Source organism: Saccharibacillus sacchari (genome assembly GCF_037722395.1).
GTDB classification, from domain to species: Bacteria; Bacillota; Bacilli; order Paenibacillales; family Paenibacillaceae; genus Saccharibacillus; species Saccharibacillus sacchari_A.
The window spans coordinates 807,400-865,070 of sequence record NZ_JBBKAR010000033.1 but is presented as its reverse complement, the minus strand read 5'-3'; the positions used below and the strand labels follow the sequence as shown (position 1 = coordinate 865,070).

Annotated in this window: 51 protein-coding genes and 1 tRNA gene (2 of these 52 only partly in view); 12 read left to right on the top strand and 40 right to left on the bottom strand. The window is 53.5% G+C overall.

Going from position 1 to position 57,671, the window contains the following annotated elements; translation table 11 throughout:
* The 4 genes from WKI47_RS12700 to WKI47_RS12685 all read right to left on the bottom strand — a co-directional run.
* On the bottom strand, positions 1 to 820 hold the 5' portion of the coding sequence (locus tag WKI47_RS12700) for an iron ABC transporter permease (RefSeq protein ID WP_340227475.1). Its footprint begins 206 nt before the window's first position; 820 of the gene's 1,026 nt are visible here — the first part of the coding sequence; the start codon lies at positions 818 to 820; its stop codon lies off the left edge, out of view.
* Positions 810 to 1,823 carry an iron ABC transporter permease gene (locus tag WKI47_RS12695; protein WP_340227474.1) on the bottom strand — a complete coding sequence of 338 codons (1,014 nt, stop codon included), beginning with the start codon at positions 1,821 to 1,823 and terminating at the stop codon, positions 810 to 812. The genes WKI47_RS12700 and WKI47_RS12695 overlap by 11 nt, the downstream gene beginning before the upstream one ends.
* Entirely contained in the window at positions 1,824 to 2,873 is a 1,050-nt protein-coding gene (locus WKI47_RS12690; RefSeq protein ID WP_340227473.1) for an ABC transporter substrate-binding protein, read from the bottom strand.
* Between the two features lie 262 nt (positions 2,874 to 3,135).
* Complete coding sequence (locus tag WKI47_RS12685; protein WP_340227472.1) at positions 3,136 to 4,773, bottom strand: AraC family transcriptional regulator; 1,638 nt, start codon at positions 4,771 to 4,773, stop codon at positions 3,136 to 3,138.
* Between the two features lie 302 nt (positions 4,774 to 5,075).
* Between WKI47_RS12685 and WKI47_RS12680 the strand changes: the two genes are divergently transcribed.
* Positions 5,076 to 5,927 (top strand): alpha/beta hydrolase, encoded by an 852-nt coding sequence (locus WKI47_RS12680; RefSeq protein ID WP_340227471.1) that lies wholly within the window; start codon positions 5,076 to 5,078, stop codon positions 5,925 to 5,927.
* A gap of 130 nt (positions 5,928 to 6,057) precedes the next feature.
* Here WKI47_RS12680 and uvsE read toward each other — a convergent pair whose 3' ends face one another.
* Together uvsE and WKI47_RS12670 are read right to left on the bottom strand one after the other, a co-directional pair.
* Positions 6,058 to 7,059 (bottom strand): UV DNA damage repair endonuclease UvsE, encoded by a 1,002-nt coding sequence (gene uvsE, locus WKI47_RS12675; protein ID WP_340227470.1) that lies wholly within the window; start codon positions 7,057 to 7,059, stop codon positions 6,058 to 6,060.
* 197 nt (positions 7,060 to 7,256) lie between these two features.
* Positions 7,257 to 7,979 (bottom strand): YceI family protein, encoded by a 723-nt coding sequence (locus WKI47_RS12670; protein ID WP_340227469.1) that lies wholly within the window; start codon positions 7,977 to 7,979, stop codon positions 7,257 to 7,259.
* Positions 7,980 to 8,198: 219 nt separating this feature from the next.
* Here WKI47_RS12670 and WKI47_RS12665 point away from each other — a divergent pair, with 219 nt between their 5' ends.
* The 3 genes from WKI47_RS12665 (at position 8,199) to WKI47_RS12655 (ending at position 10,968) form a co-directional block, all read left to right on the top strand.
* Positions 8,199 to 8,882 (top strand): response regulator transcription factor, encoded by a 684-nt coding sequence (locus WKI47_RS12665; RefSeq protein WP_340227468.1) that lies wholly within the window; start codon positions 8,199 to 8,201, stop codon positions 8,880 to 8,882.
* On the top strand, positions 8,867 to 10,306 hold the full coding sequence (locus WKI47_RS12660) for a HAMP domain-containing histidine kinase (RefSeq protein ID WP_340227467.1): 1,440 nt from the start codon (positions 8,867 to 8,869) through the stop codon (positions 10,304 to 10,306). Before WKI47_RS12665 ends, WKI47_RS12660 begins: the two co-directional genes overlap by 16 nt.
* A 338-nt stretch (positions 10,307 to 10,644) precedes the next feature.
* Positions 10,645 to 10,968 carry a hypothetical protein gene (locus tag WKI47_RS12655; RefSeq protein WP_340227466.1) on the top strand — a complete coding sequence of 108 codons (324 nt, stop codon included), beginning with the start codon at positions 10,645 to 10,647 and terminating at the stop codon, positions 10,966 to 10,968.
* A 143-nt stretch (positions 10,969 to 11,111) separates the two neighbouring features.
* Here WKI47_RS12655 and WKI47_RS12650 read toward each other — a convergent pair whose 3' ends face one another.
* From WKI47_RS12650 to WKI47_RS12590, 13 genes are all read right to left on the bottom strand, one after another.
* Positions 11,112 to 12,164, bottom strand: coding sequence for an LLM class flavin-dependent oxidoreductase (locus WKI47_RS12650; protein WP_340227465.1), 1,053 nt, complete (start codon positions 12,162 to 12,164; stop codon positions 11,112 to 11,114).
* Positions 12,165 to 12,218: 54 nt separating this feature from the next.
* Positions 12,219 to 12,791, bottom strand: coding sequence for an NADPH-dependent FMN reductase (ssuE, locus tag WKI47_RS12645; RefSeq protein WP_340227464.1), 573 nt, complete (start codon positions 12,789 to 12,791; stop codon positions 12,219 to 12,221).
* Positions 12,792 to 12,836: 45 nt separating this feature from the next.
* A complete protein-coding gene (locus WKI47_RS12640) occupies positions 12,837 to 14,933 on the bottom strand; it encodes an ABC transporter ATP-binding protein (RefSeq protein ID WP_340227463.1) in 2,097 nt (698 codons plus the stop codon).
* 50 nt (positions 14,934 to 14,983) lie between these two features.
* Positions 14,984 to 15,901 (bottom strand): ABC transporter permease, encoded by a 918-nt coding sequence (locus tag WKI47_RS12635; RefSeq protein WP_340227461.1) that lies wholly within the window; start codon positions 15,899 to 15,901, stop codon positions 14,984 to 14,986.
* Positions 15,898 to 16,833: an ABC transporter permease gene (locus WKI47_RS12630; protein WP_340227460.1), complete on the bottom strand. Its 936-nt coding sequence runs from the start codon at positions 16,831 to 16,833 to the stop codon at positions 15,898 to 15,900. The genes WKI47_RS12635 and WKI47_RS12630 overlap by 4 nt, the downstream gene beginning before the upstream one ends.
* A gap of 37 nt (positions 16,834 to 16,870) precedes the next feature.
* Entirely contained in the window at positions 16,871 to 18,526 is a 1,656-nt protein-coding gene (locus WKI47_RS12625; protein ID WP_340227459.1) for an ABC transporter substrate-binding protein, read from the bottom strand.
* A 236-nt stretch (positions 18,527 to 18,762) separates the two neighbouring features.
* Complete coding sequence (locus tag WKI47_RS12620) at positions 18,763 to 20,130, bottom strand: LLM class flavin-dependent oxidoreductase (RefSeq protein ID WP_340227458.1); 1,368 nt, start codon at positions 20,128 to 20,130, stop codon at positions 18,763 to 18,765.
* A 613-nt stretch (positions 20,131 to 20,743) separates the two neighbouring features.
* Positions 20,744 to 22,585, bottom strand: a complete 1,842-nt coding sequence (locus WKI47_RS12615; RefSeq protein WP_340227457.1) for a UbiD family decarboxylase — start codon at positions 22,583 to 22,585, stop codon at positions 20,744 to 20,746.
* 397 nt (positions 22,586 to 22,982) lie between these two features.
* Positions 22,983 to 23,948, bottom strand: coding sequence for an ABC transporter ATP-binding protein (locus WKI47_RS12610; protein ID WP_340227456.1), 966 nt, complete (start codon positions 23,946 to 23,948; stop codon positions 22,983 to 22,985).
* Positions 23,941 to 24,927 carry an ABC transporter ATP-binding protein gene (locus tag WKI47_RS12605; protein ID WP_340227455.1) on the bottom strand — a complete coding sequence of 329 codons (987 nt, stop codon included), beginning with the start codon at positions 24,925 to 24,927 and terminating at the stop codon, positions 23,941 to 23,943. Before WKI47_RS12605 ends, WKI47_RS12610 begins: the two co-directional genes overlap by 8 nt.
* Before the next feature lie 13 nt (positions 24,928 to 24,940).
* Positions 24,941 to 25,864, bottom strand: coding sequence for an oligopeptide ABC transporter permease (gene opp4C / locus WKI47_RS12600; protein ID WP_340227454.1), 924 nt, complete (start codon positions 25,862 to 25,864; stop codon positions 24,941 to 24,943).
* A 12-nt stretch (positions 25,865 to 25,876) separates the two neighbouring features.
* Positions 25,877 to 26,830 (bottom strand): ABC transporter permease, encoded by a 954-nt coding sequence (locus WKI47_RS12595; protein WP_340227453.1) that lies wholly within the window; start codon positions 26,828 to 26,830, stop codon positions 25,877 to 25,879.
* Positions 26,831 to 26,919: 89 nt separating this feature from the next.
* Positions 26,920 to 28,671 carry an ABC transporter substrate-binding protein gene (locus WKI47_RS12590; protein ID WP_340227452.1) on the bottom strand — a complete coding sequence of 584 codons (1,752 nt, stop codon included), beginning with the start codon at positions 28,669 to 28,671 and terminating at the stop codon, positions 26,920 to 26,922.
* A gap of 367 nt (positions 28,672 to 29,038) precedes the next feature.
* Here WKI47_RS12590 and WKI47_RS12585 point away from each other — a divergent pair, with 367 nt between their 5' ends.
* Positions 29,039 to 29,902, top strand: a complete 864-nt coding sequence (locus WKI47_RS12585) for an AraC family transcriptional regulator (protein WP_340227451.1) — start codon at positions 29,039 to 29,041, stop codon at positions 29,900 to 29,902.
* Positions 29,903 to 30,137: 235 nt separating this feature from the next.
* On the opposite strand, the gene WKI47_RS12580 is transcribed toward WKI47_RS12585, so the two are convergent.
* The 5 genes from WKI47_RS12580 to WKI47_RS12560 all read right to left on the bottom strand — a co-directional run bounded on the left by WKI47_RS12580 (position 30,138) and on the right by WKI47_RS12560 (position 34,363).
* The gene (locus tag WKI47_RS12580) at positions 30,138 to 30,290 is read right to left on the bottom strand and encodes a hypothetical protein (RefSeq protein WP_340227450.1); all 153 of its coding nucleotides are present in this window, start codon (positions 30,288 to 30,290) and stop codon (positions 30,138 to 30,140) included.
* Positions 30,291 to 30,484: 194 nt separating this feature from the next.
* The gene (locus tag WKI47_RS12575) at positions 30,485 to 31,123 is read right to left on the bottom strand and encodes a sugar O-acetyltransferase (protein WP_340227449.1); all 639 of its coding nucleotides are present in this window, start codon (positions 31,121 to 31,123) and stop codon (positions 30,485 to 30,487) included.
* Between the two features lie 90 nt (positions 31,124 to 31,213).
* The gene (locus WKI47_RS12570) at positions 31,214 to 31,843 is read right to left on the bottom strand and encodes a DapH/DapD/GlmU-related protein (protein ID WP_340227448.1); all 630 of its coding nucleotides are present in this window, start codon (positions 31,841 to 31,843) and stop codon (positions 31,214 to 31,216) included.
* A 15-nt stretch (positions 31,844 to 31,858) separates the two neighbouring features.
* Complete coding sequence (locus WKI47_RS12565) at positions 31,859 to 33,247, bottom strand: MATE family efflux transporter (RefSeq protein WP_340227447.1); 1,389 nt, start codon at positions 33,245 to 33,247, stop codon at positions 31,859 to 31,861.
* Positions 33,248 to 33,451: 204 nt separating this feature from the next.
* Complete coding sequence (locus WKI47_RS12560; protein WP_340227446.1) at positions 33,452 to 34,363, bottom strand: winged helix-turn-helix domain-containing protein; 912 nt, start codon at positions 34,361 to 34,363, stop codon at positions 33,452 to 33,454.
* A 253-nt stretch (positions 34,364 to 34,616) separates the two neighbouring features.
* Between WKI47_RS12560 and WKI47_RS12555 the strand changes: the two genes are divergently transcribed.
* The gene (locus tag WKI47_RS12555; RefSeq protein ID WP_340227445.1) at positions 34,617 to 34,964 is read left to right on the top strand and encodes a hypothetical protein; all 348 of its coding nucleotides are present in this window, start codon (positions 34,617 to 34,619) and stop codon (positions 34,962 to 34,964) included.
* Positions 34,965 to 35,081: 117 nt separating this feature from the next.
* Positions 35,082 to 36,068, top strand: coding sequence for a 3-oxoacyl-[acyl-carrier-protein] synthase III C-terminal domain-containing protein (locus WKI47_RS12550; protein ID WP_340227444.1), 987 nt, complete (start codon positions 35,082 to 35,084; stop codon positions 36,066 to 36,068).
* A gap of 326 nt (positions 36,069 to 36,394) precedes the next feature.
* On the opposite strand, the gene WKI47_RS12545 is transcribed toward WKI47_RS12550, so the two are convergent.
* The 3 genes from WKI47_RS12545 to WKI47_RS12535 all read right to left on the bottom strand — a co-directional run bounded on the left by WKI47_RS12545 (position 36,395) and on the right by WKI47_RS12535 (position 39,260).
* The gene (locus tag WKI47_RS12545; RefSeq protein WP_340227443.1) at positions 36,395 to 37,852 is read right to left on the bottom strand and encodes a catalase; all 1,458 of its coding nucleotides are present in this window, start codon (positions 37,850 to 37,852) and stop codon (positions 36,395 to 36,397) included.
* Between the two features lie 263 nt (positions 37,853 to 38,115).
* On the bottom strand, positions 38,116 to 38,889 hold the full coding sequence (locus tag WKI47_RS12540) for a winged-helix domain-containing protein (protein ID WP_340227442.1): 774 nt from the start codon (positions 38,887 to 38,889) through the stop codon (positions 38,116 to 38,118).
* Positions 38,865 to 39,260, bottom strand: a complete 396-nt coding sequence (locus WKI47_RS12535) for a transcriptional repressor (protein ID WP_340227441.1) — start codon at positions 39,258 to 39,260, stop codon at positions 38,865 to 38,867. Before WKI47_RS12535 ends, WKI47_RS12540 begins: the two co-directional genes overlap by 25 nt.
* 890 nt (positions 39,261 to 40,150) lie before the next feature.
* Between WKI47_RS12535 and WKI47_RS12530 the strand changes: the two genes are divergently transcribed.
* Positions 40,151 to 40,327 carry a YjfB family protein gene (locus WKI47_RS12530; RefSeq protein ID WP_172239709.1) on the top strand — a complete coding sequence of 59 codons (177 nt, stop codon included), beginning with the start codon at positions 40,151 to 40,153 and terminating at the stop codon, positions 40,325 to 40,327.
* A gap of 136 nt (positions 40,328 to 40,463) precedes the next feature.
* Positions 40,464 to 41,309, top strand: a complete 846-nt coding sequence (locus tag WKI47_RS12525; protein WP_340227440.1) for a GNAT family N-acetyltransferase — start codon at positions 40,464 to 40,466, stop codon at positions 41,307 to 41,309.
* Positions 41,310 to 41,401: 92 nt separating this feature from the next.
* Here the strand turns inward: WKI47_RS12525 and WKI47_RS12520 are convergent, their stop codons facing one another.
* A complete protein-coding gene (locus WKI47_RS12520) occupies positions 41,402 to 42,157 on the bottom strand; it encodes a hypothetical protein (RefSeq protein ID WP_340227439.1) in 756 nt (251 codons plus the stop codon).
* The gene (locus tag WKI47_RS12515; protein ID WP_340227438.1) at positions 42,154 to 42,603 is read right to left on the bottom strand and encodes a flavodoxin; all 450 of its coding nucleotides are present in this window, start codon (positions 42,601 to 42,603) and stop codon (positions 42,154 to 42,156) included. The genes WKI47_RS12520 and WKI47_RS12515 overlap by 4 nt, the downstream gene beginning before the upstream one ends.
* A gap of 196 nt (positions 42,604 to 42,799) precedes the next feature.
* Between WKI47_RS12515 and WKI47_RS12510 the strand changes: the two genes are divergently transcribed.
* Together WKI47_RS12510 and WKI47_RS12505 are read left to right on the top strand one after the other, a co-directional pair.
* Entirely contained in the window at positions 42,800 to 43,669 is an 870-nt protein-coding gene (locus WKI47_RS12510) for a class I SAM-dependent methyltransferase (RefSeq protein WP_037289117.1), read from the top strand.
* Positions 43,669 to 44,421 carry an RNA pseudouridine synthase gene (locus WKI47_RS12505; protein WP_340227437.1) on the top strand — a complete coding sequence of 251 codons (753 nt, stop codon included), beginning with the start codon at positions 43,669 to 43,671 and terminating at the stop codon, positions 44,419 to 44,421. The genes WKI47_RS12510 and WKI47_RS12505 overlap by 1 nt, the downstream gene beginning before the upstream one ends.
* 91 nt (positions 44,422 to 44,512) lie before the next feature.
* Here WKI47_RS12505 and WKI47_RS12500 read toward each other — a convergent pair whose 3' ends face one another.
* The 6 genes from WKI47_RS12500 to WKI47_RS12475 all read right to left on the bottom strand — a co-directional run bounded on the left by WKI47_RS12500 (position 44,513) and on the right by WKI47_RS12475 (position 52,422).
* Positions 44,513 to 44,896: a DUF4181 domain-containing protein gene (locus WKI47_RS12500; RefSeq protein WP_340227436.1), complete on the bottom strand. Its 384-nt coding sequence runs from the start codon at positions 44,894 to 44,896 to the stop codon at positions 44,513 to 44,515.
* Positions 44,897 to 45,063: 167 nt separating this feature from the next.
* Positions 45,064 to 47,520 carry a DNA gyrase subunit A gene (gene gyrA / locus WKI47_RS12495; protein WP_340227435.1) on the bottom strand — a complete coding sequence of 819 codons (2,457 nt, stop codon included), beginning with the start codon at positions 47,518 to 47,520 and terminating at the stop codon, positions 45,064 to 45,066.
* 24 nt (positions 47,521 to 47,544) lie between these two features.
* Complete coding sequence (parE, locus tag WKI47_RS12490) at positions 47,545 to 49,524, bottom strand: DNA topoisomerase IV subunit B (protein ID WP_425355458.1); 1,980 nt, start codon at positions 49,522 to 49,524, stop codon at positions 47,545 to 47,547.
* 93 nt (positions 49,525 to 49,617) lie between these two features.
* Positions 49,618 to 50,607 (bottom strand): ABC transporter permease subunit, encoded by a 990-nt coding sequence (locus WKI47_RS12485; RefSeq protein ID WP_425355457.1) that lies wholly within the window; start codon positions 50,605 to 50,607, stop codon positions 49,618 to 49,620.
* Positions 50,604 to 51,575, bottom strand: a complete 972-nt coding sequence (locus tag WKI47_RS12480; RefSeq protein WP_340227434.1) for an ABC transporter ATP-binding protein — start codon at positions 51,573 to 51,575, stop codon at positions 50,604 to 50,606. Before WKI47_RS12480 ends, WKI47_RS12485 begins: the two co-directional genes overlap by 4 nt.
* 31 nt (positions 51,576 to 51,606) lie before the next feature.
* Complete coding sequence (locus WKI47_RS12475) at positions 51,607 to 52,422, bottom strand: GDSL-type esterase/lipase family protein (protein ID WP_340227433.1); 816 nt, start codon at positions 52,420 to 52,422, stop codon at positions 51,607 to 51,609.
* Positions 52,423 to 52,642: 220 nt separating this feature from the next.
* Here WKI47_RS12475 and WKI47_RS12470 point away from each other — a divergent pair.
* Positions 52,643 to 52,715 (top strand) — tRNA-Lys (locus tag WKI47_RS12470).
* 230 nt (positions 52,716 to 52,945) lie between these two features.
* Here WKI47_RS12470 and WKI47_RS12465 read toward each other — a convergent pair.
* The 5 genes from WKI47_RS12465 to WKI47_RS12445 all read right to left on the bottom strand — a co-directional run.
* On the bottom strand, positions 52,946 to 53,500 hold the full coding sequence (locus tag WKI47_RS12465; protein ID WP_425355456.1) for a CAP domain-containing protein: 555 nt from the start codon (positions 53,498 to 53,500) through the stop codon (positions 52,946 to 52,948).
* Between the two features lie 176 nt (positions 53,501 to 53,676).
* The gene (locus tag WKI47_RS12460) at positions 53,677 to 54,132 is read right to left on the bottom strand and encodes a GNAT family N-acetyltransferase (RefSeq protein ID WP_340227432.1); all 456 of its coding nucleotides are present in this window, start codon (positions 54,130 to 54,132) and stop codon (positions 53,677 to 53,679) included.
* The gene (gene purT / locus WKI47_RS12455; RefSeq protein ID WP_340227431.1) at positions 54,122 to 55,312 is read right to left on the bottom strand and encodes a formate-dependent phosphoribosylglycinamide formyltransferase; all 1,191 of its coding nucleotides are present in this window, start codon (positions 55,310 to 55,312) and stop codon (positions 54,122 to 54,124) included. Before purT ends, WKI47_RS12460 begins: the two co-directional genes overlap by 11 nt.
* 146 nt (positions 55,313 to 55,458) lie before the next feature.
* A complete protein-coding gene (locus tag WKI47_RS12450; protein ID WP_340227430.1) occupies positions 55,459 to 57,303 on the bottom strand; it encodes an ABC transporter ATP-binding protein in 1,845 nt (614 codons plus the stop codon).
* Positions 57,300 to 57,671: the end of an ABC transporter ATP-binding protein gene (locus tag WKI47_RS12445; protein ID WP_340227429.1), read on the bottom strand. It continues 1,401 nt past the right edge of the window; only the last 372 of its 1,773 coding nucleotides appear in the window; its start codon lies beyond the right edge, outside the window; its stop codon occupies positions 57,300 to 57,302. The genes WKI47_RS12450 and WKI47_RS12445 overlap by 4 nt, the downstream gene beginning before the upstream one ends.

Genomic DNA, 57,671 nt, shown 5'->3' with positions numbered 1-57,671 from the left:
TCAGACCGACGAAACCGATACTGCCCGATACGGATACGCATGCCGCCACAAGGCCGACTGCCGCCAGCACCAAACCTTTTCGCTCACGGGTCAACTCGACGCCAAGCCCCAGGGAGTTATCGTCCCGAAGCTGCATCACGTCGAGCGTTCGCGACTTGTACCAGATATACGGCGTCAACAGCACGAACCAGGGCAGCATCGCGGTGATGTACCGCCAATTCGAACGATGCAGGCTGCCCGCCAACCACACGGCTGCCGCTTCGAAGTCGCTCGGACTCATTTTCAACGACAAATACAATGTGATCGCGCCGAAGCCCGAACTGACCGCAATTCCGACCAGAATTAGCTGCTGAGGGTCAAGCCGACCTCGGCTCTGCGCGAAAATAAAGATCAGCATCGCCGCGACCAGGCCGCCCAGCAATCCGAACATCGGCATCGCCATAAACGACAGCCAGCCGTCTTTGAAATTCAGGCGGTCGCGCAGAATCAGCATGAACAGCACGATCGCCATCCCCGCTCCCGCATTGATGCCCAGCATGCCCGGATCGGCCAGGCCGTTGCGGGTAATGCCCTGCACGACAGAACCGGCAATCCCGAGACCGAAGCCTACCAGCAACGCGATCACGATCCGGGGCAAACGAAAATCGAACACGACCAGATCATGCTCAGGCAGCGGGTTGATCCGCAGCAACGTGCGCAGCACATCCCCTACCGACATGTCGAAAGTGCCGTTCGTCACGCTCACATATACCGTTGCGAGAATCAATGCGAGCGTAGCGGACACCACAAGCGTAAGGCGGCGCGGCGTGTTAAAGTGCATTTGCGCGCCCTCCCTTCCGCTTGATCAGATACAGGAAAAACGGAACGCCGATCAACGAAGTCACGACGCCGATCGGAGTCTCATAAGGCGCATTGATGAAACGGCTTGCAATATCGCACCAAACCAGGAATAAGCCGCCTACGAATGCGCTGCACGGAATGATCCAGCGATAATCGGTTCCGACAAAAAAACGGACGATATGCGGAACGAGCAAGCCGACGAACGCGATTTTGCCTGCCAACGCTACCGAAATGCCTGTTAAAATAACGACCGCCAGCATCGAAAGGCCTTTGACCAGTGCGGTACGTTGACCCAGCCCTGCCGCAATATCGTCGCCCATCGACAAGACCGTGATCGAACGCGACAAACCGAGCGCCAGCGCCATACCGGCTACCGCAAACGGAATAGCCAGCTGAATCAACACGGGGTCTATCTGGTCCAGACGCGCGTTGTACCAAAAGCTGATCGACTGGGAAACTTGAAAGTACATTGCGGCCGCTTCGGCGATCCCGCTCAGAAACGTGCCGATGATCGTACCGAGAATCGCCATGCGCACCGGAGACGTTCCGTTCGGCAGCAGCCAGGCCAGCCCGAAAACGATACCCGCTCCGATCGCCGACCCCCCCAACGAAAACATAATCGTGCCGAGGTTCGAAGTTCCCGGCAATAAAATCATACATAATGTTACCGCCATGACCGAACCGTCGGACACCCCCATAATGGAAGGCGCAGCCAGATAGTTGCGGGTCATCCCCTGCATGATCGCGCCGGACATCGCCAGAAAAGCACCGATCAGCAATGCGCCGATAGCACGGGGAATCCGCGATTGCGTAATGATCTGGTGATCGATCTGATCCGGGTTAAAATGAAAGACCGCCTCCAGGACGGTGGAGGCGTCGATATTTTTGGCACCGTATAGAACCGACACCACCAGGGTGATCACGATCAGCACAGGCGCGATCGTCATCACTGCAAGCGGATGGATTCTTCTTCTGCCTCCCATTTACTCGGACAGTTTCTCGGCTGCCGCTTTCAGGAACTGATCTCGGCTCCAGGCAGGTCCGCCTTCGGACAACGGGTTCATCAGGTTCACGAACATTTTTCCGTCCTTGTGGGCTTTCAACTGTTGAATGATCGGGTTGTTTTGCAGGTCTTCAAGCGCTTGGGGCGCTTTGCTGTTTTCGTTTTCGGAGAACTGAAGGAACAGGTAATCCGGGTTGATCTCAGCCAGTTGCTCGACCGAAATCTCTTGTTGCGCTTCAGCCGAGGCGATGATCTCCGGCACTTCGATGCCCAGATCGCCGTAAAGAATCGCGTTTACGAAAATGCCGGCCGGATAGACGTACAACGAGCCTTGACGAACGCGTACGGCCAAGACGCTTTTGTCTTCGACTTTCGTGCCGATCTCCGCTTTTGCCGTCTCGACGTCAGCCGCATATTGATCGATAGCCGCTTGCGCTTCCGCTTCTTTGCCGGTCAACTCGCCCATCAGCTTGAGGTTGTCTTTCCAGTCATCCGAAATATGCGACACCAGAATCGTCGGCGCGATTTTTTCCAGTTGAGCCAGCGTTTCTTCCGGGAACTTTGTGGAGCCCAGAATCACGTCCGGCTTCAACGACAGAATCGTCTCGAAGTTCGGCTCCGTTTTCTCACCGATTGATTGCGCGTTGTCCGTGATCGACGCGAACTGTTCCGGGAATTCACCTGCATAGGTGATTGCGCCGACTGGATGAACATCCAAAGTTACGGCGTCCTCCATCGCTTCCATTGCGCCCGTGATCACGATACGTTCTGCCTTGGCAGGCACGGTGTATTCTTTACCGAGGTATGTAATCGTACGATCACCCGTTGCCGCCTCGGAAGCATTCTCCTCCGCAGCTTCAGTGGTGGCTTCGTCGGTTGTTGCGGCTTGTGCATTGTTGTCCGTAGTCTCGGCTTGCGCAGCCGGTTCGGCCGATGTTTGCGCCTCGTTATTGCTGCCGCAAGCGGCAAGCAGCCCTACAGTCAGGACCAGGACGAACAGGATGGATAAAGTTTTGAATCGTTGTTGCATGATGATTGCTCCCCTTTCAAACCTTCTTTTCGTGATAATGATTCTCATTACCAAATCATAAAGCCCTACCCTTTTCAAAACCATGCACAATTCTACGAAAAACAATGGACGATCCTCCGTCAGTGCGGAAAATCGTCCATATACAAGTTTGTCTTAGCTAAATAGTAGGCTTATGGTTATCTGAAATGCACACGGTTCAAGTGCGTTTCAGATAACCATAACCGCACATCGGAATGAGACAAACCCCTTTTCAGCGACTCATTCAAAAAATCCGGGCTGCTTCGCGCAAGACGCGCTTATGCGCGCTCGGCGAGCATTCCCTCCAAGGATCGGAAGGCAACATATGAAGCCGTCCGGCGCGTACCGCAGGCAGCTCCGCCCATTCCGGCGAGTGGCGAACCGCCTCCCAAGCCGGAAGCGTCTCTCCCTCTTGGCAAACCATGAGTAAAATCCGATCTGCCCGGAACGTATTCAGCATTTCCGGGTTCATTGCATGCTCCCATTCATACCGCGAAGGCAGCGCAAGCAGGTTGATCCCCAGGTCTTCGCGCAAGACGCCTGCCGCGGAAGACGACCCTGCTGAATAAAACCCTCCTCGCCAGAAGCGGAGCAGCAACGTACGTTCGCCGCGTCTGCGTTGACCGATTGAACGGCCGATCGTTGCGGCTGCTTCCTGATACGATTCCAACCAGCGCTCGGCTGCTTCCGTCTCTCCCAGCGCAATCGCGGTCTGCCTTAACGTAGTGCGCCAATCATCTTCAGGGCTGATGTAGATCACCGGTGCCATCTGTTCCAGCCGGTCTTTCTCCTTTTCCGAAACCAGACTGCTGCATACGATATACTCCGGGTGGCTTTCTTTTAGCCGATCCAGATTCCCCTGCCAATCCGCTCCAAGCTTATATCCGTCCAAATGTACCGGAATATCCGCGGCGTAGCGGCTATGATAATAACCGGTCCACTTCGGATGAAGGGGAGCCGCGTAAGGCATCACTCCCAGAGCGAGCAAATAACCCGTCGATGTCGTGCAATAAGCTGCAATCCGTCGCGATCGACTCTTCATGTACGCACTCGGTGTTACCCCGGTTTCCTGCTTGAAACGACGGCTGAAATAAAACTCATCATTATATCCTACCTGCTGGGCAACCTCGCGCAATTTGAGTTCAGAGTTGGCCATCAAGCGCTTGGCACGGCGAATCCGCAGATCCGTCATATATTCAACCACGCTTTTACCGTAATGCTTCTTAAACTGGTCTACGTAATAGTTGCGGCTTAAGCCGGCCATACCCGCTAACTGCTCCAACTTCAGCGGTTCACGATAATGCTCGTCGATAAAAGTCTTGGTTTGCTGCATCAGCACTTGGGAATCATATTCCGGGGAAGCCGCTGCGGAAGCCCATTCGCTCACCAGCTCCAAAAATTCCGCTCGGGCTTTCATCCGCTGCGCTGCAACCGTACTTTTCCAACGACGCCAGATCGATTCCGCAGCTGCCTGCAATCGCCCTCCAGGAAAAGCGACCTCACCGGGATCTGTTCCGGGCCACGATTCCGCGGACAAGGCCCGCAACCGACCCGGCTGAGAATCTTCCTCTCGAAATACGTCAAACGAAATTAGAAAAGCCCCAAATCCCGCTTGCGAGCCGCTTTCGATGCCAAACGTCTGCTCAGGCGCAAACAATCGGAGCGAACCCGCACGCAGCGGCGCTTTTCCCGACTCGCTAACCACAATGCTTTCTCCTTCCACGCCTGCAACCCATACGTAAGAAGAAGTATGACGCTGCGGTACTTGCCGCTGAGAGCGATAGTCGATACGTTCTATGCCGTTCAGGCGAAAGATCAGATCCTCGTGCAAAACGTTCATCCCATGCTGCACAAGGCCGCCTTTAACTTTGAAAACCATCATGATTGCTCCTTTCACTTCGACTTCGGCTTTTGCCCGATTCTCGCTTACCCCTACCTATTTGCACGGATGCCTGTTTCCAGTACCCGGATCGCTTTTGCATGAATACCCGACAAATGATAACGATTCTCAATAGAATCTATTATTACTCTACCCGCTTGAAAAGCCGCAGTCAATGTTGTCTGAAAGGCTTCGTCGGTAGATCGTCCATTTTCCGGCTGAATATCGTCCATGTCTAACAAAGTCTTCGGGCGCTATACTCGGATGAAGCGGATTTTTATGAAACGGTATAGGAGGAACCCCGCATGAACTCAAACTTTACTGCACCCCCGGATCGCTCCGGCGACAACGACGCTTACGCGCCGATCGAACTTCGCGGCACGCGGCAGTTCGCCCTGCATTCCGCAGAGGGACGCGAATACCGGATTCTGATGTCGATTCCCGATCGGGAAGCCCCTGCTTCCGGCTACCCGGTCATCTATATGCTAGACGGACACGCCCTGTTCGCCACGGTGCTGGACGCCGAACGGGCTCAATCGCGCCGCGCCGACAAAACAGGCGTCGCGCCGTCCGTGATCGTAGGCATCGGCTATCCGAGCGGCCTCCCTTTTTCCCCGGAACGCAGCTACGATTATACCCTGCCTGTCCCGGCCGAAAACCTGCCCGCTTCCCGCGACGGCAAACCGTGGCCCAAACATGGAGGCGCCGATATTTTCCTGAACTTTATCGAAAATGTGCTAAAGTCAAAAATCGAAAGCATCCTTCCGATCGATCGCAGCCGTCAAACTTTGTTCGGCCACTCTTTCGGCGGGCTGTTTACGCTCCATACTTTATTCACACGCCCCGAAGCTTTCCGCTGCTACGTTGCCGGAAGTCCTTCCCTGCACTGGGCGAGACCGCTGATCGAACAGGAAGAAGCCGCGTTTATCCAAAAATTGCACACCGAAAAGCACGAGCTGAATCTGCTGATCGCCCTGGGCGAGCTGGAAGGCGATCCTCCCCACCATATGGTGCAAAACGCCCGGGCTCTTTACGAGCGTCTGCAACCTTTGCGCGAATACGGACTCAACATCAATTTCCGTCTGTTCGAAGGCGAAAATCACGGTTCTACTCTGCCTTCGATCGTTAGCCCGATGCTGAGAACGGCGGCACTTTAAGCGATTTTCGGACAAAAAAGACTGCCAACAAATGATTGGCAGTCTTTTTTAGATCTTTCCTTTCTCCAACAAAGCGAAGAAATTGATTCCCGCAGCGCCTCCACGCACCATAATGAATTTATTCGCTTCCTCACCCCTCTACTTCAATTTTACCTCCGCTCAAAATTTTCACGCCGTCGCCTTGATAGTCTTCTAAGTCTTTCATCAATCCGAACAGCGCCCGGTCTTTATGCTTCGCTTCCAGCATCACGTCGATCTGCGAGGACGTTCTCGCCGCCGCGCGCAAAAAGTCCAGCAGCGGACCGGCTTCCACGCCGTCCGCATGGCTGCGGCGATCGGTCTCGCTTCTAGGGCTGGACGCATGGATCTTCGGCGGCAGATGCTCGCCCTCCGGCACGTCGGTCCGAGCCAACGGCGATTCCCAGGTCTTCGCGACCTCCGGCCACCAATCCGAAGCCGGTTCGCCGACGCTGTTTGTCCAATGGTGGTGAATATCCAGCACCATCGGGAGTCCCGTGCGCTGCGCAGCTTCCAACGTTTCGCCCACTGTGAACGTTTTATCGTCGTTTTCCAGCGTGATCCGGCTTTGAATATCAGGGTCCAGTTGCGCGAAATGTTCGACGAATCGGTTGGCGGACGTCGGCTTGTCGCCGTAAGCGCCGCCGATATGGATATTGTTTTTGGATCGCGCGTCCAATCCCATCGCTTGCAGCATCCGCACATGGTAACGCAGATCGCGAACCGACGACACCAATACTTCCGGCCGAGGCGTGCTCAGCACGGTGTAATGGTCGGGATGGAACGAGACTCTCAATTTGTGCTTGCGCACATAATCCCCGATCTCCGCAAAAGGCTCCGCCAACGCGATAAACGGGTCCCAATCTTGCAAGTCGGCATGCGTGGCGAGCGGAATCAGTTTGGAGGAAAACCGATACATCTCGATGCCCTCCGCCACATTATGCCTGAGCAAACGCAGCGTATTATGCAAATTAACGGCGGCGATCCGCTCCAGTTCCCGCAGTCCCGCTTCCCGGTCGGGCAGTTTGGCGAAACGGGCCATCGTCATCGTTTTCGAAGGAGAAGAATCCTGAATTTCAAGCGACATTGCGACATATCCAAAACGAACGATCATCAGCAACTTCCTTTCCGGGTGTCTTATTCAAACATACCGCAAAGAAGCCGATCGGAATCAACGCCGCGCGTTCTTTTGGCTTTTTCGCATACAAAAACCCTGCCGCGAGTCGCGACAGGGCCGTGCTGTACGAATATCCGTCAAGCGGAAATACGCGGTTTTGCTTATTGCGGATCTTTCAAAATCTCTATTCGAACTTATTTTTCGAGCGTCAGTTCCAGTTGAACGTTGATATCGTTTTCCGTGCTCAATACGACGGAATGCGGGTTTTCCAGGCCGAAGTCTTCGAACGTCACGACCGTCGTACCCGACAGCAGCAGTTTGCCGTCCTGATACGAAGCTTTCGCTTCGAACGTGACCGGCTTTTCGATGCCTTTGAGCGTCAACGTGCCGTCCAGCGTGAAGTCGTACACTTCGCCTTCCGTCCACTCCTGCGGCAGGCCTTCGAACGAAGTCGCCGTGAACGTCGCTTGCGGGTACTGGCTCATTTGGAAGTAATCGTCGGATTTGATATGTTCGTCGCGCTGTGCGTTGCCGGAGTCGATCGCGTCGATCTCGATCGCGCCGCTGCCTGTCATTTGCGTCGCGTCGTCCACGTTCACGTCCCACGTTCCGCTGACTTGATCGTCTTCGAAGTTGACCGTTTCTTGGGAAGTGGTCACGGAGAAGTACACTTTGGACGTATCCGCGATATTCCATGTTCCGTTGAGGTCATCCGCCGCTACAGCCGTACCCGTGCTTGCTGCTTCGGTTGTCGTGCCGGTCGTCGATTCCGTGGTCGAAGATCCTTCCGTCGGCAAGACGCTTTCGATTTCCACGTTGTTCCCCATATAATTTTTCATCCACGCGTAACCGCCGACTCCGGCGATGACGATGACCGCCACAACGGCGATGATCCAAGTTTTCGCTTTTTTGCTCATGATTTTCTCCTCCTGTGAAGCTGTTTTTCGGTATCATACCAGCCTAATGTGTCGGGAACATGTCAAAAGGGCTTTCAAAAAAAATTGTTCCTCAAATCGTTACAATTGACCCGAAAACCCTTGCCCTGCGCGATATTGTTTGTAAAATAGTACCCAAGGACGCCTAAGGCGCGAAACCTATTCAGCCAAAAAGGGCCGCTCCGAAAGGAGGAAACGGTCTTGACGACCATTTTGATTATTGAAGACCAGGAACCGATCGCGCGCGTACTCGCCGCTTATTTGAAAAAAGCCGGATTCGAGGTCGAGCGCGTGACCGACGGAAGACTGGCCATGCGCACTTTCGAAGAAACGCAACCCGCCCTGGTGCTGCTCGATATCATGCTGCCGGGGATCGACGGTTGGGAGCTGCTGGCGGAAATCCGCAAACGCGGCGCCTGCCCGGTCATCATGCTGACAGCACTGGGCGATATCGATTATCGGTTAAACGGATTGAACGGCGGTGCCGACGATTATATGACCAAGCCGTTCGTTCCCGAGGAAGTCGTCGCGCGAGTGAACGCCGTTTTGCGCAGGCGGCCCGTGTACAGCGGCGCCGACGCCTGCAAAAGCTTCGGCGCACTCATGATCGATTCCAACGCGCAGCGCGTGCTGCTCAACGGCGCCGAAGTTCCGTTGACGCCGCGCGATCTGTCGCTGCTGATGTTTTTGTCCGACCATCCGAACCGCATGTTCACGCGCGAGCAGTTGATCGAGCATGTGTGGGGGATGGATTACGAAGGAAGCGACCGCGCGGTGGACCTGTCTATTAAAAGGCTGCGTCAGGCGCTGTCGCATTGGCCGCCGGATCACGGCGAGATTCGCACTTTACGGGGAACGGGGTATCAATTTTGGATCGCCGAATAACTCAAAGGATCGAAAATTTCGGAAAACGCAAAAAGGAGAAAAATCGCCCGCGCAAAGGAACGTCCCTGCTCACGTATTGGACGCTGCGTTATTTTCTGATTTTGTTCGCGGCGCTGGCAATCGTTGCCGGCATCGCGCTGTACGGCATCCGCGAGACGGCGATGGAAAACCGTTCGCGCACGGCGGCCATGCTCGGGCAGGAAGTCGCCGACCGGGTCAAAAACAGCGACGGATCGATCACGATTCCGACCAACCTGAACAATATACTCGACGAGCGCATGGGATTGTTCAATATGAATCTGGACGTTTGCCTGCTGATTACCGATCCTCAAGGCAACGCGCTGTTCAGCCGACCGGAGATGACCGAAGCGCAGATCAGGCAAAAAATCGCGCCCAGTTCGCGTTCCAAAGAACCGGAATATCAACTCATACGAACGCCGATCATAGAAAACGGGCAAGAAATCGGCGGTGTCTACATCAGTCAATTCCGCAAAACGCCGGCTTACGATTCGCAGCAATTAATGCTTTTCGCAGGTCTGTTCGGCATTATCGCACTATCGGGTTGGTTCACGATCTATTTGCTGTCACGCAAATTGTCCCGTCCGATTCGCAGCGTCGCGGAAAGCGCGCGTCAAATCCGCAACGGAAATTACGATGTCAAACTGGAAGTCAAAACGGGCGAACGCGAGCTGCTGGAATTGGTCGACTCGTTCCGCGGTATGGCAGGACGCCTGCATCAGTTGGAAGAATGGCGCGAACTATCGCTCGCCGGCGTGACGCACGAGTTGAAAACACCTGTCACTTCCATCAAAGGACTGGTCATGGCCGTTCGCGATGATGTGGTCAGCGGGGAAGAAGCGAAAGAGTTTTTGGATATCGCCGTTCAGGAATCGAACCGGATGGAACGCATGGTCGCCGATCTGCTGGACTACAACGCTTTTTCTTCGGGAAACGTCGAAGTGCGCCGAGACCGGCTCGATCTCAAGCTGCTCGTGTCGGAGATCGTGTACCAGTGGAAACTGCCGCATGAGTGCGATTCGATCGAAATTGATTACGCGTTCCCGGACGAGATGGTCTATACGACGGGCGACGCTCTTCGCATACAGCAAATCGTCGTCAACCTGCTCAATAACGGTATGCAGGCGGCGCATCCGGATCGGCCGCTGCGTCTGCATATCGCCATCAGCGAATCGAACGGCCGGATCGAGGTCGAGGTTGCGGACAACGGCGCGGGCATCGAAGAAGCCGACCGCGACTATATTTTCGACCGATTTTTCCGCAGCGAGAAAAAAAAGCGCCAGACTCGCGGACTCGGCCTCGGCCTGACCTACAGCCGATTGTTGGCACGGGCCCAGGGCGGCGAGCTTCAGTTGCGTTCAAGCGGGCCTTCGGGAACGACCTTTTCGCTTCGGCTGCCTTCTTAGGACGTTTAACCTAAAACAGAAGTTTAATTGTAAAAAACGACGGCCTGATGACGGAATCAGGTCGTTTTTTGTATTTGATTACCTGCTTATTTGTTGAAAACGTAAAAAACCGTACTTCTCTTCGACATTTTTTTGCTCATTTCGTGTCGAAAATGTGAATTTAGGAGGATAATAGGTCTTGCGAACTGAGTCTATAGGTAGTATTATAGGTCTACAACCTACTGACCTATACTCCGAATGAGGTGACCCAGATGACACTTTTGGTCGATTATTGTCCGAAATGCGGATCGATTTTCCAAAAAAATGCCCGGAATCTTTGCTCTTCTTGCAGCAGCCAGATGGATCATCATCTGAACCGCTGTCTGGATCACCTATGGAGACGCCCGAGAAGCACGACCAAAGAACTAGCTGAAGCAACCGGGGTAACACTGATCGAACTTCATGCCTTTATCAAATCCGGACGTTTGTCCTCTTCTTCTTACAGCAATCTCACTTATCCGTGCGAGTCGTGCGGACACGATACGCGCAGCGGAAGATTGTGCAATTCTTGTCTCGGCGTGTTCCGCGAAGCAGGAAAATCCCAACCGGAACCGAATGTTCCCGCACGCCAGGTCATCGTCAAAACGACCACGAAAATGATGTATACGTCCCGCCATCGTTAAATCGTACTTCGAACAGAATATGCCTGATTCTTAACCCGACTGCATACAAAGTCGGGTTTTGTTTTGTTCCGTGCAACATAAAAAGGAATGACTCTCTGGATCGACCCAGAGAATCATTCCTTTTGCACCCGAACGTCGTAATCTCAGACCGCTTCGATCGATGACACTTCCGCTTTATTTTCCTCAACTTCGGTCTCAAAGTAACTCTTCAGCAGCTCATACGAGTGAATACGCTTCGCGAAGTCGCGGATCGGGCTGGTAATAATCAGTTCCTCGACTCCGCTGCGCGCGGCCGCTTCACGCAGGCGACGGCCTACGCTGGACGCCGAGCCTTTGATTAACGGAGACGGCACATGCTCGATCCGGTATTCTTCACCCGACTGCTTGCCGAATTCTTCGGCGCGTTCCCGATCACCGATCGTGATTTTACGCCCGCTGGCCAGAATCGTCCGGAACAAATCACTTTCCACTGCGATACCTTCCGCCTCCTCATCGGTGTCGGCTACTGCGGCAGATACGGACAAGATCGACTCTGGCTGCGAACCGTCCACCGATACGAATTTTTCCCGATAACGCTTCAATGCGGCTTCCGCTTGATCCAGATCGCCATTGATGAATAGCGAGAATACATAAGGAAGGCCCAACTTGGCTGCCAGATCCGCGCTATCGGAACTGGCTCCCAGCACATACAGACGAGCCGGCTGTTCAGGCAAAGGCTCGGCGCGAAGACCTTCCAACGGATCACCTTCGCCCGGATCGATCCCATGCAGATAATTGCGCAATTCTTCGAGCTTGCCCGAGAGCGAAGCATCTTCCTCCGGTGCGCCTCTGCGCAAGGCCAGCGTCGATCGCGGCAAACCGCCGGGCGCACGTCCCACGCCCAAGTCCAGACGGTTGGATTCCAGGTTCGCCAATACGTTGAAGCTCTCGGCGACTTTGTACGGGCTGTAATGCTGAAGCATAACGCCTCCCGAACCTACGCGAATCCGTTCCGTAGACGCCAGCAGATACGCGATCAACACCTCCGGCGATGAACCCGCGACCGAACGCGAATCATGATGCTCGGATACCCAAAACCGATGATAACCCAGTGCGTCCGCACGGCGTGCCAGTTCTACGGTATACCGCAAAGCCCGTTCGGGCGTATCGCCTTCGAATAGCGGGGATTGATCCAAAATGCTCAGCTTAATGCTCATACTCTCTCCTCTTTCCTTTTCGCGGATAAATGAATAGGTTGGCCGTATTTGTAGCTAAGCTCGAACGCCGGGCAGCTCGGCAGGAACGCTTTCCCGTCTGGCAAGCTCAAGCTTCAATTCGGATAACGAACGTTCAAGGCGCGACTGCGTTTCCCCAGACAGAATATAGCCGCCTTCGGGACGACGCTCGATCTCGCGGTCCACGCTGTAGACGCCGCCGAGAATATTGCGTGCAGCGAGTGCGTTCAATACGGGCTTGAGCGAATAGTCGATCGATAGCAGATGCGCGATCGTTCCGCCGACAAAGATCGGCAGCACAGGCTTGTCGCGCAATCCCTCTTGAGGAATCAAATCAAGGAACGTCTTCAGTACCCCGGAAAAGGACGCTTTGTACACCGGGCTGGCGAAAACGACCGCGTCCGCTTCTTCGACTTTGCGCAGCGCTTCGCGGATCTCGGTCCCTGCGAAGTTGGCGGTTACGAGGTCGGCAGGCGGAAGCTCGACGATATGCAGCAATTCGCTGGCAAACCCTTCTTCAGCCAATCGTCCTTGCAAATATTGAACCGGGCCGTATAGTCGGGATGATAGGCTCGGACTTCCGGAAACGATCAAGATTTTTTGCGTCATGGGTGATTCCTCCTCGAATAAGTGGTTTGCTATGGGGCAGCAGATCTATTGCAACGGATAATGGCAAGCCGCCTCATGCTGTGCGCCGATCGCCGCAAACGCCGGTTCGACATTGCGGCAAAGATCGGTCGCCATCGGGCAGCGGGTGTGGAAGCGGCAGCCGGACGGCGGATTGGTCGGAGACGGAATCTCTCCTTGAACGGAGATGGATTCACGTGCCTCGGGCGACATGCCGGGAATCGACGATAGAAGAGCTCGGGTGTAAGGATGCGCCGGGCGACGGAACAATTCTTCGCTCGGCGCGGTCTCGACCAGTTTGCCCAGGTACATGACGCCGATCCGGTTGGAGATATGGCGAACCACTTGCAGGCCGTGCGCGATAAAGACCGAAGTCAGTCCCAACTGCTGCTGCAAATCCTGAAGCAAATTCACGATCTGCGCCTGCACCGAGACATCCAGAGCGGATACGGCTTCGTCGGCTAAAATAAACTTGGGATTGACGGCGATCGCTCGGGCAATTCCGATCCGTTGGCGTTGTCCGCCGGAAAATTCATGGGGATAACGATTGTGCCAAGAAGCGTTTAATCCCACTTGCTCCAGCAATTCGCTGACTCGTTCACGCCGTTGCGCCTGATTAAGCTTGGTATGCACGCCAAGCGGTTCCGCGATGATTTCGCCGATGCTCCAGCGCGGATCGACCGTACCGTAAGGGTCCTGGTGAATGATTTGCAGATCACGCCGGGACTCGCGCCAATGATTTTTGTCTTTGATCGACAACTCGTCTCCCCGATACAGCACACGACCGCCGGTCTGCGGCTCAAGCTGAAGCAGCAGCCGACCGAGCGTGGACTTGCCGCTGCCGGATTCGCCAACCAGGCCGAACGTCTCCCCTTCGGCGATCGAGAGCGACACGCCGTCTACCGCGCGAAGATTGCGCTTGGCGCGTCCCCGACCCCCGCCGAGCGCATAATGCTTTTTCAGACCTTCGGCTTGAAGCAGAGGAATCGAGCCCGAAACATCGACTTGGTCGTCAGCAACTTCCAGGATACTCACGGTCGATTGCAGGGATGTTGCCGGATGAACCCCCGCAGCCGGCGGCGTATCCGGTACCGGCGACAAATGCCGCGCAGGCGTCAATTCGGTATGTGCCGCGGCGACGACCGCAGCGGCTTCGTCCGCGTGCCAACAAGCAGCCAGTCTGTTATTTCCTTGATCACTAAGCGGCGGAGCCGATTCCCGGCACTTGTCCGTTGCAAACGCGCATCGCGGATGGAATCGGCATCCTTCCGGCATCTCCGCAAGGCCCGGCGGCGAACCTTCGATCGCTCGCAGCCGTTCGCCCCTTTTGCTATCCAGCGTCGCAATCGAATTCAACAGGCCGATCGTATACGGATGGCGCGGACTGCCGAGCACGTCGGCCGCTGGCCCTTGCTCGGCGACTCGCCCCGCATACAAGACCACGATCCGGTCCGCCATCTGAGCGGCTACGCCAAGGTCATGCGTAATCAGCAAAATAGACATATTCAGACTGCTTTTCAATTCGTTCAGCAGTTCCAAAATTTGCGCTTGGATCGTAACGTCCAGCGCGGTAGTCGGCTCGTCCGCAATCAGCAGCTCGGGTCCGCCGGACAGCGCCATCGCGATCATCGCCCGTTGCAGCATGCCGCCGGACAATTCGCCCGGTACCTGCTTCATCCGCAGCTCGGGTTCTGGAATACCGACACGGCGCAGCAGCTCGACCCCTTCTTTCCAGAACGTCGACTTTTTGCCGCGTCGATGCGCCTGTATCGTCTCTACGATCTGGCTTCCGATAGTGAACACCGGATCGAAAGCCGCCATCGGTTCCTGAAAGATCATCGCTACACGCCGCCCCCGAAGCTGGCGCACGGCGCTTTGCGGCAACGATTCGATTGCGGTATCGCCGAGAGTGATGCTGCCGCCTGCAATGCTTCCGTTCTCGTAATCGGTCAGACGCATGATCGCTTTGGAAGCAATGGTCTTGCCGCTGCCCGATTCGCCAACCAGACAGACGGTCTCACCGGGTGCAATGTCGAATGAAATTTCCGATACCGCCGTCAGTATGCCTCTCGGCGTATGCACGTCGATCGTCAGGTCTTTGACTTCAAGCAGGGGCTGTGTCATGCTGCGAGCTCTCCTTTCTGTATGAGGCTTTTCTTTGATGGCGGTTTTTTTCACGCCCGTCCTTTGCGTTTCGGATCGACGGCATCGCGCCAGCGGTCACCGATCAGGTTGATAGACAGAACGAACAAAGTAATCGCCAAACCCGGGAATGTGCAGATCCACCAAGCGACGGTCAGATAACCGCGACCTTGCGACAGCAGCGCTCCCCAGTCCGGAATTTCTTTTAACACGCCAAGTCCGAGGAAGCTTAAGCCCGCTCCTGCGAGAATCGACGAGCCCAACCCCAATGTCGCCATAACGAGCAGCGGCGCGGCCGAGTTGGGAAGGACATGCTTGGTCAGGATAAACGACGGCTTGGCTCCGATCGCGCGGGAGGCGAATACATACCCTCTTCCGCGGATTGCCATGATCTGTCCTCGCATCACCCGTGCATAACCCGGTACGGAAGAGATCGCGATTGCCAGCACGATATTGCGTAAGCCGGGTCCCAATGCCGCCGCGATCGTCAGCGCCAGCAGAATGCCGGGCACGGTCAGCAGCACGTCCATTACGCGCATGATGACCGCGTCCAGCCTGCCGCCGACATAACCGGCGACGGAGCCGAGCGTTGCGCCGATCAGCACGCCGACAATGACAGAGCTTGCTCCGATCAGCAGTGAATCTCTTGTCCCGTGCACGATCAGACTGAACACGTCCCGGCCGAAATAATCGGTGCCGAACAGGTGAGCCGCCGAAGGTGCCTGCAAGATCGCGGCGGTGTTCATTTCGGTCGGCGAATACGGGGCAATCCAGGAAGGGAACAACGCGCACAAGACGAGAAACACAAGCGCGATCCCGGCCAAACCGATCAGAATGTCGGATGAAGCGAAGCGCAGTCTTTTTCCGCTTCTGACGCTAGTTTCCGCTTGAGCCAAGCCTGCGCGACCTCGCCATGCGCCGCGTCTTGCCGCTCCTGCCGAAGTCTTCATGTTCTCGCCCCTTTCCGTCTGATTCTCGGATCGATTGCCGCATACGACAGATCGACCAGAAGATTGATGCCTACATACACGATCGCGGTGAAAAAGACGATGCCCTGCACGACCGGAAGGTCTTTGGCCATGATCGCGTCAGCGAGGATTCGTCCGATGCCTTGTCGGGAAAAGACCGTCTCGATGATGACCGTGCCGGCCAACATGTCGCCGATCTGCATCCCGATCAAAGTGACGGCCGGAATCAACGCGTTACGCAGCACATGCTTAATCTGGATCAAACGTTCGCGCAAGCCTTTGGCCCGGAGCGTCGTGACGAACGGTTCGTTCAGCACGTCGAGCATGCTACCGCGCACCATCCGCACGATCGAACCCGCTCCGACAAAACCCAGCGCAAGCGCAGGCAGAATCAACGTTTCGAAACCGTCCGATCCCATCGCGGGCAGCCACTTGAGCTGAACCGAGAAAATCAGGATCAGCAGAATACCGGACCAGAATGTCGGCATCGAGATGCCGAACAGTCCGACGATTCGGGCCAACAAGTCGATGATTCCGCCTTTGCGTACGGCCGACAGCACGCCCAGCGTAACGCCGACGACGATCGCAACCAGTGCGCTGGCTGCTGTCAACAGAAGCGTCGAAGGAACTTGATGCAGAATCTTCGGCAGCACCGGTTCGGAGCCGACGAGCGAACGTCCGAAATCTCCCGTCAGCATATCGCCGAAGTACGCAAGCAGCCGCTCATGGAACGGTCGGTTCAGCCCCAGTTGCTCCCGCAGATTCTCGACCACTTCGGGGCTCACCGTCGTCGGATCGACCATCGAGAGCACCGGATCGCCGGGCAGCAGGTAGAAGATGCAGAATACGAGCGCCAGCGATCCGACGATCACGAGCAGCGAGCTGAATAACCGGGAACCGATAGCCTGGATCATCGACTTTTCCTCCTTTCGCTTCCTTTTTCGGATACACTTACTTGCTCAAATAAACGTCATTGAAGATCGGATAGCCGAACGGATCGAAGGCCAGCCCTTGTACGGATTTGGCGGCGGCGACGGTGTACGGGAAAACGTAGATCGGCAGGATGAGCGCTTGGTCGCTGATGTACTGCTGCACTTTTTTATACAGCTCGATGCGCTTGGCATCGTCTTTCTCGACGCCTGCTTCTTCCAGCCACTTGTCGACTTCCGGGTCGGACAATCCGTTCAGCGTGCGGCGTTCGCCTTCTTTGGTCGAATGATAGAAAGCGGACAGCGCGTTCGGATCGGCATTGACCTGGCTGTTGCCGTACAGATCGTAATCCCAATTTTGGAACACGACGGTGGCGATATCCTGCGTGATTTCGACTTCTGTTTCGACGCCGATCGCTTTGAGCTGTTCGCGGATCATGGCGGCGATATCGTTGCGTTTCTCGCGGTTCGGCGAACCGTCGACGTAATGCAACGTCAGCTTTTGCCCGTCTTTTTCACGAATGCCGTCCGCGCCTTTTACCCAGCCCAGTTCATCGAGCAGCGCGTTCGCTTTTTCCAAATTCGGGGAGATTTTGCCTTCCAGCGATTCGTCGTAACCCAGAATGCCCGGCGTCAGCGACGACCAAGCGCGTTCGTAGGTACCTAAGTAAAGCGTTTTGACGATCGTATCGACATCAACGGCCAACTGCACGGCTTGACGGGCTTTCAGCTCGTCCCACGGCTTTTTCTCAAGATTGAAAAAGAGCGTGTACGGCAGGCCGATCGTGTTCGTTTTGAAAAGTTGCGTGTTCGGATCGCTTTCGAGGGCTACGATATTTTGCGGCGGAACGGTCTCTGCGGCCAATACTTGCCCGCTTTGCACGCCGCCGATCCGCGTCGCTTCCTCCGGCACGATCTTGAAGGTCAGGTTGTCCAGGTAAGCGGCTCCGGTATTTTTCGCTTCGCCGCTTCCCCAGGCGTAATCCGGGTTGCGTTCCAGCTTGATCTCCGCGTTTTCCGACCAGCTCACGAATTTGAACGGCCCGGTTCCGATCGGATTTTTGCCGAAATCTTCGCCTTTTTCTTTGGCCGCCGTCGGGGACACGATGCTCAGCATGCCTTGGCTCAGGTTGCCGAGGAACGCTTGCGAAGCGGTCTCCAGATTCAGCTTGATCGTGTACTCGTCTACCACTTCCGAGGATTTGTACGGGCGAAGCAGGGCAAGCGCATTAGCTGCCTTCGTCTCCGGGTCGATGATGCTGTCGAAATTGTATTTGACCGCTTCCGCGTTGAACGGCGTGCCGTCCTGGAATTTGACGCCTTCTTTCAGCTTAAGCGTGTAGCTCAAGCCGTCGTCCGACTGTTCCCATTCGGTCGCCAGCGACGGGCCGAGCGAGCCGTCCGCGTTGCGAACCAGCAGCGTGTCGTACAAAGCGCCGAATACCCGGACCGAGACGGCCAATCCGCTTCGGCGAGGATCGAGCGTATCCGGCGAAGTCGCCAGTGCATATGTAAAATCTCCGCCTTGCACGGGGGCAGAAGCCGTCGCGGTATCGCTTCCGGATGCCGCTTGAGCGGTCGCTTCGCTGTTCGATGACGAACCGCAGCCAGCCAACACCGTCGTTAACGCGAGCGCGAACGCCCCGAATGCGTAAGCAGGTTTAAATCTTTTTTTCATCTAAAAGCCCCCTTTACGGTTCGTTTCATCTTCAACCCCTCCGGGCAAGAAGATGAAACAAACCCGCGATAAGCGATAATTTTTTAATTGATTAATTTTTTAATTGATTAAGCTCTTAATTGATTAAGTTCTTAATCCATAATTTTTTCAACCCATACGTTTTAATCCATAATTCCCCAAAACAACCCCCGAGACGGAATCTCCGCCCCGCCCTTCGTCATTTTGCCGAATAACAATCAGTTAGCTGTCGCGCTCTCTACCGAATTAGGCACAGAAGCTTCTCCGCGGCGTTGCGCCGTGTAACGGTTCTCCGGAATCGGCACGCCCAGGTTGCCGCGCAGCGTGTCCGCTTCGTAATCCAGACGGTACAGTCCGCGTTCTTGCAGAATCGGCACCACTTGATCCACGAAGTTGCGCAGACCGCTCGGGATATCCGTATGGATGATAAAACCGTCCGCGCCTTCGCTTTCGAACCATTCTTGAATCCGATCCGCTACGTCTTCCGCCGTGCCGATAAAAGTCGTTTTCGGCGTTGCCGAGCGCAAAGCGACCTGACGTAGCGTCAGTCCTTGCTCTTTGGCGTCGCGCTTGATTTTGTCCGTACCGCTTTTGAATGCGTTGCTGCCGAGATCGCCGAGATCCGGGAATGCTTCGTCCAGCGGATATTGAGAGAAGTCGTGGTGATCGAAGAATCGGCCGAGGTACTCCAGCGCCTTTTCAATGGTTACCAGCGAAGCGATCTCTTCGTAGCGGGCTTCCGCTTCTTCGCGGGTACGGCCTACGATCGGGTTGATGCCTGGCAGAATCGCCACGTCCTGCGGCTGACGGCCATTGGCTACGGCGCGATCCTTCACGTCTTTGTAAAAGGCTTGCGCGTCTTCCAGCCGCTCATGCCCGGTGAATACGGCGTCCGCCGAGCGAGCTGCCAAGCTTTTGCCGTCTTCGGACGAACCCGCTTGGAACACGACCGGTTGTCCTTGCGGCGAGCGGTCGATATTCAGAGGGCCTTCCACGGAGAAATGCTCTCCTTTATGGTCCAGGCGGTGCAGTTTCTCCGGATCGAAGAAAACGCCCGATTCCTTGTCGCGCACAAATGCGTCGTCTTCCCACGAATCCCATAAGCCGCGAACCACGTCCAGATGTTCTTCGGCGATCTTGTAACGGTCGGCGTGCGCCGGATGGCTACGGATATTATGGTTGCGCGCCGTTCCTTCCAGCGGGGAAGTGACGACGTTCCAGCCTGCACGGCCGCCGCTGATCTTGTCGAGCGACGCGAATTGGCGGGCAACCGTAAACGGTTCGCTATATGAGGTAGAGAGCGTGCCGACCAGACCGATCTTGCTGGTTACGGCAGCGAGCGCGGACAAGATGGTCAGCGGCTCGAAGCGGTTCAGGAAGTGAGGAATCGACTTTTCATTGATATACAGGCCGTCGGCGATAAACACCAGATCGAACTTGCCTTCCTCTGCGGTCTGCGCCTGACGTTTGTAGAAATCGAAATTGACGCTGGCGTCGCTCAGGACCTCGGGATGTCTCCAGCCTGTTACGCTTCCGCCTACTCCGTGAATAATTGCACCGAATTTCAAGCTCCGTTTGTTCGTCATTCTCTCTCCGCCTCTCTTTTTCTCAAAATGAATTCTTTTAATTCCGATGGTTTTTGTATGCTTTCGGGTTGAGAAGAAGCTTACCACTCTCTTGGCTTAAGGGTCAATCGTTTGATTTATAGACATTTTCTATACGCTTATAGAAGAAAATAATGTGACATTTATCGTTGTAGGAAATGAACAGAAACCATGGAGTGCTGAGGAAGTTACTTTGATGGGGAAGCGAGAAGACTGCGAGAGAAATTCGTTCCGGTCGCGTGTTGAAATCAGGAAAACAGATTAAATTTTTAGTGGAATTTTCCCGATTTCAAAGGCGAACATTCCATTCCTGCACTGAATTTCTCTCTCCGTCTTCTCGCTTGCAGTTACGTTAGAGGTTTGGAGATATCAAAGAAACCCGCTGTCTTCCATAAGCTTAAGCTTGGAAGGCAGCGGGTTTCTGTTGAGTTATTTCGATTGATTTCTTTACGAGAAAAGTATCTCACTTCGTTTCGAAGCGAGTATTTCAAGCAGTCCACTTTGAGAAAGTGGCATCTTCTTGCGTTTCGAAACGGCTATTTCAATCATTCTACTTCGAAAGATTAACATCTTTCTTCATTTCAAAAATGGTTGTTCACCGCTTCGCGCGCAGGATGCCCAGGCTGCCGCTCGGGGTAAAGAGTCGCTCGATATGTGCAGTCATATCTGGGTCTTGGACAAGCGGCGGGGCTTGGTGTGGCTTGGTCCGTGCGTCGATGATCACATTGTCGCAGCCCCAATGCTTATGCCGGTATCCGGCATGAACACCGTGGATATCGTGCGAAGGGTTGCTGCGCGTGAATCCGGCCCACAGGAAGTTATCGAAAGAAGCACCCATGAATTCGGTATCGTCGCAGAGGACGATCATCGGGCAATCATCGAGCGGGCCTTGCGCTTCGATCGCTTTTGTCAAAGCTTCCATTTCCGATTCGACCGTATCGTAGTCAGTGAAAGCAGGTGCTTGAAGCAACGCTACACCGGGCATGGACATGACAGGATGGCTGAAGCCTTTCGGCAGGTATTCCAAAGCGGCGGGAACTTCGGTAGTCAGCTTGCGGATCGGTTTGCCTACGGCGGCGAAGATTACTTTGCTGCCGCTGTTCAATCCTGTACCCGAGTAATCCAACGTGTCGATGGTCGTATTCGTTTGGAAATGCAGGTCGCGTTGCAAGTCTATCCGCTCCAAAACATGCGCGAACAGTCCCTGAATATCGTGCGCGTTAACGGGAATGTCGTCCTCGGCTGTAATAAACAAATACTTGGCGAGGCTAAGCTGACCCGTGCCCAAAATCCGGTTGGCAATGGTCAGGATTTCCGCGGGACGCTTCACGGGTTGGTACGGCGTGTAGCGTTCGCTGCCTACGGCGAGCAACAAAGGATGCACGCCTGCGGCGTCGACCGCATGTACTTCTTTGACGCCCGGAATTTCCTGTTTGACCGCGCCGCCTGTCAGTTCGTGGATCAGCGCGCCGAACGCCGTATCCTCCTGCGGAGGACGACCGACGACCGTGAACGGGTAAACGGCATTCTTTTTTGCATATACTTTGTGCACGCGCATCATCGGGAATTCATGCACAAGGCTGTAATAGCCCAGATGGTCGCCGAACGGCCCTTCCGGCTTGGTCTCGTCGGGATAAATCTCGCCCGTGATCACGAAATCGGCGTCGTGGCTGACGCAATAACCGTCCACGTAGCTGTAACGGAAATGGCGGCCCGACAACAGACCCGCGAAGGTTAGCTCGCTGAGTCCTTCCGGCAGCGGCATCACGGCGGACAGCGTATGCGCCGGAGGGCCGCCGATAAAGCAGCTGACTTTGAGCGGCTGTCCGCGTTTGGCGGCTTTCGACTGATGGACGCCGATTCCGCGATGAATCTGGTAATGCACGCCGATCTCGCGGTCCTGCTCGTAATCGTTACCGCTCAGTTGTATCCGGTACATGCCGAGATTCGCGTTCATGACGCCCGGCTTGTCGGGATCTTCGCTGTATACCTGCGGCAGCGTAACGAACGCGCCGCCGTCGTTCGGCCAGCTTTTGATCATCGGCAGATCGGAGATACGGACTTCTTCGAAGTCGGCCGGAAGGCCGTTCTTTTTGATCGGCAGCGCTTTGCGCGCAGCGAAGCCGGTTCCCGCGTAACGATGCGGCTGCTTGAGCGCCTTCATCGGTTCGTTGCGCAGACCGATAACCTCCTGCGTCGATTCCCACGTATCTCGGAAAATGTATTTGCTGCGCTCGATAGTGCCGAACAGATTGGACACGGCACCGTATTTCGAGCCTTTTACGTTTTCAAAATATAAAGCGGGCCCGCCGGATTCGAACGCTCTCAGGTGAATGGCTGCCATCTCAAGGTTCGGATCGACTTCTTCCGTGATGCGGATCAGGTGTCCGGCATTTTCGAGATCGGTTATACATTCTTGCATGCTGCGATAGGTCATGGATATAAGGCTCCTATTCGGGGATATCTTGATGGGTTTATTTTACCTTACCCCGAAAGGAGATGCCAGATTGAGGGCAGATGAGGAGATAAACAAAAGAACTTCGAAAATATGTTGACGATATATTCACTTTTCGATCAGAAAAAAGCCGAAATACGTAAAAAGTTTACTTTTTTAACACATTTTCTTTAGGATAAGCAGTTTTGGACGAAAAAAAAGCGGAAATGTGAGCGTATCGTCAACATTTTCCGCATAATGATAGATTCGGGGCGAATATTCTGATATTTCGTCAACATTTTTGCACTTACATGGTCGGGTCGGCGACCTATATCCGTTTGGCGCATCGAATACTGAGTACCGATTACCGACCCTATACAGACCGATCCCTCACCGACGCTCAAGCCAAATGACAAGCCACGCAGTGCCCGTCGCCCAGATCGCGAAACAACGGGATTTCGGCTTTGCAGCGGTCGAAAGCCAGCGGGCAGCGCGTATGGAATTTGCAGCCGCTCGGCGGATCGACGGGACTAGGAATATCGCCTTTCAAAACGATGCGTTCGCGTTTGAGTTTCGGGATCGGTACAGGGACGGCGGACAGCAACGCTTTGGTATACGGATGCAGCGGATTGCCGAAAAGCTGCTCGCGCGTGCCTGTTTCGACCATCGAGCCCAAATACATGACGCCGATTCGGGTGCACAGATGTTCGACGACGCTCAGGTCGTGCGAGATGAACAGATACGTCAGATTGCGTTCGCGTTGGAGTTTGCGGAACAAGTTGATAATCTGCGCCTGAATGGATACGTCCAGCGCGGATACGGGTTCGTCGGCGATGATCAAGTCTGGATTCATCGCGAGCGCGCGGGCAATGCCGACGCGTTGGCGCTGGCCGCCGGAGAACTCGTGCGGGAAACGGTCGATATGGTAACGCGGCAGACCGCATAGCTCCAGTACGTCCAACACCCGTTCGCGCACATTCGATGTATCGGCCAGGCCGTGTTGCAGCATCGCTTCCCCGATCGCGTCCCCGATACGAACGCGGGGATTCAGCGAGCTGTACGGGTCTTGGAAAATAAGCTGGATCTTGGGACGGAGCTTCCGCAGCTCGCGTTCCGGCATACCGTACAAATCCTTCCCCCGAAACGCAATCTCGCCCGCCGTTTTATCGGTCAATCTGACGATCGAGCGTCCGACAGTACTTTTCCCGCTGCCGGATTCGCCGACCAGTCCGAACGTCTCGCCGGAATACAGGGTCAGGCTGATATCGTCCACTGCTTTGACATAGGTTTTCGTACGTCCCCAAACGCCGGATTTGACCGGGAAGTACGTTTTTAGATGCTCGATTTGCAATAACGGCTCAGACATATACGCTTGCCTCCTCATACAGCCAACACGCCGCTTTTTGGCGTTCGCCGACGCTCGATAACGCCGGTTCGCGCACTTTGCAGACTTCCATGCAGAATTCGCAGCGATCGTGGAAATAGCACGACTCCGTTAATTCCAGCGGGTCCGGCACCTGGCCGGGAATCGAATACAATTCTTCTTGCAGTTGGCCTAGCACGGGCTTGGAGCGCAGCAGTCCCTGGGTATACGGATGTTTGGGATCGGCGAACAGCGCTTCCACTTCGCCCTCCTCGACGATTTTGCCCGCGTACATGACGACGACGTAATCGGCCATTTCCGCGACGACGCCGAGATCGTGCGTGATCAGCATGATCGACATGTCGGATTCGGCTTTGAACGTTCTCAGCATATCGAGGATCTGCGCCTGAATCGTCACGTCGAGCGCGGTCGTCGGCTCGTCGGCGATGAGCAGCTTGGGCCCGCAGGAGATGGCGATCGCGATCATGATCCGTTGCAGCATGCCGCCGCTCAGTTCGTGCGGATAACTGTTCATGATCTGCGCGGGACGGGAAATGCCCACTTGCGAGATCAGCTCAAGCGCCTGCTTCGCTGCGGCTTTTTTGCCCAGCTTGCGATGGATGCGCAGCGGTTCCGCCAACTGTTCGCCGATCGTCATCACCGGATTGAGCGACGACATCGGTTCCTGAAAAATCATCGACATCTCGTTGCCGCGCAGCGTCCGCAGCTCGTTTCGGCTCAGGCCCAGCAGGTTTTCGCCGCCGAAATGAATACTGCCGCCGACGACGCCGCTGCTTCCCTGCGCTTGCACCAGCCCCATGATCGACATGGCCGTGATGCTTTTGCCGCAGCCGGATTCGCCGACGATGCAGACCGTTTCGCCTTTTTTGACGCGGAAGCTGATATCGTCCACCGCTTTGACCGTGCCTTCGTCCGTATGGAAATGGGTGCTTAAATGTTCGACGCGAAGCAAGTCTTGCATGACGAGGGTTCACCTACCTTTTTTGTTTGGGATCGAGAACGTCCCGCAAGCCGTCGCCGAAAATATTGATCGCGATAACCGTGATAAAAATCGAGAAGCCAGGCGGAATCCATAGCCACGGGCGTTCCTGAAAATCGATCAGATTGTTGGCGGCGTCGATCATATTGCCCCAGGTCGGCGTCGGCGCCGTTACCCCGAGGCCGAAAAAGCTCAACACGGATTCGCTTAAGATCGCCCCGCCGATATTGAGCGTCGCGATGACGATGATCAGCGGAATCAGATTCGGCAGCAGATGGTGGAACAGCTTGCGCCGATTGTTTAACCCGAGCACCGTGGTCGCCTGCATGAATTCGCGTTCGCGCAAACTGAGCATCTGCCCGCGGATCATGCGCGCCATGCCCGGCCAGCTCACGAGACTCAAGATCAACATCACGATATACATGCGGTTCTCGGGCGGCACTTTCCAATCGGACAGCAGCGCGCCGAAAATGAACAGCAGCGGCAGGCTCGGCACGGTCATCAGCAGATCGGCGACCCGCATAATGACCTGATCGACGATGCCGCGAAAATAACCGGACAGCGCCCCGAGCAGCGTGCCGAGCGTGACCGACAGCACCATCGAAGCCAAGCCGACGGTAAGCGAGATCCGGCCCGCCAACAGCACGCGGGTCAGCACGTCGCGTCCCAGCTTGTCGGTGCCGAGCCAATGCTTGAGATTCGGCGCTTTGTTCATGATCGTCATATTGGTACGGTTATCGGCATACGGCGAAAACATCGGTCCGATAAAACAAGCCAAAAACATCACGATTACGATAAAAAGCCCTGTCAAAGCCAATTTATTTTTCAACAACAACCGCAGCGACTGCCGCCATATCGAAGACTTGACGATCGGCTTTGTACTTTGCGCGTTCGGGTTTGCTTTGCTTACGGATGACATGCGTGTTCCTCCTTACAGCTTGACGCGCGGGTCGGCGATGCGGTACAGCACGTCGGACAACAGCGTTCCCAACACGGTCAGGATCGCGATCAGCATCGTGAAGCCCATCAGCAGCGGATAGTCGCGTTGCCCGAACGACTGGATATAAAGCTGGCCGATTCCCGGCCAGTTGAAGATTTTTTCGATAATCAGCGATCCGCCGAACAACGCGGGCAGTTCGAAGCCGACGAGCGTGATCGCGGGCAGCATCGCGTTGCGCAGCGCATGGCCGAACAGCACGCGTCCTTCTTTGGCTCCTTTGGCCCGGGCCGTGCGGATATAGTCCTGCTGGATCACGTCGATCATATTGCTGCGGAAGTAACGGGTCAGCGAGCCCGTGCCGAGCAGCGTCATGACCGTGACCGGCAGCGCCATATGCGCGATCACTTCCTTGATATGCGCCCAGCCCGTCGCGTTGCTGCCGGTCGTGATGATGCCGCCGGGCGGCAGCCAGTGCAGGTCGACCGCAAACACTTTGATCAAAAACAGCCCGATAAAAAACGAAGGAATCGACATCGCCGCAAAAATCACGATCATAACGACGGTGTCGAACCACGAATATTGACGGTATGCCGCGATCACGCCGACGATGACCGCGATCAGCCAGGTGAAAAAGGTCGAAACGGCCGCCAGCAAAAACGAATTCCATATGTAATCGTTAAACAGCGACAACACCGGCTTTTGCTGGGCCAGCGAATAGCCGAGATCGCCTTGCAGCGCATGGGTCAGCCACGTCCAATACCGTTCCAGCACGGGCTTGTTCAGTCCGTAAATCTCGCGCAGTTCCGCTTTGCGTTCGGCGCTGAGCTTGATATTGCTGCTGATAAAATCGCCCGGCGTCATCGCGTACAAACAAAAAATCATCACGGACGCCGCGGCCAAAATGATCAAAATATACGATACGCGTTTGGATAAATACGAGCCCATCACGGTCCCCTTTCCGATAAACGACGGTCAAACAACGCGTTCCCGCACGCCCTCGTAAGGCGGTGCGGGAACGGCTTGAACTAAATGGTTTATTTCAGCGCCCACTCCGGCAAGCTGTTCGCAAGACCGGTGAACGGGCTAACCGATACATTCTCGATCCGTCCGTTGTAGGCGTACACGGTTTTCCGGTAGCTGGTGAAAATGATCGGCAGATCGTCGTTGACCACTTCGTACAGCTTTTGGTAAATTTCTTTGCGTTTTTCCGTGTCCGTTACGGCGAGCGCTTCTTTGTACAGCTTGTCCACTTCCGGATTGTCGTAGCCCAACACTTCGCCGTCGACGAATTGCGTCAGCCCTTCCGAAGGATCGGTCATCATCGCCGTGGAGAACGCCGCCATATCGTAATCGCCGCCTTCGACTTTGGACACGAGCGCATTAAAGTCCGCCAGCACTTCCGGTTGGAAGTCTACGCCGATCGCCTGGTAGTTTTCTTCGGCGAGCGCGATAAACACGTCGGTATCCGGGCTTTTGCGACCCAGGTAATGAATAGTCAGCTTTTGACCGTCTTTTTCCCGGATGCCGTCCGAACCTTTGACCCAGCCCGCTTCGTCCAGCAGTTGGTTCGCTTTGTCGGGATCGTACGGATAGGTGTTGATATTGTCCGTCGTGTACGACCACGAGATCGGCGACGTCGGGATATTGGCGACTTCGCCCGCTCCCTGGTTGGCGTCCACGTAGATACTTTGACGATCCAGACCGTATGTGAGCGCCTGGCGCACCGCTTTGTCCTGAAGCTGTTTGTGTTCATGATTGAGCGTCAGGTATCCGTATGTACTCGGCGTGTAAGGAATGGTGTTCAGGAAACCCAGCCCTTCGATCTTTTCCAGGTTTTCCTGCGTGGCGCTGAACGAAGCGTAATCGACTTCGCCCGTCTCGACGTATTGCCACGTATCGCCTTCGGACGTTTTGTAGATGAAGTGCTCGGTTTTCGGTTTGCCTTTGGAAAAGTTCTCGTTGGCGACCATGCGCACTTCTTGTCCCGGAATGAATTTTTCCAGCTTGTACGGGCCGTTGCCAAGCGGATTTTCGTGCAGTTTTTTGATATATTCCAGATCGCCGAACTTGTAGTCTTTGCCGTAATACGCTTTCGATAACACATCGCCGCCCAGTTGCAGAATCGCCGACGCGTCGACGTTTTCCAGCGTAACCGACACCGTCTGCGGGTCGATCACTTTGATCCCCGAGATGGCGTCCGCGGTTCCGGCTTTGTACTCCGCGCCGCCCACGATGCCGAGTTCCGGGATCTGCGAGTCGCCGTCGTACGCTTTATCGTGCAGAATGGTCCAGGTAAACGCCACGTCGTCCGCCGTCAACGGCGAGCCGTCGCTGAATACCGCGTCTTTCGGCAAATGGAAGGTATACGTTTTTTCGTCGTCCGAGACGTCGAAGCTTTCCGCAAGCTGCGGAACGGGAAGTCCTTTTCCGTCCACGGTCAGCAGCGATTCGTACAGCAGCGAAGAGACGTTGCCGTCATAGCCGCTTTGATGGAAATAAGGCGTGAACGCGCCGCTCGGGTCGGTCAAGCCGACGATGATCGTATCGGTACGCTGCTGCGCCACGCTGGGCAGCTTCGACAGATCGGAGGCTTGGATCGCTTCCGAAGCCGCCTTTGCGGTAGCCGCCGTTTCGCCGCTTGCCGTTCCTTCCGTTTGGCTGACTGCGCCGCCGGCCGTATCGTTCGCGGCTGCCGACGGTTGCGCCGTTTCTTCGCTGCCGCAAGCCGCAAGCGCCACCGAACTTGCGAGCATCATGCCGGACAGCAAAAGAATTCCTTTTTTCATTCCCGTTTCCCCCATATTCTTGTGAATTTCAATAGAGTACGTTGGCCGTTCGTACACAGTCAACTTACTTGGCTCATGTTATCTCAAAATTTAATTAACTATAATTCCGATTAACTAAGTATGAAATATAAGCGAATGTCCCCATTATAGAAAGATAAAACGGTTCTGTAAATAGAGAACTCACTTAAAACCAAAACGAAATCAATAGTCGGTTACGCGGTTTGGTTCACTTTTTTAAATGGTAGAAAAAGGTTCGTTGCTTTCGCGCATACTCTATCAATATCGAATACAGATTATTGAAATAATCCGGATTTGGACCTAATATAGTATCAAAATCATGTAAATAATGAAGGTGGCTTTGTTCAGCATGACACTTGAAGTTTTTTCCGACCTTTCCGAACGTCTGAATTATAATAGGCCCGATCTCCCTCTGTATGTTCGAAAAGGCTCGCTGCGTCTATTCGATCGTTACGCAGCGGCGTACCATTGGCACCCTGACGTCGAATTTATTTTGATCCTGGACGGGGATATGGAATACTTCGTCAACGGTCAGACCGTCCGGCTCGAAACAGGTGAAGGAATTTTCGTGAACAGCAAAAGGCTGCACTACGGCTTTTCTTCCACACAGACGGACTGCACGTTTTTGGTTGTGGCGATCCACCCTCTCCTGCTCGGCGAAAGTACGTTGGCGGGCAAAACGTATCTGGAGCAAAAGTTCGGTTCGTTAACGGATAATTTTTTACTGTTGCAACCTCGGACGCTCTGGCAGCGCGAAATCTTGGATTCGATCAGGCAACTGTATGAAGAGGTCTATGCAGGAGGCGAAAATCTTTTCCGATGGATGTCGCAGGCAACGCATTTATGCGCTTGTGTAGCCGAGCATCTGAAGCAAACTCCCGAGCAAGAAGCGGACGAGCATGCGTGGATGATTATCCGAGCCATGACCCGTCATATTCACTCCAATTACGAAGAAAAGATCTCGATTGACGAGATCGCCGCTGCCGGTTCGGTATGCCGAAGCAAGTGCTGTTCGTTGTTCAAAAAGCATCTGGGGCAAACGCCGAACAATTATCTGATTCAATATCGGATACAGAAAAGCTGCGAGATGTTGAAGGAAAGCGATCGGTCGGTGGGGGAAATTGCGATGGCTTGCGGGTTTCAGACAGCGAGTTATTTTTCGATGGTGTTTCGGAAGCATATGGGGTTTTCGCCGCAGCATTTTAGGAGGTAAAAAAGTTCCTGTTCGCTTAGGAATACCCGAAAGCTGCGAGAGAAATTCGTTTCGGTCGCGTGTTGAAATCGAGAAAAAGGATCAAATTTTTAGTCGAATTTTCTCGATTTCAAAGGCGATCGCTAACGCTCCTGCACTGAATTTCTCTCTCCGCTTTCTCTCATTTCACAACTCAAAAACTTTTAAAAAGATAGGGGTAAGAAACCTAACGGATTTTGCATCATCCATTTAAAGTTCATTTTTTAAGTTCATCGTTCTCGAAACGTTGTTGAAAGTTTTTTTCTTGCGTTTCGGCGATGTGTTGGACGCGTTTGGAGTACGATATTTTTCGGATGACGGCGTAGATGACGATAAGCAGCAAGATCGCCAGCGTAAGTTCAATAATCATGATTCTCCTCCTGTTGCGGTAAGATTAACTGTATTCAGGATAAAATATTGGAGGAGATGGAGCTTTCATAATCGGTTATATGTGTATCAATATCGGACAAGAATAGTAAGCCGGGATACGGGTCAAGCCAAAAAAGAAGCTGTTCCGACTCCGCCCATGCGGATCGGACAGCTTCTTTTGACGGGAGCGGCGTTTTATTCGAGGATTTGGCAATCGGCCAGAACATCGGGTTTATGGCGCATACTGTCTTCTTCGGTGATCGCGCGGACGATTTTGCAAGGAACACCCGCGGCAAAAGAATGCGCGGGGATGTCTCGGGTGACGACGCTTCCCGCCCCGATCACGCAACCGTCGCCGATGGTTACGCCGCCGCAGACGGTCACGCCGGCCGACAGCCATACATCATTCCCGATCACCACCGGTTTGGCATAGCAAAGCGTAGCCGGTTTGCTGTTCGCGTCCAGCATCTGTCTGCGCTCCGAAGCGATAAAAGGATGCACGGGCGTGGCGATGGTCACGTTCGGTCCGAAACTGACATGGTTGCCTATTTTGACTTTCGCGTCGTCTTGCACAGTCAAATTGTAATTCGCGAAAAAAGAATCCCCGATCGCCGTGTGCACGCCGTAATGGAAAAAGATCGGCCCTTGCATAAAAGAACCTTTTCCCAAAGCCCCGAGTAACTGATCCAGCAACTTTTCCCTGGTTTCCGTCTCGTCTTCAAACGTCTGGCTGTACTGCTGACTGAGCTTATGCGAACGAAGTTTGATCGTTTTAAGCTCGGGATTGCCGGGTGAAAATAAAATGCCTCGATGGATACGTTCCTGTTCGGTCATACGCGGCCCCCCACACGGTGAATGGCCGGGCAGCCGCAATGTAACGGTTGCGTTCACCCGGCTTGTTAACGCTTACCCTACAGTTTACGCTTACCACTCCACCTCGTCAAAACGCTGTTCCCTGTAATAATATTCCCGATCCCGCTCGGTAATTTCTCGCAGCACCCGACATGGGTTTCCTACCGCGATCACGTTCGCCGGCACGTCTTTGGTGACGACGCTTCCGGCTCCGATCACGCTGCCCTCTCCGATCGTCACCCCGGGCAAAAGAATAGCGCCACTGCCGATCCATGCCCCGTTTTCGATTACGACCGGGAGTGCATACATGCCGCCTTCTTTGCGCTTTTCCGGATGCACGGGATGAGCGGTTACCGCGATGGTCACATTCGGGCCGAACATCACGTCATCGCCGATGGTGACTTTATAATCGTCGACGATCGTCAGATTGAAATTCATATACACGCGGTTGCCGACCGTCGTATTGGAACCGTAAGCCATCCGGATCGGCGGTTCCAACCAGACATGTTCGCCGATTTGACCAAACAATTGCTTCATCAAGGCCGCGCGTTCTTCCAAGCGGTCCGGGTGCAACGTGTTGATCTCGTAACAAAGCGTTTTGCCGCGTTGCCTGGCTCTGGCCAAAGCTTCCGCTTCTTCCGGGTAACGGTCATCGTGGTCGGTAAATAATTGACGCGCCGCCATTCGTTCTTGAATATTCATGTTAGTAGGCTCCTTTTAAGAGGGATGGGATGAAGCGGAATCGAAATCACGGGTCAGATTGTTCAGCCATTTGTACTGTCGGTAACGCCAGATCGCGGCAGGGAGCTTCACGAACTCATCCATACTGATTACCGCGTACAAAGCGAGAGGAGGAACCGACCAGACAAACGCACACAGATAACTCAAAGGAAGCACGATGCCCCACATGACGATCGTATCGCACCAAAATCCAAACATGGAATCTCCGCCCGCGGGGAAAAGCCCGGCGATCGTCACCGCGTTCAATGACTTGGCGATGCAGTAGACCGCACAGATATTAAGCATGCCGTCCAAATACATTTCGGCTGTCGAGCTTAAACGAACCAGAGCGAATACGGGAATTTTCATCGCCAACACCGCAGCCCCCGCAATCACGCCGAAAAACAAAGAATAAGCGATCAAGCGCCTACCGATCTGTTTCGCTTTTTCTAGCTCGCCTCTTCCCAGATATTTACTGATCAACACGGCGCCTCCGCTGGCAACCCCTCCGCATAACACGACCGCCAGATTTTTCACGACGGACGCGACGGAATTGGCGGCGACCAGCTCCGCGCTCACATGCCCGATCACGGCGGCAGTCACGGTCAGCGCTCCTCCCCACACGATGTAATTGCCTTGCACGGGAAGCGTATAGCGCAAAAAATCTCGGAGCAGCTTGCGCTGCATACCGTCACGGGGCGGCAATTTCAATTGGATCGGTCCTTGCAGCAACGAATGGAAGACGCATCCGGCCAATTCGATCCAACGCGCGCATACGGTAGCTACAGCAACCGCGACAACCGCATGTCCGGGCTGGCCCGGAAACCATACAAAAATGCACAGCGCGTTCAACGCGATATTGAGCAGCAGGCACGCCGAACTGATCCACGCGCTGAAGCGGGCTTTTTCGATGCTTCTCATCACCCCCAAATAAATCTGCGATATCCCCATAGCCAAATAAGAAAAAGACAAAGGCTGCAAAAATAAAGCTCCGTATCGGATCAATTCAGGGTCATTTGTGAAAAATCGCATCAGAACTTCCGGAAACGCGACGCAAACGACGAAAAACAAAAAGGAAATGCACAAGGAAAACGTTCCGGCAAGTCCCAATAAACGCTGGATGGTCGCCGTGTCCTTTTTTCCCCAGTATTGCGCGACCAGAATGCCGGCTCCCATAGACAACCCCATATAAAACAAGGTAAGCATAAAAGTGATTTGCCCGGCCAGGGAAACGGCGGACATCGCGCTCTGGCTGACGAAGCCGAGCATCAGCACGTCTGCGGAAATGACCAAAGCCGAGACAAGGTTCTGCAAGGCAATCGGCAGAACGAGCGAAAACAGTTCGCGGTTAAAAGACTTTTGCAAAATAGGCTGACGATTCGGCAATAACGGTTTCGCTCCTTTCCGGCTGCGGCGTGTACGCCCCTAAATATAGCCGTTTCCCCGCTCCGCTTGCTACCAATATCGAATGTACGCTTAGCAAAATCGTGCACGGTTTCGGAAAGCGCCGGGGAACGTTTCTTTTTCTCTATCGCAAAAAACGGCTCTCCGCCGAAGCGAAAAGCCGTCAATGCTTGTTTGCGCAAACCGTCACTCGCTGCCGATGTATTCTGTCAATTCCGCGCTTAATCCTTCTATCGCCGACATCCGCAAGCTGTATATCGTTAACGTCTCTCCTTCAAAATGCGCGCGGGTCAGTCCGGCCCGACGCAAACTGGATACGTGATCGTGAGCGATTCCTTTCGACAAGCCCAAATGACGGGCAATCTCGATAAACGTTCTCGGCCCTTTTTCCAGATACTTCAGGATCTTCAATCGGTTTTTCTCACCCAAACTGCGCAGCGCGCGATACATTCGGGGAGTGGGCATGCCGGGATCTTCGAAATGCACGTCGGATGCGTAATGGCAGATCGTCAGCTTCCCATAATGATAAATCACGTTGACCGGTTGAAAATGGTACTGCGGAATCAATAGCAAACGTTCCAGTCCGGCCATCTTTTCAAATACCAACCCGTGCGTCAGCCGATCGACAAATCCCTCCGGGGTCTCATTCTCGCGTTGTCGGGCTTCGCTTGACGCATGCCGACCCAACGCCCCTATCACAGCCGGATCGCAATGCCGAAAATACTGCTCGTTCCACTCGTGGATCATCTGATGCAGACGACGCAGGAAAGCTTCAATGTCCTCCGGCAATTCGACCTCGTACGCGGCTGTGCGACTGCGAATCGAATCGGCGCTTTCCCGCTCCAACCAGTGCAAAAAGCGCTGCGGCGTTTTCGGATTCGGCGACAGATACGCGAGCAAATAAGCGGCCTTCCAGTCCCGGTCCAACAACGATAGATCCAACAACTCGGCAAATTCAGGGGTTAAACGCGCCTTCACTTCATTGGCCCAGGCCGGGGATAATTCGATCTTTTTATAAAACTTCCGACACAGATAAGTATGCAGGCTGTTCATCAATTCGTAGAGCGGCTGAAATTCAACGTCGATTGCATAGCGCATGGTCCGGATTCCCCTTTTAGCTTATTCTCTCCACTATAGCACCGGGTACCCTTCATATAAAGAATGGGAAAGAAAGTTTGATTTATCGGTCTTAAGAACCAATTTAGTTACCTGTACCTGTTTTAACGTTCGCCGCAGTATCATGAGTCGCGAAAAAAATGTAGAATTATGTTACATCTCTTCAGTAAGCGCACGTGATGCCGATATAAAAGAAGATGTAGAGAAAAATAGTCGAGAGGCAGGAGAAGAGAAAATGGCACAACCGTACAGTATTCAAACCAATCAGGCTGCGAAAAAGGTGGACATGAAAGTCAGCGGCACGTTTACACCGGAAGATTACCAAAACTTCGTGCGCGATTACGCGAAAATGGCTTCCTCGATCGACGCAAAAGCGTTCACGCTCGAAGTGGATTGCCGCGAGATGGACCTGCTGGCGACGCAAGAAGTCGAAAAGCTGAAAGGTTCGTTCGCGAGCTATAAAGAAACCGGATTCGAAAAAGTAGTCTTCATCATCAGCCCTTCGCAAACGATCATCAAAATGCAACTGGCGCGCGTCGCTCGCGAAGCCGGTCTGAGCAACCACGAAATCATCACGAAGTAATTCATCCCACGCATACCTGTTTAGGCTCAGGCCCGGATTCATTTGTTCCGGGTCGGAGCCTTATTTCTTATGAAACATACCGTCGATCTAAATTTAGAGATAAAAGGAGAAAACCGTATGAGCCGTATTCATATTGCCGCTGTTGATATTTACCACCCGAAAAACGCCGTCGGCAACGAATTTTACTTTGATCATTTCGACCGCAGAGACAATGATATCCGGCGTTTCATGGAACATATGGGCAGAGAATCCCGTTACGTTATCGACAATGACGAGGAAAACGGCCTGACCATGGGCATCGAAGCCGCGAAAAAGGTGTTGGCGAAAGCCGGCCTGCAAGGCTCGGATATCGACATGATCGTCTTTTCGACGCAAGTGCCGGAAACGACATTCCCTGTCAATGCGCTGTATATTCATGCCGCAATCGGCGCTGATTCTCACGCAATGGTGCTGGACTCCAATGCAAACTGCGCAGGTATGGTGGTTGCCGTCGATCATGCCAGCCGCTATATGCTGACCAGCCCGGACATTCGTCGTGCCCTGATCGTCGGGTCCGACTATAATACGCTCGTTAGCGACCCGGAAAGCGCAATTACGTACGCTAACTATGGCGATGCCGCGGCAGCCGTGATTTTGGAACGCAGCGAAGCGGAAGGCGGGTTTATCGACTCCATTTACCATACCGACCCCGTCAACCGCGACTTTATCCGTTATCCGGCGGAAGGAATGGCGAAGACGGTTAAGCACGGATCGGACGCCAAAGGGATTTTGTGGCTGCCGTTCGAAGCGCATGCCGCGATGCCGCCGACGTTCGCAATGTTCGAAAAGCTGCTTGGACGCCACGGTCTAACCCCGCAGGAGGTTGGTAGCTATTGCTTGTCGCAGTTCTCGCTGGAAAACGTGCTGAAAATTCAGCGTCAATACGGGCTGAATGACGAGCAGATGGTCTATGTGGGCGATCGCTTCGGTTATACGGGGACGAGCAGTCCGTTTATCGCGCTGCATGAAGCGGTTGAGACCGGGCGCGTAAAGCGCGGGGATCATGTGTTGTTTTGGTCGATCGGGTCGGGGTTCCAGCTTGTGGCGATGTTGTTCCGGTATTGAGCGGGATTCTGCTGAGGGGGCGCTTAGGGAGGCGGCTGCGGGGAGTGTTCGTTTCGGTCGCGTGTTGAATTTGGGAAGCGGATTTAAATTTTTAGTGGAAGCTTCTCAAATTCAAAGGCGATCACTTATAGTATAGGCTTCCGAAGTGCATTTCTTCGAAATGCTTTAGTTCCTACACGAACACTCCCCTCCGCCTGGTGCGGCGCTTGGGCTGAATTCCTCAATAGTTTATGGGTAGTGTAAAAGATTAAAGACAGAAATAAAGAGGCCGTGGTTCGCGTCAGTTGCGAATCACGGCCTTTTTTGGTTATGACGTTAAGGAAAGCTTAGCGGCCGCCCATGAAGGAAGAGATGTCGACGTTCAGGGATTGGGCCAGGCGCATGCCGTATTCGCGGTCGGCGCGGATAAAGTTGCAGATCGCGCGGAGTTTGGTGTCTTCGCTGACTGCGTTTAGGTCGTTTACGATATTGGCGATCAGGTTATCTTGCTGCTCGGCGGTGTAGGAACGGTATTGGGCGCCGGCTTGGGAGAAGTCGTCGGTTTTGAAGATTTTTTGGCGCGTGACATGGCCTTCGAGAGCCGGTTCGGATTCGCGGTAAGCGGGATCTTCGACCGGGCTTTCGTTATCGCCGTTCGGTTCGTAGTTCACTTTGGGCGAAGCGGGATGTGTGTTCATGGCGCCGTCTTGTTGATGGTTGCGGACAGGCGCGTACGGGCAGTTGATCGGGAGTTGCAGGTAGTTCGCGCCCAGGCGGTAGCGTTGGGTGTCCGGGTAGGAGAACAGACGGCCTTGAAGCAGCTTGTCCTCGGACGGCTCGATGCCCGGTACGAGCGCGCTCGGCGAAAAAGCCGCTTGCTCGACTTCGTTGAAAAAGTTTTGCGGGTTGCGGTTCAGCGTCATCGTGCCTACCGTATAGAACCGGAATTGTTCTTCCGGCCAGACTTTGGTCGGATCAAGCGGATCGAAGTCGTAATCGTCGATGTTTTCCGGTTGGATCATTTGGACCTTAAGCGTCCATTCCGGGAAATTCCCTTCTTCGATCCGATCAAACAGATCGCGCGTCGCATGGCTGAAATCGTCGCCTTGCACTTCGCGGGCTTCGGCTGCGCTCAGCGTGCGCACGCCCTGCTTGGATACCCATTTGTATTTGACGTAAACGACTTTCCCTGCCGCGTTTACCCATTTGAAAGCATGCACGCCGAAGCCGTCCATTTCGCGATAATTAGCCGGCGTGCCGTGATCCGACAATAACCAGGTCATCATATGCGTGGATTCCGGCGTGCGCGTCATAAAGTCCCAATAACGCGACGGTTCCTGACGGTTGGACTGCGGATCGGGCTTGAGCGAATGAACCATGTCCGGGAATTTGATCGCGTCGCGGATAAAAAATACCGGAAGATGGTTGCCCACGATATCGTAGTTGCCCTCCTGCGTGTAAAACTTAACGGCAAAACCGCGCGGATCGCGTGCCGTTTCCGGCGAACCGGTTCCGTGAATGACCGTCGAGAACCGGACGAATACAGGCGTTTCCAACCCGGCCTCGCCCAGGAAAGCGGCTCGCGTATGTTCAGCCATGCTGTTTTCCGTTTTGAACACGCCGTGGGCGCCGGCTCCCCGCGCATGCACCACACGTTCCGGAATACGCTCGCGGTCGAAGTGCGCAAGCTTTTCCAACAGGTGATAATCTTCCAGCAAGGTCGGGCCTCTGCGGCCTGCCGTTCTTGAATTTTGGTTGTCGCCTACCGGCGTTCCCTGATTGGTCGTCAGTCTCGAATGCGTCATATGAAAGATCTTCCTTTCCGGATTGAAAGTGGATGGTTGAGTATCAATTATTTAGAATTGGTTTTAGACCGCTTCTAAATTTATAATTGAATTCTACCATCGTTCCAGAAGGTCGATCATGAGGAGAAGATAAGCGTTTGGTGAAGATCAGATGAAGGCGAAGCCGGAAAAGGTCCGGCTTTCGCAGATGAACAGAAACAGCGATTCAAAGGAAGGCAATCAGGAGATCCGGGAAAAGATTCAGGTCAGTACGCAGACTGTTTTTAATCCGCCAGACGGTAGCCTACGCCTCTTACCGTAGCGACGTACATCGGCTGGCCCGCGCGATCGCCAAGCTTTTTGCGCAAACTTTTAACATGGACATCGACCACGTTGCTGCCGCCGAAATACTGTGTTCCCCAGATCCGGTTTAACATATCTTCACGCGTCTGTACCGTTCCCTGTCCTTCAATCAATTGCAGCAGCAGCTCATATTCGGTCTTCGTCAGATCAATACGCGCACCGCCGCGATAGACGGTCATCCGGCGACGATCAATACGTAAGTCTTTGAAAATGAGTTGATCGCGTCCCCCATCGAGATCAGCCGCCGAGTCAGCATCCGGTGTACGGAATGTACCGGTTCGCAAAATACGACGCACATGATGCAAGCCTTCTTGCGGCCTTGCAGGCCAGACCAACAGTTCCTCGTGGGCTCCGATCGACCCATCGCCGCACAACATGCGCTCGTCCACCAAAAATAAGGTCGGGATCGCCGCGTGCACCGGATGCATGTTTTCCCGGAATGCGCCGACCGGATCTTCATCCTGGGAACCGCTAACGTCGAAGATCAGCAGATCGGCCTGCATCGCTCCCGCTTCGGAATGCTCCCAGCGATGAAACACCAGTACGTCGAAGCAAGCTTCCATCAGCGTTCGCATTAATTCATGCATGCGGCCGGGAAAAGGACTGACCATAATGATCCGCCTGGTCATTTCGCATACCTCGGGCATCGGAGCCTGTATCTCCAGCACCGTCATTTCTTGCGCTTGCTTCTGCATTCGGCGCACACTCCTTCCACAACGATATGAGCACCTTCCACCTCGTATCCGGTTTCTTCGGCTACCCGGGCCAACCATTCTTCGGGAATCGCAGTCATCACTTCGTCGACTTTTCCGCACGCTTCGCATACGATATGCTGATGATCATCCGTACGCGCATCGTAGCGACTTGCCGCTTCTCCAAGCTTCAGCTCGCGAATCATATCTTTATCCGTCAAATAACGCAGCGAATTATATACGGTTCCATACGCGAAGCTGTGACCGCGCTCCACCAACCGATTCATCACGTCAGCCGCCGTCGGATGATCGACTGCATCACACACAATATCGTATACGGCTTGACGTTGGGTTGTTAAATTAATTGTTTTCATCGGGCATTCCTCTTTTGGGTTTAGTTTGATGTTGAGACACGATTGAGTTTCATTCTCACTTATTTCGATTTAGAATAAGTATAAATCTATTTCGCAAAGGAATCAAGATACTCCAGTAAAATAGGCAGGCCGCGATTGTGGCCTGTCTAAAGGTACCGATACGTCTTATTTATCTCCGAACGCAAAAAACGGCCTTCCCGAAGGAAGGCCGTTTATCAATGGCTCGATGCAATGATCGAAGTCATTTTTTAGCGGTCTTAGTGAACGTAATGCTGTACGCTCCGCCGCTTTCACTTGAATAACCGATGAAACCTCTTACCGTTCGCCGAAACTTGTTGCCCTTTCGGCACTCTTGCCAAAACCGAACGATTTCGCTTACCGAAACCGACTCTCATGGATGAATCGTTTCCTAAATCCTGATGTTGCTCACTGCGCTTCATGCGACCGCCAGATCGTATGCGCTATATGGCGAAACCGTGCGTTAATATTCCTGAGTTGTCACTCTACGGTGAGAGACTTCGTTACTTGAAACCTAAAACAACGAAAGCCCTGCCTCTCTTCCATCCTTGCGGCTCCGAAGACCGCGCCAGTGTGATCCGGCTATCAAAGCATATGCTGCATGTGCATAATTTCGTTATTCAAGTGTCCACAATGTTTATTATTATAGCGCAGTTTTCTGATAAAGTCAAACCCGCCATAGGCGGAAGTACGAGTGCTGCGGGAGAAGTTCGGCAGTTTTTGTAGAAAAAAGTAAAGTCCAAATCCCTGATTTCATTTTATTAGAACGCATCAAAAGCCCTATTCCCGATTCCTTCTGTATAACCGATAACATCCATAGGCTTATGTTCAAACGGACTCCAGGTCCGACAGCCGGAAAGGAGGAACCCGACATGGATATTGCGGCACTTTCTACGGCGATGAGCCAGGTAGCCGTCACCCAGCAGGCCTCGATTCAGGTTATGAACATCTCCATGGATCAAGCCAAGCAGCAAAGCGAACAGTTTGCCAAAATGCTGGAAACGAGCGTTGCCCCACATTTAGGCGGCTCGGTCGACTTCCGCGCGTAATTGGCAAAATACCCAAAAAGGCTCGGATGCGGAACTTCTGCACCGGGTCTTTTTGAATGAGTTCATGTTCTTTTCATGCTATAATTCGTTCATCATCTACTTCTATATTATACATATCGAATTATGGGAGGTTCACTTGCTGAACGAACAACAACTTCAAAATGTCAAATCGCTCCAAAATATCTGCGAACAGCGCGACGGTATTCTGCTAAAGCTCAACGACGACATGCTGCGCATGCCTTCGCGGGAAGAACATATGGATTATTGCCATTACGAAGAAGATCAGCTCATCGGCTTTTTGGCGCTTTATGGATTCGGAGGGCAGCTGGAAGTTTGCGGCATGGTTCATCCGGATTATCGCAGACAGGGCATTTTCACGCGTTTGTGGAACGAGGCTTTGGCTTCGGGACGGCTCACAACAGCTTCATCCGTGTTGTTCAATGCGCCGAAAGCTTCGCTTGCCGCACCCGAATGGCTGAAAACGATACGTTGCCGCTACTCGTTTTCCGAATATGAAATGGCATGGCAAGCGGATCAGATGCAAGAAAAATCCACTGAGGTGCAAGCGACTTCCGTCTCTTACCGTCCTTATGAAGCGGCTGATCGGGAATTTGTGCTTCAACTGTATATGGATGGATTTGATACGGACGAGGAAGACACTGCGGGAATGCTTCAAGAAGAAGCCCAGAGTTCCAAACGGATTCGCAGCATGATCGTCTATCACGGACAAACCGTAGGCACGCTGGTCATGGACTACGATACGCCGGCTCAGGCCTGGATATTCGGATTGGTGATTGATATCGCTTATAGAGGTCAAGGCATCGGACGCAGCATCCTGATGCAAATGATCCGCCGCGAAAACGAATCCGGACTGCAACCGCATATCGGCGTGGAGACTCAAAACGATAATGCGATGAGACTGTATGAAAGCTGCGGATTCCGCTCGTATGCGGTACAGGATTACTACGATCTGCGGCTATAGCCTTTTATAAATAGACCTTGCGCAAAAAGCCCTGTTCGTCCGCAATCCGCGGATTTGAACAAGGCTTTTTACCGTATACCGGGCTATTCCGTTCAGCTCAAACGAAACGCAGCAACAGACTCGGTCGCATCCTGCTTGCAGCGTCCACAAGTGCACGTCTGATCGCCGTTTGTCTCCTCCATGCCACTGTGCGCGAGTCTCAAATAGTCCAGCGACTTCTCGTAAGAAACATCGTCCAGCGATAAGTGAATACGTTCGCCGTCCAACACGCTGTAGACTTCGATCTTCGCCGGATCGGTTCCGAAGGCCTGGCGACAAAACACCCGCGCCGCATGCCGGTAACCGTCCAACACTTCTGGATCAACGTCTACCACGAATTTTTGCAAATGAATCCCTTCTCCATCATCGCTTTGCCAAGCCGCCTGGAAGATCATCGATAGATTCATTCCAAGCTCGGCAACATGCGTCTCGAACTGCTCATACAGCATGACCGGACGTTGTCCTTCATAGCCGTTGGCTGCGAAAAAGGATTGCAGATGACGCGCCACCCGATCTTTCAGCTCCCAGTAGCTTTTTTCCGAATCGAAATAGGCAATGCGACGCGGCCAGCGGTAGTCGACCAGTTCGCCGGCGTCCGCGTGGTTGCGCAGCTCGGGTTGGGCCGAGTAGTAGCGATTGACCGCGTGACCGACCGCATACTGCACGCGCTGCGTCCAATGGTATCCGCCATCGGATTTGCGAGTCGTGTCAGGCTGCCGGGCCGAAGATAACCAACGCTCCAACTGATGGTCTTGCAGCAGCGGGGTCTCCTCGGCGGAAGGCGTCGGAAGCTCCCTCTCGCTTCTCATACGCCAACCGTACTGCCGACAAAGTTTCTGCCGAATGCACGGCAATTCTCACGTTCGTCGCCGGATGGGTTCAATTCGAGTTTCAGAGGTTCGAGAATCATTTCTGCGCCTCGTTCAGCCAGCTTTTCCTGCAAAAGATCGACGGCTTTCGCGAATTGTTCGTACACCGTATCGCCGCTGCCGAATACCGCCGCCTTTTTCCCCTTGAGATCCAATTCGTCCAGATCGTCGTAGAAATCGAGGAACTCGTCCGGCAGTTCCCCGTCTCCCCAAGTGTATGCCCCGAGCATAATGCCGTCGTAATCGAGCAAAATGTCGGCATTGCAGTCCTCGGCCAATTTGATTGTGACTTCGCCGCCTGCTTCTTGGATACCGCTTGTGATCAGTTCTGACATTTCCTCCGTATTGCCGGTCATGCTGGCGTATATGAGAATGAGTTTGCTCATGATTAAACCTCCAAGTTCAAATTCCAATATCCTCTATCATAATGATAATGATTATCAGTGTCAAATGGTTTTGAATTTCTGGATTTTTGACCCCTCCTCGGGTACAATGAAAGTCTGGGAATTACGGCGAACGACGGCGTATACATCCTGTAGCATTCAGGGCAATAACGATAAAATTAAGGGTGGTTCAATCACAATGTACATGGCTCAAAATTGGAAAGACTATGAACTGATCGATACAGGCGCGGGCGACAAGCTGGAGCGTTGGGGCGACGTGGTCCTGCGCCGTCCGGACCCGCAAATCATCTGGCCGATTGCGGACGAAAGCGGTCCTTGGCGCGAAACGGCGGGGCACTATCATCGCAGCTCCGCCGGCGGCGGTGCATGGACATGGAAAAAGCAGCTTCCGGAGCGTTGGACAATCAACTATGACGACAAGCTGAAATTCTATATCAAACCAACAAGCTTCAAGCACACAGGCTTGTTCCCCGAACAGGCGACGAACTGGAGCTGGATGATCGACAAGATCCAAAACGCCGGGCGTCCGATCCAAGTGCTGAATCTGTTCGCTTACACGGGCGGTGCCACGGTGGCTTCGGCCTATGCCGGTGCAAGCGTCGTTCACGTCGATGCAGCCAAAGGCATGGTGCAATGGGCAAAAGAAAATATTGAGCTCTCCGGCCTGAAAGACCGTCCGGTACGCTTCATTACAGACGACGTATTCAAATTCGTACAGCGCGAACAGCGCCGTGGCAACAAATACGACGCGATCATCATGGACCCTCCTTCCTACGGACGCGGCCCGAACGGAGAGACATGGAAGCTTGAATCCAGTCTGTATCCGTTCCTCGAATCGTGCATGCAGATCCTGTCCGACGATCCGCTGTTTATGCTGATCAACTCGTATACGACAGGCATCTCGCCGACGGTGCTTTCGAACATGCTGGAGATGACGATGAAGCCGCGTTACGGCGGGCAAATCAGCGCAGGCGAAATCGGATTGCCGATCTCCCGTTCCGGTCTGACGCTGCCATGCGGCATTTTGGGTCGCTGGGAGTCGAAATAATGAACAATCCGGACGAACGCGCTTCAGAGGGGCTATCCGGCATTTCTGTGCTGTTGGAAGACAATCATCTGCTTGGCGTCGTCAAACCGGTCAATATCCCGGTACAGGAAGACGCCAGCGGCGACGCGGATATGCTCACCCTGCTCAAAAGCGATCTCAAGATCCGGCACGATAAACCGGGCAACGTGTTTCTCGGCCTGGTGCATCGGCTGGATCGTCCGGTCGGCGGTGCGATGATCTTCGCCAAAACGTCGAAAGCGGCTTCCCGATTGTCGGATTCGGTGCGTACGCATTCGATTCGCAAAACCTATGTGGCCGTGACAAACGGCGTACCGCGTGAACGCGAAGGACATTTGGTGCATTATTTGCTCAAGAACGAACGCACGAATACGGTCACGGCGGTTCGAAAAGGAACACCGGGAGCCAAGGAAGCCATATTGGATTACAAAGTATTGGCCGAAGACGGCAATCGGGCTTTGGTACATGTCGAATTGCATACCGGGCGTTCGCATCAAATTCGCGTGCAAATGAACAGTATCGGCTGCCCGCTGTATGGCGACCAAAAGTATGGCGCGGCTTTGACCAAGCCGGGCGAACAAATCGCGCTGTGGTCGGTTCGCCTTCGTTTTCCGCATCCGGTCACGAAGGCATCGACATTGCTGATTTCGCTTCCGCCGCAGGCGGCACCCTGGACGCAGTTTTCGGACAACACGTACAAGCTGCTTCAAAACGAGTTGGAGTACGGGGAATAAAGCGGACAAAAGACGGCACGGCTTAAAAAACGGCACAAAAAAAGACGTTAGGGAAAAGCTGCTCGAAGCAGCCGAACCGACGTCTTTTTCGCTACTGGAAATAGATGAGCCATAGAAGAAAAAAGAGCAACGCGATCGCAGCGCTGAGGCCGCCGACGATCCAGGATACGACGTGCTTACGGGTGTGCGGAATATATTTGCGTTCCATGTATCCCCTGAACGCCATAACCAACGACAGCGTCAGAAAAACGAGCGGATTCGTGCTCATGAAATCGACGGTCCACCACAATACGATCAAAACGAACACTCCGATGCCGAGTCCCCAGCTATACACGCGATAACCGTCGGTTTGCGACAAATGTTCTGTTTTGAATGTTCGCAATTCGGCTTCGCTCAACACGATTTTTTCTACCAAAGCTTGCATCAGATAAAGGCCTACAGCAGCAAAACCGTACAAGTACGCCAGATGAAGCATAAATCTCCTCCTGTTCGGTAAATGATTGAAAGTCGTTCTACCTATTAGACGCAGAAGACACAATCCCGGTTGCTTATTTTCTTTAAAAATCAGCGGTAAACAAAAGACGTTTCTCCGCTTAGGCGAAAGAAACGTCTTTTGTTTATCAAACGGTTGTTGCTGATCCGTTACACGGCCGAATCCCGTTCGAACGACGGCAGCAAATCGAGCACCGTATCCGACTTTTCTACGTTGATCAGCGCTTTACCGATATGTTTGCGCTCGGTCAACGGGGCTTTCCCCGCCGGGAACTCAAGTCTTTCTCCGTTGGACAGTACGGCAACAGCCGGTAATGTATCGCTTGTATTGTAAGCAGCCAGAATTCGCTTGCCGTTGGGCTTCACTCTTTTGCCTTCCTTGAACTCGAAAGTCGCAATGCCCTTGCCGCCACGGCTTTGCGATGGATATTCCAGCAGCATTGAACGTTTGGCGTGACCCAGATCTGTGACAACCAGAACTTCGCCTTCATCGCCTTTGACGAACAACGAAGCCGTGATTTCATCTCCATCTTTAAGCTGAATACCGCGTACGCCTGCGGATACCCGGCCCATCGGTGACACTTCCTGTTCGCTGAAACGGATGCTCATGCCTTGTGCCGTCACCAGCAGCATATCTTGATCGCCTTGACTCAGGTTTACTTGAACGACTTCGTCCCCTTCGCCCAGCTTGCAGGCTGCAACGCCTCCACTGCGCTTGGTTGCGTAATCGCGCAGCGCGGTTCGCTTAACCTGTCCTTTTCGTGTCGTGAAGACCAGCGATTGCTCCGATTCTTCAAGTTCCTTAACCGGAATGATCGAGACGATTCGTTCTTCTTTATCGAGCGGAATCACGTTGACGATGGCCGTACCGTTATCTTTCCACTTGAACTCCGGAATCTGGTGCACGGGCAGCAGATAGAATTGTCCGCGCTGCGTGAACACAAGCAGTCGATCCAGCGTGCTTACGTCAAGCAGTTGACGAATATAATCGCCTTCCCGCGCGCCCGAGGCATTGCGGTCGCTGCCCGATCGCGTGAACGAAGCCATGCCCGAACGCTTGATGTAGCCTTCTTGCGACAGCGAGACGATGACGTCTTCCTGCGGGATCATGACTTCCAGATTCAGCTTGATCTCTTCGACCTCGCTCTGAAGATCGGAGCGGCGGTCGATCCCGAATTTGTCGCGGATTTCGGTCAGTTCTTTGCGAATGACATTATCCAGCTTGCGGCTGCTCGACAAAATGCCTTCCAACACGTTGATCCGTTTTTCCAGATCCGAATGCTCTTTTTCAAGCTGAGTGATCTCCAGATTGGTCAGGCGGTACAGTTGGAGAGTCAAAATAGAATCCGCTTGGCGCTCGGTAAAACCGAACATCCATTGCAGATTGTTTTGCGCGTCCTGACGATTTTTCGAAGCCCGGATCGCGGCTACGACTTCATCCAGAATATTCAATGCTTTGACCAAGCCTTCAAGCACGTGAGAACGATCCTTTGCTTTCTCCAACTCGTGCGACGTACGCTTGGTGATGACTTCGCGCTGATGGTTGATATACGCTTCGAGAATCGCTTTAACGCCCAATTGCTGCGGCGCTTTATTGACGATCGCGACCATGTTGAAGTTATAGCTGACTTGAAGATCGGTCTTTTTGAGCAGATAAGCGAGAATGCCGTTGGCGTCCGCGTCTTTTTTCAGCTCGACTACGATTCGCATGCCTTCACGGCCGCTTTCGTCCCGCACTTCGGCGATGCCTTCGACTTTCTTCTCTAACCGAATATTCTCCATCGCCGTCACAAGACGCGCCTTGACGACCTGATACGGAATTTCGGTGATGACGATTTGTTGCTTGCCGCCGCGCAAATTTTCGATATCCGTGCGGGAACGAATCTGAATTTTGCCGCGTCCGGTGGAATAAGCTTCGCGAATTCCCGCTTCGCCCATGACCGTACCGCCTGTCGGGAAGTCCGGTCCTTGGATATGCTGCATGATGCCGTCCAGGTCGATCTCCGGAGAATCCATGACCGCGATGCAGGCGTCGATGACTTCCCGCAAATTGTGAGTCGGAATTTCTGTGGCAAAACCTGCCGATATCCCGCTGACGCCATTCACCAACAGATTGGGGTAACGGGCAGGCAGCACGACCGGTTCTTTGGCCGTATTATCGAAATTGTCTTTAAACTGGACGGTACGCTTGTCGATATCGCGCAGCATCTCCATCGCGATCGTCGACAAGCGGGCTTCGGTATAACGCATCGCCGCCGCCGGGTCATCGTCGATCGAGCCCCAGTTTCCGTGTCCGTCCACAAGCGTATGCGCCATTTTCCACGGCTGGGCCATACGCACCATGCCTTCGTAGATCGAAGAATCGCCGTGCGGGTGATAGTTGCCCATGACGTCGCCGACCGTTTTGGCCGACTTGCGGTAGCCTTTCTCCGGCGTGTTACCCGATTCGTACATCGCGTACAAAATCCGGCGTTGAACAGGCTTCAGCCCGTCCCGGACGTCAGGAATCGCGCGGTCTTGAATAATGTATTTGGAATACCGGCCGAAGCGGTCGCCGACCACTTCTTCGAGAAAAGCCGGTTTGAAAATTTCTTCCGGTACGCTCATCGATTAAAAGTCTCCTTCTGTCGCTTATTCTTCGACTTCGGTAAAGTCCACGTTCTCCACGATCCAGCGTTTGCGCGGATCGACTTTGTCGCCCATCAATGTAGAGACGCGTTTCTCTGCTTTCGCCGCGTCTTCCACCTGGACCTGGAGTAAAGTGCGCGTTGCAGGGTCCATCGTCGTTTCCCAGAGTTGATCCGGGTTCATCTCGCCCAGGCCTTTGTAACGCTGAAGTTCGAAGTTTTTACCGCCCTTGGTCAGCTTCTCAAGCTCTTCGTCGCTCCATGCGTACACGACTTCGTTTTTGCGCGAGCCTTTGCGGGTGATTTTGAACAACGGCGGCTGGGCAATGTATACACGGCCCTGATCGATCATCGGCTTCATGTACCGGTAGAAGAAGGTCAGCAGCAACACCTGAATATGCGCACCGTCTGTATCCGCATCGGTCATGATGACAATCTTGGCAAAGTTGCTGTCTTCGATCGCGAATTCAGGCCCGATCCCGGCTCCGATCGCCGAGACAATGGCACGATATTCTTCGTTTTTCAGAATTTCGGCCAATTTGGCTTTTTCCGGGTTCAACGGCTTGCCCTTCAATGGAAGAATGGCCTGGATTTTGGAATCGCGTCCCTGCTTCGCAGAACCGCCGGCGGAGTCGCCTTCGACGATAAAGAGTTCCGTTTTCGTGAAGTCCTTGGATTGCGCGGGAGTCAGCTTTCCGTTCAGGTTGGAGCTTTCGCTGCGTTTTTTGCCGGTCCGCATCTCGTCACGCGCCTTGCGTGCAGCCTCTCGCGCACGCGCGGCTTGGACGGCTTTGCGAGTCAGAATCTGTGCGGCCTGCGGATTCTCTTCCAGGAACTGCGCCGTTTTGTCGGATACGATCGCATCGACCGCACTGCGGGCCGAAGCGCTGCCGAGCTGGTCTTTGGTTTGGCCGACGAACTCGACATCGCCCATTTTGATACTGATGACGGCCATCATGCCTTCGCGCAGATCGCCGCCTTCCAGGTTTTTGTCTTTTTCCTTCAGCAAGCCGGTTTTACGTGCATATTCGTTCAAAATACGCGTATATGCCGTTTTGAAGCCTGTTTCGTGCGTACCGCCGCCCCGCGTAGGAATGGAGTTAACAAATGAAGCAATCGTTTCCGTGTAACCTGCGTTATATTGGAAAGCCACTTCGACTTCAATATCGTCTTTCTCCGCGTAAAAACGCACGACGTCGTGCAGCACTTCTTTGCCTTCGTTGAGGAACTCGACGAACTGTTTCGCTCCGCCTTCGTAGTAGAACTCTTCTTCCGTTTCCGTACCCTTCCGATAATCGGTTAGCACAATGCGCAGCCCCGAGTTCAAAAAAGCCAGTTCCTGCAACCGTTCGGCCAATGTATTGTACGTCAGGGCGATTCCGTTCTTGAACACGCGAATATCCGGCTTGAACGTAACTTTCGTGCCGGTCTGTCTCGTATTTCCCAGCACCTCAAGTCCCGTTACCGGTTCTCCGACATGCTCTACGCCTTTTTTATCCACCCGATATTCGAACCGCTGGCGGTGAATTTTACCGTCGCGGTAAATTTCGACTTCCAGCCATTCGGACAACGCGTTGGTTACCGATGCGCCAACGCCGTGCAAACCGCCGGACTTTTTGTATCCTCCGCCGCCGAATTTGCCTCCGGCGTGCAGGACCGTATAGACGACCTGCGGTGTAGGCACGCCGCTTTTGTGCATGCCCGTTGGAATGCCCCGCCCATTATCGCGTACGGTAACGGAGCCGTCCTTGTTCAACGCCACTTCTATTCGGTCGCAATATTTCGCCAGATGCTCGTCGACAGCATTGTCCACGATTTCCCATACCAGATGGTGCAGACCCGAAGAGCTGGTGCTCCCGATATACATCCCCGGCCGTTTGCGAACCGCGACCAGGCCTTCGAGCACCTGTATGTCGTCCGCATCGTATCCCTGAACGGCCTGCGGGGCCGCCATCTGTTCTGCCGTATCGATCTGTTCGGCCATGATTTCTCCCTCTTTCTCTCTTGCTCGCCCTTTGCCTCCGGATCGTCAGCTTACCGAAATGCAAACAAGTGTTTTCATTTTTCTCTTTTTATTTTAAGTCAAAACGTCCCTCTTCGTAAACACAATAAATGAAATAAATACGGAAACCGCTCCCCAGGCCGCTAAAACAGCCAATGAGAAGCCCAATGTCATGCCGTCAATCGGTGCCGGATTACCGGCCAGATACTCGGTAAGCCCAAGATTGACCATAAATAAATATTTGGCGCTGCTCCAAGCGGAAGCCATATTGGTCAAAATGGAGCCGGAGATCAGCGCTGCCATCATGACGACAATGCTTGCGGCCGTACTGCGCACAAGAACGGATACCATAAAGGCCAATAGCGCAACCACGACCCCGACAAACCAGACCAATCCCGCCTGCATCAACAGGTATTGCCACTGTGGCGTAGCCTGCACATACGTCAGATCCACATCGGAACCGTTCAGTACAAAGCCGGTGAAGATCGGAATGCTCCAGCCGGAGTAGCCGAAAAAGACACCTGAAATCAAATAACAGACCGCATAGGCGCTCACTATGATCAAGGAGACGAACATGAGCAGGGCCGTCAGTTTGCTTAACAGCACTTTCCAACGCCGCACCGGCCTTGCAAGCAGCATCTTGATTGTACCGCCTGTTCGTTCCGAAGAAACCAGATCGGAAGCGATAGTCAGAATCATCAACGGAATAAACAAGGCTGCTGAGTTATCGATGAATTCACGCGTGAATGTCACGCCGCCCGGCTCATTCGGATTCACGTCATGATCCAGATAATACTGCATCTGCTGAATGTAAATTTGCCGATATACCTTCCACTCTTGCGGAACCCGGTCGCTGCTCAGAGAGTTTTGGTTATCGATTATCGCCTGCTGAACCTCCAGACGCCAGTCCGTACCATAGCTTTCCTGGCGTTCAAGCGATTGCCGCATCTGCGCATAGCTGAAGATCGGCACCATAACGGCAAGAATCAACAACACGATATAAAAGCGCTTTTTCTTGATGATCTTGACGACTTCGTTTTGTACCATAGCCCAAAACCGTTTCACTCGATGCCCTCCCCTTCTGTCATTTGCAGGAAAAGTCGCTCCAGCGTAGGGGCAACGCGGTGAACGCCTCGTACGGCAATGCCTGCGCGAACCATCACATCAAGCACTTCGGCTACACGCTCTTCCGGTGTCTCCGTCACGATACTCCGCTCATTTAACAAAGCGGTAGCAGCATCTTCCAACGCTTCCGCTCCGGCCGAGTCCACAATCACGATGTCTTCATATCTGCCAAGCAAAGTCAAAGCCTTCGCTTTCGGTTCAACATCCCAAATCACCATTCCGCGGCCTGCGCCCATCAACTCGTCGACCGACCCTACGGCAAGCTCTCGCCCTCCGCCAATAATCGCGACCCGATCACACAGGAGTTGGATTTCGCTCAATAAGTGACTGGATACGAAAACGGCAAGTCCTGCAGAAGCCAGTTCGCGGATAAAAGCCCGCATTTCCTTGATCCCCTTGGGATCGAGGCCATTGGTCGGCTCATCAAGAATCAGCACTTTCGGCCGAGCAAGCAGCGCTTGCGCGATCCCCAGGCGCTGACGCATTCCGAGCGAATAGGTGCGAACCTTCTCATGGATTCTTCCGCCCAGATGAACAAGCTCCGTAACTTCGCGAATGCGTTGTTCATCAATCCCATCCTGCATACGGGCAAAATGCATCAGGTTCTCCCAGCCTGTAAGATAAGGATACATTTCCGGATTTTCGACGATAGAACCTACATACTTGAGTGCTTCTTCCGGTTGCTTTTGTACATCGAAGCCGCAAATCTCGACGCTTCCCGAGGTCGGTTTAATAAGCCCGACCAGCATGCGAATCGTTGTCGTCTTCCCCGCACCGTTCGGGCCGAGAAAGCCGAAGATCTCGCCTTCCCGCACATCGAAGTTGATGCTATGAATGATCGTTTTACGGCCGATTCGCTTATTCAAATCCCGTACGCGTAGAACGAAACTGTCGTCAGGCTGGTTCATCCCTACCCCGTCCCTTCTTTAGGTATCCAGTTCATTGCAACCCTTGAACGATTCGCTGCGCGATCCGCTCATATCCAGCAGAGTTTGGGTGGAAATGATCGGATGACAAATAGACACCGGGATCTTTTTCGAAAAGATCGAATGTCGGTGTCAAAACCATATTCTCCCCTTCGGCAATGCGTGCAGACGCCTTGGCATTCCATTCAGTAATTCCCAAATCTGCTTCGTCGCGTAGCGATTCAATATCCCCGAAAGGATTATATAAGCCCAGATAAATAATTCGCGCCGTCGGATTGATGTCCCGAAGTTCATCCAGCGCTTCGCCAAGTCGCTCTGAGGCGGCAGGCAGGGCAGTATCCAACGCGTTTGCATCGGGAGCTTCCGCACTTGTCTGCAAGGCTGCGCCGCCCTGGAACAGATCGTTTGCACCGATCGACAGCAAGATGACATTCGCTTCCTTCAATACGTAACGAACGCCAGGCTCGTCCAGCTCCGCCAATAGCTCTTGTGTAGTCATGCCGTTAATTCCGAGATTATTAAGAAAACGCACTTCGCGGTCGCCGCTCTGATCCAGCAAAGCCGCAGCTCGCCGGGCGAATCCCTGTCCCGTTGTGTCTCCTGTTCCTTTGGCAAGCGAGTCTCCGATGGCAACGATCCGGTAACTGCCGTCATCGGCCGAAGGAGCGCGTTCTGTCAAAGGAGCATTCGCAGCAGTATCGGTGTTTACAAGATTAGGCCGCGGAAACATCAGTTCTTTTGCTCCATATCCGAAGCCAATAACCAACAATAGGGCAGCGAGCGCCGAGAGTACAGCCGTTGTTCGCCATATCCACTTCCACGAATTCATGCTTCTCCTCCTTATATAAAAGACAACAAAACCTTAAGCTTTCGCGCATACACCACGTACATTACCTTAAGTGTTTGTGAAGCAATTTGCAAATACCCTTCGAAACTTTTTTCAGCTTCCACCAAAAAGTACTTGCCAAGCTATTTTAATTTATGATAGGATATTCTTTGTCGCCAGAAACAATCATTCAATGATAAACGGCGGCCGTTACAAGAAATATGGGACATTAGCTCAATTGGCAGAGCATTCGACTCTTAATCGACAGGTTGTAGGTTCGATTCCTACATGTCCCATTCTGTATATAATGAATGTATTGCAAGACCCCCAACCTCACCAAGAGGTTGGGGGTCTTTTTGTCAAAAAGTCCAACGTAACTGGAAACGAGAAGACGGAGAGGAAAATTCGTTCAAGACGCCTTTGAACTTGGAAAACTTCAACTAAAAATTTCAATCGACTTTTCCAAGTGAGACAGCGAATTGAACGGATTTTTCTCGGAGTCTTCTCGTTTCCCCCACCCACCCGCTCAACCAATAAACAACTGAACCCAATAGCCGTTATAATAGCCGACTCCTATCGAGGTGAAGCTCGGATTCAAAATATTGCTTCGGTGTCCTTCGCTATTCATCCATCCCTGCATCACGCTCTCCGGCGAACGCTGTCCCATCGCAATGTTTTCACCCGCCGTTCGGAACGCTACCTTTTGCAGCTTTAATAAGTTAAACGGAGAACCGTATGTCGGAGATGTATGGTCAAAGTATCCTTTCTTCGACATATCCATCGCTTTCAAGCGCGAAGCTTTCGCTGTACCTGCATGGATCGTAAGCGGCTTGAGCCCCGCTTTGCGACGTTCCAAATTCACCAGATACACGACTTTGGCGGTGAATTTCGACTTATCGGCAGTCGTTTTCGCATAGGCGGCTTCATAAGCGGTTTGAGCTTGCGCATGTTCGGCAGGAGCTAGGCCGGATACGCCGCTCAATATAAATGCAGAGGCCACAGCAATCAAGCTTAGTTTCCTGCTGAAGATGACTCCGACGTTTCGTCTTGCTTTTCGCTTTTTAACGCTTGGTGTGTTCATCGTCGTTCCTCCTCTTTTTCCTTGATGACTTTAGCTTTTCGTATGAAATTGGAATCTATATCCATTTACCCGTGGAAGCGGCCTGGGTAATCATCATGTCTCCCCAAACAAAAAGGTCCCGCTCGTAAGAGCCGGAACCGAAGGGGTAGGACTTAAATGTATGTGGTCTGCTAATTTTACAGCGCTTTGATGAATTTGCAGCCAAACTTCTCGAAGCCGGCATGCTGGTAAAACTCGTGTGCACCCAGACGATCTTCACGATTGATTCCGGTCAGGAACAGGAAACGGCATCCCGATTCCGTAGCCCAGGCTTCCGCCTGCTCCACCAGCAAACGGCCGATTCCGCACCCCCGGCAGTCCTCGTTTACGATAAGTCCGGCGATTTGAACCATCTGCGCTTCCGATCCACGCGCGGGAATCAAACGAAGGGCGATCATGCCTACCGGTTTACCGTCTTGTTCCGCCAAGTAAGTCTGATAATTCGGATTGTTTTCGCGTGATTCCAATTGCTCGCGCATCACGCTCGGCGTCGTAGGATACGACAGTTTTCGCATCAGTTCCGTCAGTACGGCAGCATCGCTGCAAGAAGCTTTGCGAAGATCCGCTGTTTTTTCCAGTACGTTAGTTGTCATCCGAATACTCCTCTTTTAGCAGACCGGCCGCTTCACGGGCACGACTGCGCGCAGTTTCCACATCTTCCGCCGCGCTAAGCGCGACAGCCATTCTGCGACCCGGCTTCGAATCCGGCTTGCCGAATATCCGAACCTGGGTACGCGGGATGCTCAAGGCTTCCGTCAGACCACCGACTTTGAAATTTTCGCTGGATCGAGTTGCTTTTAATGTTGCGGAAGCACCCGGTGTCAGCAGTTCGACCCCCGTGACGGGAAGTCCCAAAATCGCTCTTGCATGCAGCGCGAATTCCGACAGATCCTGCGTAGCCATCGTCACCATGCCGGTATCGTGCGGACGAGGCGAGACTTCGCTGAAAACAACGCCGTCTTTTGTCAGGAACAATTCAACGCCGAAAAGCCCATAGCCGCCAAGCTTATCCGTAATGGCTTTTGCAATCCGCTTGGCTTCTTCCAGCTTCCCCTTATCCATCTGGTGCGGCTGCCACGATTCCACGTAGTCGCCATCCTTTTGGATATGTCCGATCGGCGGACAAAACGACGTTCCGGATATGCTCCGAACCGTCAACAGTGTAATTTCGCTTTCAAAGGGCACAAATGCTTCCACGATCACCCGAGTGTTGTTTTTCGCTCTTGCGCCTTCCAGCGCGAATTGCCAACACTTCTCGGCATCTTCGGGCTTCTTGAGTACGCTCTGTCCTTTGCCCGAAGAACTCATGAGCGGCTTGATCACGCAAGGCGCGCCAAGCTCGTCCACCGCCGCTTTCAGTTCATCCAAAGTGTCCGCAAAACGGTACGCCGCCGTCGGCAGACCTAGTGTTTCCGAGGCCAAACGCCGGATACCTTCGCGGTCCATCGTCAATCTGGCCGCTGTTGCCGTCGGAATCACACGGAACCCTTCCGCCTCCAGCTTCTCCAACATCGGAGTTGCGATCGCTTCGATCTCCGGTACGATCAGGTCCGGCTTTTCCCGCAAGATCAATTCTCGCAGTACGTCCGCGTCCAACATATCGATCACATGACTACGGTGCGCAACCTGCATCGCAGGCGCACCCTCGTAACGATCGACAGCGATACATTCCACACCCAAACGTTGTGCTTCGATGACGACTTCCTTGCCCAGTTCACCGCTTCCGAGAAGCATGATTTTCTTCGCGTCCGCGGATAATGGAGCCCCCCACATCGTTGACCAACTCCTACGCTTTTTGGTTTGTCCTTATCTATTTTGTCTGCTGACAGACTGAATTGCAACCCTGTTCACTTAAATTTTTATGAAAAAATAGCGAAAACCCGCGAAAAATGTCGCAGGTTTTCGAACAATTCTTCCTTTTACAGAAAACGGAACTGGGCTTCGACCAAACCGTTGTAAATGCCGCCGTGCTGAATCAATTGGGCGTGCGTGCCTTGTTCCTTAATCTCGCCGTGATCAAGCACGATGATCTTGTCGGCATGGCGAATCGTGGACAGACGGTGTGCCACGATGAACGAAGTTCTTCCCTGAAGCAACACTTTGAGCGCCTCTTGGATTTTCAATTCCGTCTCCGTATCGATACTGGCCGTGGCTTCGTCCAGGATCAGGATACGCGGATCGGCAAGCAAAGCGCGGGCGAACGAAAGCAATTGACGTTGTCCCATGGAAAGCGCGCTTCCCCGTTCCTCCACCTCGGTGTCGTATCCGCCCGGAAGCGCCATAATAAAATCGTGCGCTTTAACCGCCCGCGTAACTTCTTCAATCTCCGCATCTGTCGCGTCCAGGCGGCCGAAACGGATATTTTCGCGAATCGTGCCCGAGAAAATAAACGTATCTTGCAACACGATTCCGATCTGCGCCCGCAAACTTTCCAGTTGGACGTCCCGCACGTCGATGCCGTCCAGCTTGACCATGCCTTCACTTACGTCGTAAAAGCGGCTGAGCAGATTGATGATCGTCGATTTGCCGGAACCGGTATGGCCGACGAGCGCGATGGATTGCCCGGCTTTGGCTTCGATGTCGATGCCTTTGAGCGCCTGGCGTCCAGGTTCGTACTCGAACACGACCTTGTCCAGATTGACGTCGCCCCGAATTTTCGGCAGGGGCTGCGCACCCGGTTTGTCGGCGATGCTGGGTTCTTCGTCCAGGAATTCGAAAATGCGTTCCGACGAAGCCATCGCCACGAGCAGTTGGTTATACATTTGACCCAGACGGTTGATCGGGTCCCAGAAGTTGCCGACATAGTTCGCGAACGTCACCAACAAACCGACCGTTACTTCGCCCTGCTGGATCAGGTAAGTGCCGTACCAGAACAAGATCATGGAGCCGACTCCGCCCGTAATCTCGATCATCGGTCCGAACGCCTGGTTCATGGTCGAAGCGCGGTTCCAGGATTTCCGGCTGTCCGCGTTCATGCCGTTGAAAAACTTCATGTTTTCTTTTTCCTGCGTATAGGCTTGAGTCACGCGAATGCCCTGGATCGCTTCGTTCAAGTGCGAGTTGATCCGGGAGTTTTTGATGCGGACGTCTTGCCATGCCATCCGGATTTTTTGACGCAGCTTGGTAGAAATGAAAAACATGATCGGAACGGTAATCATCACGGCAAGTCCCAGTTTCCAGTTGATCAGCAGCAAAATGACCATGATTCCCGCCAACTGAACGCAGTCGATCATCGCGTTGACCGCGCCGTTCGTAAACAAGTCTTGCAGCGAGTTGACATCATTTGTCACCCGTACCAATACCGATCCCGCCGGACGCTTATCGAAAAAGTTGAACGAAAGTTTCTGGATATGCGTGAATAGCGAAGAACGGATATCGTAAATGACTCGCTGTCCGATCACGTTCGTATACTTGATTCGGAAAACGTTGGCGATCCATTGGATCAGATACAATCCGAGCACCGATGCCGTGACGATATACAATAACGTCCGGTCGCCGGTTTTGATCGCTCCGTCGATTGCCACGACCCCGGTCAGATACGGAACAGCAAGTTTCGTGACGGTTCCGAGAATCGTCATAATCAAAATAAGCGGCAGCATCTGTTTGGCGTACGGACGCATATACGAGAACAGCCGGCCAAACTGTTTCCAATTGAACGCCTTGTCGATATCGTCGTCGTCCTTATAAACGAAACGGCTTTGGTTAGGGTCGCTCTGCGCTTTTTTGCCGAGCTTGGGGTTGAACTTTTCTCCGTGGGTACTCACAGGCTTCCCCTCCCTTCATCGTCTTCCGCCGTTCGCGCGATATGGTCGGCGTATTGAATGCTATAGACTTCTTGGTAAGGACCCGGCTCGGCAATCAACTGTTCGTGACGGCCCCGTTGCACGATATGCCCTTCGTTCAAAACGAGAATTTCGTCGGCATGGCGAAGCGAAGAAATGCGGTGTGCGATGATAAACGTGGTCCGTCCTTTCATTACCTCTTGGAAACCGGCCTGGATTTCGTGTTCCGTCTCCATATCAACGGCACTCGTCGCATCGTCCAGGATCAGGATTTTCGGATTTTTGAGCAGCGCACGCGCAATCGCGATCCGCTGCTTCTGGCCGCCGGACAAGCCCATGCCGCGCTCGCC

Excerpts from the sequence above, each read along its gene's own strand:
- WKI47_RS12625 (WP_340227459.1), bottom strand. The coding sequence starts at position 18,526 with ATGAAAAAAAGATTTAAACCTGCTTACGCATTCGGGGCGTTCGCGCTC.
- WKI47_RS12630 (WP_340227460.1), bottom strand. The coding sequence starts at position 16,833 with ATGATCCAGGCTATCGGTTCCCGGTTATTCAGCTCGCTGCTCGTGATC.
- purT (WP_340227431.1), bottom strand. The coding sequence starts at position 55,312 with ATGTGGGGGGCTCCATTATCCGCGGACGCGAAGAAAATCATGCTTCTC.
- WKI47_RS12690 (WP_340227473.1), bottom strand. The coding sequence starts at position 2,873 with ATGCAACAACGATTCAAAACTTTATCCATCCTGTTCGTCCTGGTCCTG.
- WKI47_RS12475 (WP_340227433.1), bottom strand. The coding sequence starts at position 52,422 with ATGAATTCGTGGAAGTGGATATGGCGAACAACGGCTGTACTCTCGGCG.
- WKI47_RS12465 (WP_425355456.1), bottom strand. The coding sequence starts at position 53,500 with ATGAACACACCAAGCGTTAAAAAGCGAAAAGCAAGACGAAACGTCGGA.
- WKI47_RS12620 (WP_340227458.1), bottom strand. The coding sequence starts at position 20,130 with ATGACGAACAAACGGAGCTTGAAATTCGGTGCAATTATTCACGGAGTA.
- WKI47_RS12460 (WP_340227432.1), bottom strand. The coding sequence starts at position 54,132 with ATGACAACTAACGTACTGGAAAAAACAGCGGATCTTCGCAAAGCTTCT.
- WKI47_RS12580 (WP_340227450.1), bottom strand. The coding sequence starts at position 30,290 with ATGATTATTGAACTTACGCTGGCGATCTTGCTGCTTATCGTCATCTAC.
- WKI47_RS12655 (WP_340227466.1), top strand. The coding sequence starts at position 10,645 with ATGGATCATCATCTGAACCGCTGTCTGGATCACCTATGGAGACGCCCG.
- WKI47_RS12510 (WP_037289117.1), top strand. The coding sequence starts at position 42,800 with ATGTACATGGCTCAAAATTGGAAAGACTATGAACTGATCGATACAGGC.
- WKI47_RS12650 (WP_340227465.1), bottom strand. The coding sequence starts at position 12,164 with ATGAGCATTAAGCTGAGCATTTTGGATCAATCCCCGCTATTCGAAGGC.
- WKI47_RS12560 (WP_340227446.1), bottom strand. The coding sequence starts at position 34,363 with ATGCGCTATGCAATCGACGTTGAATTTCAGCCGCTCTACGAATTGATG.
- parE (WP_425355458.1), bottom strand. The coding sequence starts at position 49,524 with ATGGCCGAACAGATCGATACGGCAGAACAGATGGCGGCCCCGCAGGCC.
- WKI47_RS12615 (WP_340227457.1), bottom strand. The coding sequence starts at position 22,585 with ATGACCTATCGCAGCATGCAAGAATGTATAACCGATCTCGAAAATGCC.
- WKI47_RS12640 (WP_340227463.1), bottom strand. The coding sequence starts at position 14,933 with ATGACACAGCCCCTGCTTGAAGTCAAAGACCTGACGATCGACGTGCAT.
- WKI47_RS12545 (WP_340227443.1), bottom strand. The coding sequence starts at position 37,852 with ATGACGCATTCGAGACTGACGACCAATCAGGGAACGCCGGTAGGCGAC.
- ssuE (WP_340227464.1), bottom strand. The coding sequence starts at position 12,791 with ATGACGCAAAAAATCTTGATCGTTTCCGGAAGTCCGAGCCTATCATCC.
- WKI47_RS12605 (WP_340227455.1), bottom strand. The coding sequence starts at position 24,927 with ATGCAAGACTTGCTTCGCGTCGAACATTTAAGCACCCATTTCCATACG.
- WKI47_RS12575 (WP_340227449.1), bottom strand. The coding sequence starts at position 31,123 with ATGACCGAACAGGAACGTATCCATCGAGGCATTTTATTTTCACCCGGC.
- WKI47_RS12540 (WP_340227442.1), bottom strand. The coding sequence starts at position 38,889 with ATGCAGAAGCAAGCGCAAGAAATGACGGTGCTGGAGATACAGGCTCCG.
- WKI47_RS12550 (WP_340227444.1), top strand. The coding sequence starts at position 35,082 with ATGAGCCGTATTCATATTGCCGCTGTTGATATTTACCACCCGAAAAAC.
- WKI47_RS12585 (WP_340227451.1), top strand. The coding sequence starts at position 29,039 with ATGACACTTGAAGTTTTTTCCGACCTTTCCGAACGTCTGAATTATAAT.
- WKI47_RS12590 (WP_340227452.1), bottom strand. The coding sequence starts at position 28,671 with ATGAAAAAAGGAATTCTTTTGCTGTCCGGCATGATGCTCGCAAGTTCG.
- WKI47_RS12680 (WP_340227471.1), top strand. The coding sequence starts at position 5,076 with ATGAACTCAAACTTTACTGCACCCCCGGATCGCTCCGGCGACAACGAC.
- WKI47_RS12530 (WP_172239709.1), top strand. The coding sequence starts at position 40,151 with ATGGATATTGCGGCACTTTCTACGGCGATGAGCCAGGTAGCCGTCACC.
- WKI47_RS12570 (WP_340227448.1), bottom strand. The coding sequence starts at position 31,843 with ATGAATATTCAAGAACGAATGGCGGCGCGTCAATTATTTACCGACCAC.
- WKI47_RS12555 (WP_340227445.1), top strand. The coding sequence starts at position 34,617 with ATGGCACAACCGTACAGTATTCAAACCAATCAGGCTGCGAAAAAGGTG.
- uvsE (WP_340227470.1), bottom strand. The coding sequence starts at position 7,059 with ATGATCGTTCGTTTTGGATATGTCGCAATGTCGCTTGAAATTCAGGAT.
- opp4C (WP_340227454.1), bottom strand. The coding sequence starts at position 25,864 with ATGTCATCCGTAAGCAAAGCAAACCCGAACGCGCAAAGTACAAAGCCG.
- WKI47_RS12595 (WP_340227453.1), bottom strand. The coding sequence starts at position 26,830 with ATGGGCTCGTATTTATCCAAACGCGTATCGTATATTTTGATCATTTTG.
- WKI47_RS12520 (WP_340227439.1), bottom strand. The coding sequence starts at position 42,157 with ATGAGAAGCGAGAGGGAGCTTCCGACGCCTTCCGCCGAGGAGACCCCG.
- WKI47_RS12670 (WP_340227469.1), bottom strand. The coding sequence starts at position 7,979 with ATGAGCAAAAAAGCGAAAACTTGGATCATCGCCGTTGTGGCGGTCATC.
- WKI47_RS12635 (WP_340227461.1), bottom strand. The coding sequence starts at position 15,901 with ATGAAGACTTCGGCAGGAGCGGCAAGACGCGGCGCATGGCGAGGTCGC.
- WKI47_RS12685 (WP_340227472.1), bottom strand. The coding sequence starts at position 4,773 with ATGATGGTTTTCAAAGTTAAAGGCGGCCTTGTGCAGCATGGGATGAAC.
- gyrA (WP_340227435.1), bottom strand. The coding sequence starts at position 47,520 with ATGAGCGTACCGGAAGAAATTTTCAAACCGGCTTTTCTCGAAGAAGTG.
- WKI47_RS12610 (WP_340227456.1), bottom strand. The coding sequence starts at position 23,948 with ATGTCTGAGCCGTTATTGCAAATCGAGCATCTAAAAACGTACTTCCCG.
- WKI47_RS12480 (WP_340227434.1), bottom strand. The coding sequence starts at position 51,575 with ATGAACCAGCCTGACGACAGTTTCGTTCTACGCGTACGGGATTTGAAT.
- WKI47_RS12500 (WP_340227436.1), bottom strand. The coding sequence starts at position 44,896 with ATGCTTCATCTGGCGTACTTGTACGGTTTTGCTGCTGTAGGCCTTTAT.
- WKI47_RS12515 (WP_340227438.1), bottom strand. The coding sequence starts at position 42,603 with ATGAGCAAACTCATTCTCATATACGCCAGCATGACCGGCAATACGGAG.
- WKI47_RS12535 (WP_340227441.1), bottom strand. The coding sequence starts at position 39,260 with ATGAAAACAATTAATTTAACAACCCAACGTCAAGCCGTATACGATATT.
- WKI47_RS12695 (WP_340227474.1), bottom strand. The coding sequence starts at position 1,823 with ATGGGAGGCAGAAGAAGAATCCATCCGCTTGCAGTGATGACGATCGCG.
- WKI47_RS12505 (WP_340227437.1), top strand. The coding sequence starts at position 43,669 with ATGAACAATCCGGACGAACGCGCTTCAGAGGGGCTATCCGGCATTTCT.